Source organism: Herbaspirillum sp. WGmk3, from assembly GCF_023952535.1.
Classification (GTDB): Bacteria; Pseudomonadota; Gammaproteobacteria; order Burkholderiales; family Burkholderiaceae_D; genus Herbaspirillum; species Herbaspirillum huttiense.
This window is the reverse complement of sequence record NZ_JAKYWT010000005.1, coordinates 285,867-343,537: the sequence shown is the minus strand read 5'-3', so window position 1 is coordinate 343,537 and position 57,671 is coordinate 285,867. Positions and strand designations below refer to the sequence as shown.

Genomic DNA, 57,671 nt, shown 5'->3' with positions numbered 1-57,671 from the left:
GCGCCAGGCTGCCACGGGTATCCATGACCGGTAGGGCAAACAGGGAATCCAGACGGGACAGACCGAGCCGATTGCTGCGCTCAGCGCCCAGCAGTCGCACGGCCAATCGGACCAGTGCGGTCGGCACTGGCACGAAAAATCGTGTCTTGCGCACATGGCTGGCGGCAATCGCGCGCAGGAAAGTTGTGAAACTCAGCGCTTGCGACTGCGCGATCAGATGCACTTCGGGTGTCGCATCCGGCAGCTGCGCGATGCGCAACAGCGCCAACGCGAGATCATCGACATGGACCGGTTGTATCAATGGCGCAGGCAGAAATGCGGGCAACATCGGGAGCCGGTCCACCAGATTGACCAGCAACCCGAACAGTCCCATCGCGGCGCCGCCGTACACCTGGCCGGGACGCACCACGCTGCCGCCACGCTGCAGCACGAGCTGCTCGATACGCCACTTGGTGCGTCCATAGGCGGTAGGCGCATCCTCGCGCGCCGTCTGGCTGGAAACGAACACGAAGCGCGCACCCACGGCGGCAGCGGCGTCGAGCAGGCGCAGGGCGGCCACCATCTCGGCGTCGCCATCGGCTTCGGTCGCCACGCGCGGATTGAAGGCGAGATGCACCACGGCCTGCACATCGCCCGGCAGGGTCAGGGCGTCCGTATCAAAAAGATCGTAACGAAGCCATGCGCCGGCATCGGCCGCCGGTGCGGTCCGTGTCAGCAGCAGCGGATGATGCCCTTGATGCAAGGCCAGAGCCGCCAGCTGCCGACCGATGTAGCCTGTGGCTCCGGTGATGGCGATCTTCATGGCCGCAGCTCCTTCACATGGCCAATGCTGGACGCGATGAAAGGGCGGGCCGCACGGAAAAATTCTTCCTGACTGCAGAATCCGCGACGCTCATACAGGGGGGGGCCGTCATGTGCTGCCTCGTGGATGCGCGCGAGCGAACAGGGCTGCAGCAGCTGCGTACCACGGACCACATAATGAAGGAACAAAAATGGAAAAAGTCCCACCCAGGTCTTCGCCTGCGAGGGATACAGGAAACAGTAGCGCATGAAGCGCAGGCGCTCGGTCCACGACATGCGCCGCGCCATGACCTCGCCGTTGGCGGCCAAGGGCGCAAACAGCTTGAACCAGGGTCCGCTCAGACCGGCCCCGGTGTAGAGCGTGAACTGGCGGGTCTGCGGCAGGCAATGCGAGGACTTTGCGAGCGCCAGGCCAATCAGATGGGCGGCGTCATGATCCTGATGACCGCCTTCCCAGGCCAGCAGGTAAAGCAGCTCCGGCTGGCCAATGCGATGGCACAGCGCAGCCAGCTCGGCCAGTACGGCCGGCATGTGCTCGACCAGTTTGCTGTCCGGCACGCCCAGCTTCTCTCCGATGAAATGCACGCTGCTGGCCGCTACGCCCAAGCGTCCGAGCACATCGAGGCTTTCGGCATTGCGATCGGGACGCGGCCCACCGTCGAGCGCACCTGAGGTCAGATAGACGACCGAGACGCGATCGCCGGCCGCCAGCAGTCTCGCGATTTCGGCGAAGACACCGAACTCGTCGTCCTGATGCGCGAACAGGAAAAGGGCGTGCTTAGAAGGCATCGAAGTCCAGGAACGTGATGTAACACTTGTCCAGGGACAGCTTGTCGGTATTGTCCACCAGATTCTTGTAGATCAGATTCAGCGGTGACGGCTTGAGACGCTCGGGGATAGGCTGGAAATTGACACCGAAGCGGTACCCCGGAATGTTGCCCACGAACACCTTGGCCGAGAGCAGCCCGGCAGCCAGTCCATTGGGCTGGACCTTCTCGTGGGCCGCCGGCGGCAGCACCGCCAGCGCCGTCATGCCTGGCTTTCCTGCCGAGGCAAACACGCGCAGCTGGCCATCGGCACCGCGCTGGAGCGCGACCGGATTGACCGGGCTCTTGCTGCGCCATTGCAGGGCGGCTTCGCCCCACTCCTGAAACAGGTCCGCCTGGGCCAGCCCTTCTTCGCAGGCTCGCGCGTTGAGCGCACCTAGTCCCACCCGGGCCTGCAGCGGGCCCACCAACTGGAAGCCCATCTGCCGCACCCAGCCTGGCGTCGCCGCCGCATTGGCCACACCGATGACAAACTCGAATCCGCGCAAGGCGCCGAATTCGCACATCTTCAGTCCCAATCGCTTGAACAGGTGCTTGCCCTGGAAATCCGGATGGACCGCAACGTTGACCGCCACCAGCCCGCGCACCTGCCTGCCACGTAGACGATAGCGGCCCGGCAGCGCAATCACCTGTCCGATCACCTTGCCATCGCAGACGGCATCGGCACCCAGTGCCCGGCCTTCCGGGTTATCGATGTAGAGCCAGTTCAGATACTGGCGGCGCAGCTTGTCTGCTTGCGGAAAACAGGCCTGGTACAGCGCGATGTAATCATCCATGCGCGCGGTATCGGATTCGATCAGTTCAATTTCCATGGTGTCTCGGGTTCAGTTCTTCTCGTTGGCATCGACACTGCCAACGGCGGCCGCAGCGCCGGATTTCTTGCGGGTAAAGGTAAAACTTGACGTCACCCAGAAGGTCACGATGAACAGCAGCACGTCAGCAATTGCTTTGGCATAGACCGGATGCGGAATGACCAGCATCAGAAGGTACAACACCACCGACGAGATCGGGGTATAGAGCAGCGCCAGCCCGAAATACTTGGTCGCATGGGCCATCTGTCCGTCGGCTTCCTTGATCTGGTAGGTAAAGCGGCGATGCATGAAGAAACCGCAGATGGCCGCCAGGATCTTGACTGCCACGTTGGCCCAGATCGGATCGACGCCCATCTTCAGCAGCACATAGTAGCCGCCCATGTCGATCACATAGGCCAGCACTGCCACGATCAGGTATCGCACCAGGGTGCTCATGCTGCATCCCTCTTGCGCAGCATGCGTGCGGGCGCGCCGACCATGACTGCATATTCTTCCGTATCCTTGGTTACTACGGCATTGGCACCGATCACGGTGCCCCTGGCAATGGTGACTCCGGGCATGATGACGGCACCGGCACCGATCCAGACATCGTCACCGATGACGATCTTCTTCGGAATGCTCTGGCGGGCAAACACCGGCGGCAGTGCACCTTCAATCGGATGCTGTCCCGAGGAGATGGTCACGTTGCTGCCGATCAGTACATAGGAACCGAATTCGATACCACCCACCCCGTTGATGTAACTACCCGAATTGACGCCGAAGTTGCTGCCCATGGTGATGCGGTCGGCATGCACGATGGTCACGCGCGGCTGAATCCAGGCAAAGCCGGCGCAGCGCTTGAAGAAGACCTTGCTCACCAGGGCGCGCAGGATCACGCCACCGGTGGTGGGTACCAGCGAAAAGATGCCGAAGAAGAGCGACTCGAACTCCAGCCTGAGCATGGTGCCGAGTGAATATCCCTTGGCTTTTTCTTTCAGGAATCGCAGGTATTTCATGAGATCACTGCTCCGTCGCCGGGAGCTTGTCCTTGGCCGGCTTGCGCAGTCGTTTCAGACGCCCAAGGTGGCGCGCACGCTTGGGCACCGTCGAGATGTCGTGGCCAAGGAATGCCAGCAGCAACTGCAAGCCGGTCAGGATGGGCAGCGCGGCCATCATCACCACGCCGGCCGGCGTGGCGGTTCCGGAACCGGCCGCAACCAGCCAGTGATAACCGCCATAGATCACGCCGAAGCCGAGCAGCAGCAGGCCGATGGGCAATTCCAGCGAGGCCAGCGTCAGGTCGCGCAGGTAATAGTTGTAGAAGATGCGTTTGCCGAAGTTGCGTGCATGCTTGACGAGGAATTCGCCGACGATCTTTGAAATCTTGAGGCCACTGACCTCATCCCCATACTTGGCCGCCATGGGAATATCGATGACGGCCGCGCGCAGCGTATTGAGGCGGAACAGAATGTCGGTCTCAAAGAAGTAGCGCCGGCTGATCTTGTCATAAGGCAGATGGCGCGCCACATCCGCATGGATGGCAGTGAATCCGTTGGTGGGATCGAACAAGTCCCAGTAGCCGGTGGAGAATTTGGCCATGAGCGACAGCACCGTATTGCCAAACAGGCGCATCGGCGGCATCGCGCCGATCTCTTCGAGATCGTAGAAACGATTGCCCTTGGTGTAGTCGGCAATGCCATCGACGATGGGCTGGACGAAGTAGGGAATCAGCTCCGGATCCATCTGGCCATCACCATCAACCTTGACGATGACATCGGCCCCGCCCTCGACCGCAGCCTGGTAGCCGGTCATCACCGCACCGCCCACGCCCTGGTTCACTTCATGCCGCAGGATCCGCACGCGCGGGTCAGTGCAGTGCTGGGCGACGAAGTCACCTGAGCCGTCGGGGCACTTGTCGTCCACCACGTAGATCTGGGCGACATCCGGACCCATCGCCTCGATCACGCCCAGGATGTGGCGCGTCACACGGTAACTGGGAATGACGACGGCAACGACGGCATCGAAGCGGGCACCGTCACCGGCTTCGGTCACGGGTGTCACATCGCGCACGGTGGCTTGAACTTCGGTCATGCTTGTTTCATCCTTTCAATACGTTTCTTCTTCAAGCCCGCCAGGGGCCGATCGACCAGGCGGATCACCAGCCAAGACACCAGCAGGGTGATCACGAAGGCTACGCAGAAGAAGGGGAACGAACGCATCTGCATGCCTGCGGCCACCAGCCAGATGGCGGCGGTGGTATGAAACAGGTAGACCGGATAGGAGAGGTCACCGAGGAACTGATCCAGCCATCCCGGCTTGCTGGGTGCCAGCGACAGGACCACCCACGCCGACAGCAGCAGGGATACATACAGGCCATAAGTCCACGGCCAATAAGGGAAACGCAGCCAGACCAGGCAATGCAGCCCCCAGGCCAGCAGGCTCAGCCAGGGCGCACGCAGGCGCGACAAGGGTTCACGATACTGCGACAACAAGGTGCCTGCGGCAAAGGCCATGAAACAGGTCAGGAAGCCCGAGTAGCGATCCCCGAAGGTCTCCAGGCCAAATCCGTATTTCACGTTCAGCGCAGCACTCAGAATGAATGCCAGCCAGGCTGCGGAACGGTTCATGGCCATCAGGGGCATCAAGACATAGGCCCCGATCTCCACCGCCAGCGCGCCAGCCACCGGCACGAACAGGCCCGGCGTCGGAATGGGCAGCAGGAAGGCGTTGGACAGCCACTCCAGCGCGCCATGCGGGCGTACGAACTGCGGGTTCAGCGCCGAGGGCAGCACGCCGATGCGCGGCAGAATGTAGAGCGTGGCCGCACCGGCCACCACCGCAACCGCATAGGCCGGATAGATGCGCAGGAAGCGGTTGAACGCATAGTCGCGCAGGCCGCCTTCTTCGTGGCCGTACTTGAAGCACAGCACATGCGTCATCAGATAGCCGCTCAGGATGAAGAAACCCCATACCGCATAGGCGGCAGGACCGTGAATCATCCCTTCCCACAAGTGGGAGATGGCCACCAGCACGGCCAGCAAAAACCTCCAGGTACCCAGTCCGACTTTCACGTATTCCCCCTATCCGCTTTTTATCAGTTTGATGTCGGACGCCACAGCGACAGCGGCCGCTTGCTCTGGCGGACCGGCAGATCGACGCTGTCGAGGATCTTCTCGAAGGCCTTCCATGCCGCGCGCGCTCCCCATGCCTGATCAGCGAAACTGATACCGGCTGCGCTCATGGCGGTCCACAGGGCCTCATCGGTGTAAAGCTGGCAGACCTGATCCGCCAGCGCCTGTGCATCATCAGCGACCAGGACGTCGCGGCCGGCCACCAGCCCCATGCCTTCGGTGGCGATGGTGGTGGCCACGCTGGGCAGGCCGACGGCCATGGCACTGCCGATCTTGCCCTTGATGCCGGCACCGTAGCGCAAAGGCGCAACGTTGACACGCATGCGGTCCTGCAGGGGCTGCAGATCGTCAACAAATCCCGTGATGATCACGCGCTCGCTGGCCAGTGCCTCAATGCTGGCAGGCACGTTGCTGCCGACCACATGCAGGCGCACGTCGGGCAACTTCTGGTGAATCAGCGGCAGCACCTCGGCCACGAAGTACTCGACGGCGTCCACGTTGGGCGTGTGCTGGTAGCCGCCCACGAAGATGATGTCCTGGCGCTCGGCAAAGCCGACGCGGGTACCCGGCACATCCATGATCAGGGGCAGCACGTGCACCGGTGCTTGCGGCAACTCCTGCTTGAGCAGCGCCTGCTCGGCCGTACTCACGACGATGCTGGCGTCGGCGCGGCGAATGGCATCATGCTCGATGAGCTTCATCTGCTCGACGTCGCGCTTGTTGTCGATGCCGGCAACGGCGGCCTCGCGCTGCATGCGCAGGTAATGCAGATCCACGGTGTGATAGATCAGCTTGGCATGCGGGCAATGGCGACGCACGGTTTCCAGATGCTTCTCGATGACGCCCGGGCGAATCAGCAGCGCCAGGTCATAGCGGTAACCGCACTGCTTGACGTGCGCCTCCACCGACGGGCAGTAAGGTTCATAAAGCACCTCGACACCATAGGCCTGCAGCTCATCGGTGTATCCGGGCAGATACAGATGATTGTCCTCGGCCACGAAGGTGACCTGGAAGCCCATCTCGCGCATCAGCAGCATGAGATTGAAGATGATCACCGATCCCGCATCGCGGTCGGGCGTCGGCGTGCAATGATCCACCACCAGTACGCGGCGCGTGGCCGTGCGGTCCTTGGCACGGTCGACGTCCACGCCGTTGTCCTGGTAGGTCGCCAGCAAGTCCTTCCAGCGCTCGTATTGCTTGCGCATGTTCTCGACCTGATAGGCCTTGACGCCAGAGTTGAGGTCGGTGCCGTTGCTTACGCCTTCATAGTGGACGATCACGGACTGCGGCTGGTAGATCACCCGATAGCCGCGGCTGCGGATGCGCAATGCCAGATCGGAATCCTCGCAGTAGGCCGGCAAGTACAACTCGTCAAAACCGCCCAGCTCGGCATACAGCGCGGCCGGCACCACGATCGAAGCGCCCGAGCAGTAGTCGGTTTCGCGGGCGTAGCAATAGACGGGGTCGAGCTGGTCCTTGTAGCGGCCGAAATTCCAGGCGCTGCCATCCTTCCAGATGATGCCCCCGGCCTCTTGCAGCACGCCGTCAGGGTAGACCAGCTTGGAACCGACCAGGCCGGTCCCCGGGAACTGGTCGAAGGTGGCGATCAGGGTATCGAGCCAGCCTGGCGTGACTTCGGTATCGTTGTTGAGGAAATACAGGTACTGCCCGCGGGCCTGCTTGGCACCGAGGTTGCAGGAGCGCAGGAATCCCTGGTTGGTCTCGTTGAGGACCAGGCGAATGCCCTTGACCTTCGCCAGGATGTCACGCGATTCGTCAGGCGAGCAGTCGTCCACCACGATCACCTCGAACGGCAGGGCCGGCAGATGGCGCTGGATCGACGCCAGGCAGCGCAGGGTGTAGTTGTGCTTGCCGTAGATGGGCACGATGACCGATACCACCGGCTGCGCGTGCTGCGGCAACTCGATGGTGGTGGTCTGCCACGGGAACTCGGTATAGGGCGTTCCCTTGATGGCGCGTGCCTGGTTGCCGACACGGCCGCGATCGACACGGGTCAGCAGACGCCAAAGCGCCGGCAGATACTTTTGCACGAAGCGGCGATGTCCCACGCGCGCTTGCGCCGAGAACGGAATGCTGCGATAGATCCAGCGCGCCCCGCCAAAACCATACCCGCTGTAACGGCGAATCTGGGCGCCGGGTGTCATCACCCATCGGCGAGCTTCGCGCAAGGGCAAGGAGGCCTTCCAGGAAATACTGGTGGTCACCGTAGTGAAGGCTTCCTGCGCGGCCTCCAGCTCGGCATTGAGGCGCTTGATGTGTTCGGCGCGTTCCTCCAGCTGATGGGCACGCTCATTGAGGATGCGATCCCGGTCCTTGACGGCGGCTTTCCACTGGCGCAGCAGTTCGGATCTGAGTGGATCCTGCTCGAACAAGCCGGTCGACAGCGCCGGCAGCTCCACATCCGAAGCCAGCGCAACCCAGTAGAGCGGACGCGGCAGTCCAGTACTGGGACGGATCTCGCGATCCTGCATTTCGTAGTGGATCGACTCCGACGCCCCGGCCTCCGGGAAGATCGCCGAACCGTACACCAGCCGTTGTCCAAAGTAGCGGGTGTTCTTGTACCAGCCCGAGAGCAGCTGCTTGAACTCCTGTTCGTAGAGCTCCTTGACGTGGTACGGGTTGCTGTAGTTCGGCACTTCCGAATAGAAATGCTTGTCGGGATTGGAAATCAGCAACAGGCCATCGGGACGCAGCACGCGCTTGAACTCGCGCATCATTTCTTCGTGCTGCTCGTGATGTTCGATGGTCTCGAAGCTGACGATCAGGTCGACGCTGTGATCGGGCAGCGGAATGGCCGCACAATTGCCCTCCAGATAGCGCAGGTTGGGACGCTGGTAGCGTGCGCTGGCATGGGCCACGGCTTCGGGGGCGATATCGACGCCCGTCACCTGGCGCGCCACTTCCGAGATCAGGGCGGAACCATAGCCTTCGCCGCTGGCGATATCCAGCACATCCTTGCCGACGGCCAGTTCGCGCGCCTGCAGATAGCGGTGCCAATGTTCGAGCTCGATATTGCCATGCTCTTCCGGGACAAAGCGTTCGCCCGTGAATTCCAGGCCCGATTGCTGCGGCGTGCCGGACTGGCTGTCATTTCTGGATTGCACGTTCATTATTGATCATTTCGGCTACGGCCAATTGCAACGGGATGGCCATGGTTTGAAGAAAGGGATGCGGTATTGCGCAGGAGGGCTGCGGCGCGCATGGTCAGGCCGGCTCCAGCACGATGGCCTGCATGGGTATGCCCACCAGTCCGCTGGAAACACTGCTGGACTCGGACTTGAAGATCAGGGCGTCATGAATCCAGTGCAATTGTACATGCTCGTCCTGCGTGCCCTCGGCCACGGCGACGTTGATCGAATACTGGCCATTGGGCAAGATCGGCATGCGAAACTCGAAGCGCGCCTGCAGCTGCTCACCCGCCGCGCACGGTACCGGGTCGGACTCATAGCTGAGATAGGTGTTTTCCCCAAACAGCGTCTGTCCCAGCTTGTCCTTGACGAAGAAACCGACGATCGGCGAGCGCAAGGAATCGACAGCCGTGATGCTGATGGCGAGCGTCACCGCCTCGCCGCCCACCACCCAGTTCAGACGCTCGCCATCCTCACCGACGAAACTCACATCGGTAATGGCGGCACCGCCGCTGCCCAGCGCTGCGGCCTCCGGATCGAAGGTGAAGACCTGCAGGTCATTGCGCAGGTTGCTGGCATTGATCTTGTCACGCCGCACATCCACGCTCGGACCTTCAGCGCGAATGCTGGACCGCGCCACCTTGGCGACGGCGCTCTTGCCCTGCTGAGCCTCATAGAATTCCTGCAGGTACAGATCGCAGACATGGCGTGGCTCGCCTGCCGAGCGCATGTGACCGCGGTCGATCCAGACGGCATGCGTGCACAGGTTCTTGATCGAGGCGGTGTCATGGCTGACGAACAGCACCGTACCGGTCTTCATGAACCCGCGCAGGAAGCGCATGCATTTCTGGGTGAAGAAGGCATCGCCTACAGCCAGCGCTTCATCGATCACGAGGATGTCGGCATCGACGTGGGCGATCACGGCAAAGGCCAGGCGCACATACATGCCGCTGGAATAGGCCTTGACCGGCTGGTCCATGAAATCGCCGATATCGGCAAACGCCTCGATGTCCTTGAAGCGGGCTTCGATCTGCTGGCGCGTGAGTCCCAGCAGCTGTCCGTTCATGAAGACATTTTCGCGTCCGCTGTATTCCGGATTGAAACCGGACCCCAGCTCCAGCAAGGCTGCCACGCGCCCCGTGACCTCGACCGATCCGGCGCTCGGATTGAGCGTGCCGCAGATGATCTGCAGCAGAGTGCTCTTGCCCGAGCCGTTGCGGCCGATGATGCCTACCGTTTCGCCCTTGCGAATTTCCAGCGAGATATCGGACAGCGCATGGTGCTTGCGCGCCAGCTGATGCGCGCGCTGGCCCAGGCGTTGCCGCAAACCCGGAACCGGCATGATTCTGGCCAGACCCGCCAGTACCGCCTGGGTGAGCCGATCGGCAGGTCGCTCGTAGGTGTTGAAGCTCTTGCTGACACCGGAGACGCGGATCGCAATATCAGAGGACATCCGCGAAACCCTTTCTGGCCTTTTGAAAACAGAAATAACCGAACCAGGCCGTCACTGCGGCGACGGCCGCATACACCAGCCATTCGCGCCAGTCGGGCGCATGGCCGTAGATCAACACCTGGCGCGATTGCTCGATGGGAATCGCCAGCGGATTCAGCCGCGCCAGCGAACGCCACTGCTCCGGCAATGCAGAGGTCGGAAAGAAGATCGGCGACAGGAACATGAGGCCGGTGAGGAAGATGCCGATGGTCTGGCCAATGTCACGCAGATAGACGCCGGTGGCCGCCAGCAGCCAGCTTGCCCCGGCAATCAGCATGGCCAGGGGCAGCAGCACCAGCGGTATGTACAGCGCCGTCACCGGCACATGGCCCGCCACAGTCCATTCGAAACCAACCAGGACCAGCAGGCTGACTGCTGCATGAAACAGCGCCGACAGGAGATTGACGCAAGGCAGGATCTCCAGCGGGAACACCACTTTCTTGACGAAGTTGACGTTGTTGAGCACCAGGCTGGGCGCCTTGCCGATGCATTCCGAAAAGAAATTGAAGACGATCAGCCCGGCAAACAGCACGATGGCGAATTGCGATTGCGACTCGTCGCCGGTCCCGCCCCACTTCGCTTTGAAGACATGGCTGAACACCAGCGTGTAGATGGTCAACATGAACAAGGGCGTCACGAGACTCCAGAAGACGCCCAGCAAGGAACCCTTGTAGCGGCCGATGGCCTCGCGACGCGCCAGTTCCAGCATCAGGACGCGATGGTTCCACAGTCCGGACAACATCGAGAGGGGCGTGCTCTTATGCTTGATCATGGTGCGCAAACAATTCTGCCAGGCAGCGATCGACGTCATCCTGCCAGGCAGCGATGGGCAGGCCGAAGGTCTGCGTGAATTTTTCCAGCGACAGGCAGGAATTGGACGGGCGCGGTGCCGGTACCGGATAAGCCGATGCAGGGATGGCCTCGATGTCGGCTGCCTTGATGTTCAAGGGCTGCCCGGCTTCGGCTGCACGCTCGATGACGTATTGAGCGTAGCCATGCCAGTTGGTCCGGCCTCCGCCGGTGAAATGGTAAATGCCCGCCGTATCGGCCACGCGCGCGGGCGTGCCGGCGTTGTCGCCTGCCATCAAGGCATCGCGGGTAGCTTCAGCAATTGCGCGGGCGAAGGTCGGCGCACCGAACTGGTCCGCCACGACACGCAGGCTGGTGCGCTCGCTGGCAAGACGCAGCATGGTCTTGAGGAAGTTGCCGCCGTGCACGCCATAGACCCAGCTGGTCCGCCAGATCCAGAACTTGTCGCTAGCCGCCGCGATGGCCTGCTCGCCCGCCAGCTTGGTCTTGCCGTAGACGCTCTGCGGATCGGTCGGATCGGTTTCGAGGTATGGCCCGGCCTTGCGTCCATCGAAGACGTAGTCGGTGGAATAATGAATCAGTGCCGCCCCCAGAGCGCTGGCCTCTTCGGCCATGACGGCAGGAGCCTGCGCATTGATCGCGTGCGCTGCCGCCTGCTCGGTCTCGGCGCGATCCACTGCGGTGTAGGCCGCGGCATTGATGATCACATCGGGGGCTTGCGCGCGAATCAGACTGCGCAACTGCCCGATATCGGCCAGGTCCAGCGTCTGACGATCAAACGCCGCGACCTCGGCCACGCCACGAAACGCACGGACCAGTTCACTGCCAAGCTGACCGTTCTTGCCGGTCACCAGAATCTTCATTCAAATACCTCCGCATCGGCCAGCAATGCGCCGACCGCGTCCTTCGCCGACAACACGGGCTCGCCATCCAGCGGCCAGTCGATCCCCAGCGCCGGATCATCCCAGCGAATGCAGCGCTCATGCTGGGGCGCCCAGTAATCGGTGGTCTTGTAGAGGAATTCAGCGTAGTCGGTGGTGACCACGAAACCATGGGCAAAGCCCGGCGGAATCCACAGCTGGCGGCGGTTTTCGGCAGACAGCCGCACGGCGGTCCAGCGTCCGAAATGCGGCGAACTCTTGCGGATGTCCACGGCGACGTCATACACCTCGCCCATGATCACGCGCACCAGCTTGCCCTGCGCCTGCTGGATCTGATAGTGCAGCCCGCGCAGGACATTGCGTGCCGAGCGCGAATGATTGTCTTGCACGAAGTTGACGCGCTGACCAGTCGCTTCTGCGAAGCGCTGCTCATTGAAGCTTTCATAGAAAAACCCGCGGTCATCGCCAAACACCTTGGGTTCGATGATCACTACTCCGGGCAGGTCTGTCGTCTGGATTTGCATGCTGCGTCAATGGGCTAGGGAAAAATCAAAACGGACCCCATCGGGATCCGCATGGCTGATGTCCGATGGGCGTGGACTAGACGATATCTCCGCGCAACAGTCTGAACAGATACTGTCCGTAGGCGTTCTTCTTGAGAACCTCGGCCTGGCGCTCAAGCATTTCGGCGTCGATGTAGCCCTTGCGGAAAGCGATTTCCTCCGGGCAGGCCACCTTCAGTCCCTGGCGGTGTTCGAGGGTGGCGATGAATTGCCCGGCCTCAAGCAAGGAATCCTGCGTACCGGTATCGAGCCATGCCATGCCGCGCCCCATCAGTTCCACATTCAGGGTACCTGCTTCAAGGTAGGCACGGTTGACGTCGGTAATTTCCAGCTCGCCGCGGGCGGAGGGCTTGATCGATGCCGCGATGTCACACACCTGCTTGTCGTAGAAATACAGCCCGGTCACGGCGTAGTTGGAACGCGGTGCGGCCGGCTTTTCTTCGATGCTGACCGCGCGCCGCTGAGCGTCGAACTCGACCACGCCATAACGCTCGGGATCATTGACATGATAGGCGAAGACGGTCGCACCACTCTCGCGCGCCGCAGCGTGCTTGAGGTTGCGCTCGAAATCCTCGCCGTGATAGATGTTGTCACCCAGAATCAGTGCCGAGTTCTCGCCGTTGATGAAGTCACGGCCGATGATGAAGGCTTGTGCCAGGCCATCCGGTGTAGGCTGCACCGCGTAGTTCAGCGACAGGCCCCACTTGCTGCCGTCACCGAGCAGGTCGCGGAAACGCGGCAGGTCCTGCGGTGTCGAGATGATGAGGATGTCGCGAATCCCCGCCAGCATCAGCGTGCTCAGCGGGTAATAGATCATGGGCTTGTCATAGACCGGCAGCAGCTGCTTGGACACCACCGTGGTGACGGGGTACAGGCGCGTGCCCGAGCCTCCCGCGAGAATGATGCCCTTCTTGGTGCTTGCCGATTGGGTAGCTGTGCTCATTATTGTGCTCCGGCGATTTGCTCACGGCCATGGTAATTGCCTTCGATCCACTTGCGGTATTCGCCCGAACGCACGTTGGCTACCCAGTCCTGATTGGCCAGATACCACTCGACCGTCTTGCGCATGCCGGTCTCGAAGGTCTCGGCCGGGGTCCAGCCCAGTTCGCCGGCGATCTTGGCGGCGTTGATGGCGTAGCGACGGTCATGGCCGGGACGATCTGCCACGAACACGGCCTGATCAAAATACTTGCCGCTGGCCTTGGGCGAAAGCTCATCCAGCAGGCCGCACAAGACCTTGACCACGTCCAGGTTGGCCTTTTCATTGTTGCCGCCGACGTTGTATTCCTGCCCGGGACGACCGGCCTCCAGCACGCGGCGGATGGCCGCGCAGTGATCAGTCACGTACAGCCAGTCCCGCACTTGCATGCCGTCACCGTAGATGGGCAGCGACTGCCCCGCCAGGGCATTGGAAATGACCAGGGGAATCAGCTTCTCGGGGAAGTGATAAGGACCGTAATTGTTGGAGCAATTGGTCACCAGGGTCGGCAAACCGTAGGTGTGATGATACGAGCGCACCAGGTGGTCGGAAGCCGCCTTCGAGGCCGAATAAGGGCTGTTGGGCGCGTACGGCGTGGTCTCGGTGAAGGCCGGATCCTCAGGGCTGAGCGAGCCGTAGACTTCATCGGTGGACACGTGCAGGAAACGGAAATCGGATTTTTCCTGTCCGTCCAGCCCGTTCCAGTAGGCACGAGCTGCCTCCAGCAGGGAGAAGGTACCGTTGATGTTGGTGCGAATGAACTCGCCCGGACCATGGATGGAACGATCCACATGGCTTTCGGCGGCGAAGTGCAGGATGGCGCGCGGACGGTACTGCAGGAACAACGCCTGCACCTGATCCTGATCGCAGATGTCACCTTGGACGAAAATATGGCGGGGATCATCCCCCAGGCTCTTGAGATTTTCAAGATTGCCTGCATATGTCAGCTTGTCGAAATTGACGACAGACTCGTCATTGGACTTCAGCCATTCCAACACGAAATTGGAACCGATAAAGCCCGCCCCCCCGGTGACAAAAATCATTTCACGACCCTGATAAATTTACGGCAAATAGCAATGGACTCGTTAAGTTGCCTTTAAGACAACCCCAAAAGCCAACGACCGAGAATTATCTCAGAACTGGTGACCAATTGCGAGATTGGCCGCTTGACAGGCGTTCCCGAAAGCAACAACTCCTTGCGCCTCGTAAAGTTACGAGTTCTGAAACTGACTTCACGCGCTCATCTTGCCAACAGGGGTGCCAGCAGTTCTGTTGTTTTATGCGAGGCGCCCTGATGCGCGCCGGCGAAGCCATGCGCCGCATGCGTCATGGCAGCGATCCGATCCGGATCGGCAAACAGCGCGCTCGCCATGTCCCACAATTGTTCAGCTGAAGAGATGCGACAAGCCGCACCGGCCTCGATGGCCTGGTCCGTGATACTGAGGAAATTGAAGGTGTGCTCGCCGACCAGCACCGGCTTGCCCAGCGCCAGCGCCTCAATCAGGTTCTGCCCCCCCAGCGGCAACAGACTGCCGCCAATGAAGGCCACATCACACAAGGCGTAATAGGCGAACATTTCTCCCATGGAATCGCCCAACACGACATCCACCTGATCCCAGTCAACGTCCTGCCCCAGGGCGGCACGCCGGCGCAAGCGCAAACCCTGTGCCTGTACCATTCCGGCCACCTCATCGAAACGCTGCGGGTGGCGCGGCACGATCACCGTCAGCCAGCCGGTCCTCCCCAGCTTGGCCAGCGCATCCAGAATCAAGGCTTCCTCGCCCTCGCGCGTGCTGGCACAGAGCAGGATCTTGCGCTCCCCGATGGCGCGCTTCCATGCAAGACCGCGTTCGACCATCTCGGCCGGCGGCTGCACGTCGAACTTGAGGCTGCCGGTCACTTCGACGTGCCGCGCCCCGAAGGCACGCAGGCGCTCAGCGTCGGCCGGCGACTGGGCCGCGACCACATCGATCGCCTCGGCCGCCGGACGCAGCAGCGCGGCAAAACGCTGGCCGCGCCGCAGTGAACGCTCCGACAGGCGGGCATTGGCCAGCATCACCGGCACCTGGTGCCGGCGGCATTGCCTGATCAGGTTGGGCCAGACTTCAGTCTCCATCAGCACGCACACCACAGGCCGGAAGTGGCGCAGGAAACGCGCGCACATCCATCCCGTGTCGTACGGCAGGAAGCTCTGCACCACGCGCGCACCGTGCTTGCCATAGACCTGAGTCCCCGTCTCGCGGCCGGTGGCGGTCATGCAGGTGAGCAGAATGGAATGCTGCGGATATTGCTGCAACAAGGCGTCGATGAGCGGCTCGGCGGCACGTGTCTCGCCAACCGAGACGGCATGCACCCAGATGAAACGCGCCTGTGGGCCAGACAGGCGCGCCTCTTGCGAATAGAAGCCCAGGCGTTCGCCCACATGCGCCCGGTAGCCCGGTTCCTTGCGGCCGCGCCGCCACAGGCGCAGCAGTACCAACGGCAGCACCAGCCACCAGACGAGTGAATACAGCAGCCGCATCTCAGACCAGGGGATGGCCGACCAGGCGCGTCAGAATGGCCAGCGGACTGGATTGCGGATCATATTGCTGGTCCGGTGCCAGGTGCAGGGTCTGTTCCATCATGTACTGGCCCGACATGACCGCGTGCGAGGCCTGGTCCGAGAAGCAGATCCAGACGGAGCCGGCGGCAAACGGCATGGTGACCTGCTGGGCATCCTGCTGGTACTGCATGTCGCCCTTCATGCCGTCATGCAATTGCAGCATGAGGTGATCGTATTCGCTGCGGAAGGACTTGGTCACATGCAGCGCCTTGAGCACGCTGGCCTGCCAGCGCACATAAGGTTTGGCACGCGGCAAAAAGCGCTGCGCCACGGTCTCGAAAGGCTCGCCCACGCGCCAGACGCGCGGCACGCCATCGGGATTCACATTGGTAAAGACGCGCAGGATGCGTTCGCCGTAATTGGGCCGCGAAGGAAAGGCGTCCACGTGCATGCGGCGGTCATCGGCACGCCACGACTGGGCCCGCGTCTCCACCTGCATCGGGCGGTAGCTGGTCGGAGCAATGCGCAAGGCATCGCGGTATTTGGGCAACAAGGTATGCACCAGCGACAACGCCTGCTCGCGGAAGCGGCCAATCATCGCGGCCAGCGCCAGCTGCTGCTCGGTGCCGCCGGCGGCACCCTTGATGTGTCCGCGGGCGTCCAGGCTGATGTTGCGCGACTTGGGCGCGCGCACGGCCGGATCCAGCAGCTTGCGCTCGGAGTCCATCAACTGGAAAGCCAGCTGCGGGAAGTAAAGCACCTTGCCGGCTTCCAGCGCAGTGATCCAGTCCTGATTGGGATACTCGACCTGCCATTCGGTCAGGCCAATCTCGATAATTTGCGATTCCATGGCGCGTATTATGCCCGCAAGCGCTCTGCCCGTGTGGCCAACCCGGTGGCCCTGGCACGCCTGCAAGGCAGGCCGGATGCGGCTTGTCACGCAAAGTTGATGCTTTGAACAGGGCGTTTGATCTGCTTCAACGCATACCCAAGTCCGCCCCAAGGGACAATCAAACTCAGGCCAGCAGGCGCAGCGCGGCCGTCAACACATCCTCTTCGGACGGCGGCGCGCCCAGATCGCCCAGGTTGATGATCGCCGGCGACCAGTTGCCCTCGGTCTTCCAGCGCGGCGAGTCACAGTAGAGTTCGATCGTCGGCTTGCCATAGGCGGCGGCGATGTGGGTCAGGCCGGTATCGAGTCCGACCACCAGCCGCGCCTGCTGCACCAGGGCCACGGCCTGCATCATCGGCAGCGCCGGCAGCACGGTGGCACCGGGAATGCCGGCCGCCAACTGGCGTGCCGCCTCCTGCTCGCGGGCACTGCCCCAGGGCAGCAGGATTTGCAATCCGCGCGCGGCCAGGGCCTGGCCCAGCTTGATCCACTGCGCCTGCGGCCACTGCTTGGCAGCACGGGCGGTACCATGGAAGAAAACGACATACGGCTGCTCCGGCATCCAGGCCCAGCGCGCAGGCTCCGGCGGCTGCAGGGCAAAGTCGGGCTGCCCGTCCAACTGATAGCCCAGCGCAGCCGCCGCGACCAGCCTGGCGCGCGTGACGGCGTGCGTGCGCAGGCCGACCGGGATGCTCTGGTCATGGAAAATGCGGGAGATTGGTTCATATCCCGAGCCTTCGGTCGCATTGGCCAGGCCGATGCGGCGGCCCTGCGGTGCCAGGCGCGCCATGCGCATCACGACGCTGGTCTTGAGCAGGCCCTGGGTATCGAACACGAGGTCATAGCGCTCGGCCTGCAGCTCCCGCCGGAATGCCCCGATCTCGGCGCGCGTGGCCGCCGAGAACAGGGTCTTGCGCCAGCGCCGCAGGGCGATCGGGATGATCTTGCGGACGTGGGGATTGAGGCCGACCAGGCTGGTGTAGCCCTCTTCGACCGCCCAGTCGATCTGAGCCGCGGGGAAATGACGATGGATGTCCGCCACCATCGGCATGTTGTGGACGACGTCTCCCAGCGAGGAGACACGGACGATAAGAATGTTCAAGGCTGACCCACGTTGGCGTGACTTTATTGGTGGGCCAGCATCTTACCTCATCGGCCCATCAGAACGGCAGTGTCACATCAGGACGCGCGGCCAGGATGACCTTGCGGAATTCGCCCTGGATGCGCTCCAGTGCCTCGGGCGTCTCGGCCTCGAAACGCAGCACCACCACCGGCGTGGTGTTGGAGGAACGGGCCAGACCGAAGCCGTCGGCGTACTCCACGCGCAGGCCGTCGATGGTGATGATGTCCTGAGCACCCTCGAACCTGGCATCGCTTTGCAGCTTGCCGATGAGCGCGAAGTTCTCACCTTCCTGCAGCTTCAGCTGCAGTTCCGGGGTGCTGACCGATTGCGGCAGGGCATTGAGCACGGCCGACGGATCGCTCTGGCGGGCCATCAGTTCCAGCATGCGCACGCCGGCGTAGAGGCCGTCGTCGAAGCCGAACCAGCGGTCCTTGAAGAAGATGTGGCCGCTCATCTCGCCGCCCAGCGGCGCACCGGTTTCGCGCAGCTTGGCCTTGACCAGCGAGTGGCCGGTCTTCCACATCAGCGGCTGGCCGCCGCGTGCGGTGATCCAGGGCGCCAGGTGGCGGGTGCACTTGACGTCGTACAGGATTTCCTTGCCCGGGTTGCGGGTCAGCACGTCTTCGGCGAAGAGCATCAGCTGGCGGTCCGGGTAGATGATCTGGCCATCCTTGGTCACCAGGCCGAGGCGGTCACCGTCGCCATCGAAGGCCAGGCCGAGTTCGTTGTCGGTTTCCTGCAGGCAGCGGATCAAGTCCTGCAGGTTTTCCGGATGAGCCGGGTCGGGGTGGTGGTTGGGGAAATTGCCATCCACTTCGCAGAACAGCTCGGTGACTTCACAGCCCAGCGCGCGATAGATTTCACCGGCAAAGGCACCGGCCACGCCGTTGCCGCAGTCCACGGCGATCTTCAGGGGACGGGCCAGCTTGACGTCCGAAATCATGCGGGCGATGTAGGCGGCCTTGATGTCATGCGTGCTGTAGTTGCCGGCACCCTGCGGGAATTCGCCCTTGACGATGGCCTGGTACAGGCCCTGGATGGTCTCGCCGTGGATGGCTTCACCGGCCAGCACCATCTTGAAACCGTTGTAGTCCGGCGGATTGTGGCTGCCGGTGACCATGATGCCGGACTGCGTGTCCAGCACGTGGGTGCCGAAATAGACCATCGGCGTGGCGACCATGCCGAGATCGATCACATCCACCCCGACCGCCTGCAAACCCTTGGCCAGCGCGGCCGACAGCGAGGGGCCCGAGAGCCGGCCATCGCGCCCGATCACGACCTTCTTCTGGCCCTTGGCCAGGGCGGCGGCACCGAAGGCCTGACCGATCTGGAAGGCGACCTGGTCGTCCAGGGTTTTGTCGATGATGCCGCGGATGTCGTAGGCTTTGAAAATGGAATTGGAGATCATGGAAAACAGGTCCTCAAGTACGGATACGGGTTGGAGGGAATACGGATTCAGAGCGGAGCCATCATGATTTGCTGACCACCTCAAGACGCGGGCTCTCCAGTCGCTGCGCGGCCTGGCGGCGCTTCTCGACAAAGGCCCAGTCAACGATCTCGGCTGCCGGCTGGTAGCCGCTGACCAGCTTGTGCAGCAGCGCGCGGATGGCCCCGATGTCATTGGCCTGCAGCGCGTCATGGAGATGGCGCAGTTCCTCGGCCAGACGGTCCCACGGGATGAAATCTTCATGCGCGGTCATGATGCGCGGATGCGCGGTCGGCGCCGGCTGTTCGCCGATGAGCAATTCTTCATACAGCTTCTCACCCGGGCGCAGTCCGACCGTCTGGATTTCGATGTCGCCGTCCGGATTGTGCTCATCGCGTACCGACAAGCCGGACAACTCCACCATGCGTCGCGCCAGATCAAGGATGCGGACCGGCTCGCCCATGTCGAGCACGAACACGTCACCGCCTTCGGTCATCGCACCGGCCTGGAGGACCAGTTGCACGGCCTCCGGAATGAGCATGAAGTAGCGCGTCACCTCGGGATCGGTGAGCGTGATCGGACCGCCGGCCTTGATCTGCTCGCGGAACAGCGGCACCACCGAGCCGGAAGAGCCCAGCACATTGCCGAAACGCACCATCGAAAAACGCGTCAGGTTGCGCGTCCCGGTGCCATTGGCTTCCTGCCCGAGGAAACGCGGCACCACCTCGACATCGGAGAGCGACTGCAAGACCATTTCCGCCATGCGCTTGCTGGCCCCCATGATGTTGGTCGGGCGCACCGCCTTGTCGGTGCTGATGAGCACATAGTCGCTGACCTGGTTTTCAATCGCTGCCCGCGCCACGCAATAGGTCCCGAAGACGTTGTTGGTCACGCCCTCGACCGGGTTGTGCTCAACCAGCGGCACGTGCTTGTAGGCCGCGGCGTGGTAGATCGTGCGCGGTTGCCAGGTACGGCAGACCTGGCTGATGCGATCGAAGTGGCAGACGTCGCCCAGCAGCGGGATCAGTTCAGTGCCGGGCGAGACGCTGGCCTGCCGCTGCTGCAGATCGCGGTGAATCGTGTAGAGGTTGTATTCATTCTGCTCGAACAGCAGCAGCTTGGAGGGCCGCGAGCTGAGGATCTGGCGGCACAGCTCACTGCCGATGCTGCCGCCGGCCCCGGTGACCAGCACCACCTTGTTGGTGACGTTGCGGCCTACCAGCGCGGGATTGGGCAGCACCGGCTCGCGTCCCAGCAAATCGAGGATATCCAGTTCATGGGCATCGGTGATGGCCACTTTTCCTTGCGCCAGGTCTGCCAGATCGGGGACCGAGCGGATATGCACATGGAACGGCCGCAACTTCTCGATGATTTCCTTGCGCCGGGCCCGGCTGATGGAGGGCAGCGCGAGCAGGATATCGGTGATCGCAAAGGTCTCGATCAGACGCTCCGCCTCGCTGGCGGGATAGACGCGGCGGCCGTTGATGGTCTTGCCATAGAGTTCGCGGTTGTCTTCCAGGAAACCGAACAGCACCAGCTGGTGCTGCCGCTCCATGGCTTCGGCAATCTGCGCGCCCACCTGGCCGGCACCGTAGACCAGCAGACGCGACTGGCGCAGATGCTTGCGCTTGGAATCGACCTGGCTCAGCCACAGCCGGGCAAAGGCGCGGCTTCCGCCCACCATCACCAGCAGCAGCAGCGGCTGCAGGACGCCGAGCGAACGCGGAACGCCCGGCAAGGCCAGCCACACCAGCAAGGTGAACAGCAACAGTCCATAGAGAGCGACGGCCTTGGCGATGGTCACGATCGCGGCAATCCCGGTGTAGCGGAACACCGAGCGGTACAGGCCCATGCGCACGAAGATGGGCAACATCAGTACCGGAGCAATCTGGTAGACATGCCACTGGTAACCCTGCGGCCAGTGCAAGCTGTCCAGGCGCAGGGAAAAGGCGATCCAGGTCGCCAGCAAGGAGATCAGGACATCGATGGTGGCAACGATGGCTTGCTTGTTCAACCGCGGCAAATCCAGCACATGGCGTCTCATGACTGCCAATCCTTCATTTTTATTGGTTCCTTGCAAGATGTTCAGTGAGAAATACCATCCCGTCCGAGCACTTTGGCCACCGTCATCCAGAGGATGCGCAGGTCGAAGAAGAAGGACTGCTGTCTCAGGTATTGCTCGTCGAACTGGACCTTGACGGGAATCGGCAGTTCATCGCGCCCATTCACCTGTGCCCAGCCCGTCAGGCCCGGCTTGAGCCTGTGTACCCCGCGTTCACTGCGCAACGCGATGAGATCATGCTGATTGTAAAGCGCCGGCCGGGGACCGACCAGCGACATGTCGCCTCGCACGATGCTCCACAGTTGCGGCAGCTCATCCAGGCTGGTCTTGCGCAGCAGTCCGCCGATGGGCGTCAGGTGTGAACCGGAATCGGTCAACAGATGCGTCGCCACCGCCGGGGTTCCCGTTTTCATCGACCGGAATTTGGGCATGCTGAAGATCCGGTTATCCTGCCCTACCCGATCCGACCAGTACAGGACCGGTCCGCGCGAGGTCAGCTTGACCAGGATGGCCACCAGCAACATCGGTAGTGCCAGCACCAGGCAGGCCGCCACAGCAACAAAAATGTCAAAGAAACGTTTCATGATCAAAATAGGCACAACCGTGCAAATGCCGTCGTATGATAACTTTTATGTATGACAGCCGCTAACATTTCCTTGCCCATTCTTGCAGGCACAGCAAGCTTTTTACTTCATATGCATTCTTCTTCCCCTATCTATGCGATCGGCGACCTGCAGGGTTGTGCCGGTTCCCTGGAACAGTTGCTGGCCAGCCTCCCGGACACCACCCCTTCACTGATCTTCGCCGGCGACCTCATCAACCGCGGCCCCCAATCCCTTCACACCCTGCGCACCGTGATGCAGATGGGCGAGCGCGCCCAATCGGTGCTGGGCAACCATGACCTGCACCTGCTGGCCGTGGCCTGCGGCATCCGCCCGGCGCACCGCGACGACACCCTCGACGATATCCTCAACGCCCCCGACCGCGACGAGCTCATCGACTGGCTGCGCCACCGCCCCCTGGCCATCCACGAACAAGGCCACCTGATCGTGCATGCCGGCGTGCTGCCCCAATGGGACCGGCAGCAAGCCCTGGCGCTGGCCAACGAGGTGGAAACCATGCTGCGCAGCAACCAGTGGATGGACTTCCTGCGCCACATGTACGGCAACCAGCCCGATCGCTGGAGCGATGACCTGACCGGCCACGAGCGCCTGCGCTGCATCATCAATGCCTTCACCCGCCTGCGCTTCTGCCAGGCGGACGGGACGATGGACTTTGCGGTGAAGGAAGGCGCGGCAGCGGCGCCGGAGGGACTGATGCCCTGGTTCGAGGTGCCAGGGCGGAAGACCGAGGACGTGACCGTGGTCTTCGGTCACTGGTCCACACTGGGACTGGTGATGCGCCCCAACCTGATCGCTCTCGACACCGGATGTGTCTGGGGCGGCAAGCTCAGTGCGGTGCGACTTGAGGATCGGGCGCTGTTCCAGGTGCAGTGTCCGCAGGCGCGGCGGCCGGGCTGAGCGATTCCGGCGAGTATCCCAGTCCGGTGGCAATGACTTCACGCGCGGTGCGCGCGAGGTCGCGGCGATGCGCGCCTTCCGTGCTGATCAGGGGCAATTGTTTCAGTTCGGCCGTCATCCCCTTGGACTTGAGGATGCTCATGATGCTCTCGGCGATGGACATATCCCCGATGAAGTCAGCCGCCGCATGCAGCCGGCCCTCGCCATCCACATAACGCAGCGCATACGGCTGCACCGGTGCCTTGGCATCGATGGCGGCCTCGAACAGGTTGGCGTGGAAAGGCAGCAGCGTGCCCTGCGCGGCCGTCGTGCCTTCAGGGAAGAAGGCCACGTGCTCGTCCTTCTCGATGCTTTCCACCAGACCTTTGAAAATGCGCCGCACGTCGCTGGCCTTGCCGCGCGAAATGAAGATGGTGCCGGTCTTGGCGCACAGCCAGCCGATCAGCGGCCAGCTGCGGATTTCCGACTTGGCCACGAAACGGCAGGGCTGCAGCGAGTTGACCACGAAGATGTCCAGCCAGCTCACGTGATTGGACACCAGCAACGAACGCGGAATCGGCAGCGGGCTGTCGATCTTGATGGCGATGCCGCAGATGCGCAGCAGCTTGCGCGACCAGCGCCGGATGTGCGCCTCCCGCCCCTTCTCGGAGGTGAACGGGAACAGGAAGGCACAGACCGCCATGCCCTTGAAGAGATGCGCGATCAGGCGCAGCAAACGGAAAACGAACATGGCGTATTCGGGTCTTGATGAGGTCGTGATCGAATCGTCGTGACGAAAAACGGCTTGATCGAAATTCAAGATCGAAGTTGCCCGCAGCCAACCATCGATCAAGAAAAAATCAAACTGAAAATCAAGCGACAGGTTTTCAGCGCTCGAAGGCAATATGCCCCGAGACGATGGTCGCCTTGACCACGCCCGGCAGCTCATAGCCCAGGAACGGGGTGTGCTTGCCCTGGCTGGCCAGTGCCGAGCCCTGCACCTTCCACAAGGTGTTGGGATCGAACAGGCACAGGTCGGCCACGCTGCCCACAGCCAGGTTGCCCGCCTTCAGGCCCGCCACCTTGGCGGCGCGGTGCGTTACTTTCGAGATCGCCTTGGAGAGCACTTCCTTGCCCTCGCCTTCGGTCTCCAGCGCCCACTTCAGCGACAGCGACAGCAGCAGTTCCAGGCCGGTTGCGCCCGGCGAAGCTTCGCCGAAGGGCAGCAGCTTCTCATCGTCATCGACCGGGGTGTGATCCGAGCAGACGGCATCGATGGTGCCATCCAGCAAGGCCGTGCGGATCGCTTCACGGTCGCGCTGCGAGCGCAGCGGCGGCGTCATGCGGGCATTGGAATCGAAGAAGCCGATGTCCAGGTCGCACAGATGGATGTGGTGTACACCCACATCGCAGGTCACCGGCAGGCCTTCGCTCTTGGCCTGGCGCACCAGCTCCAGACCGGCGGCCGAGGACATGCGGCACAGGTGGACGCGGGCACCGGTGGCGCGCATCAGTTCGAACAGGGTATAGAGCGCAATGGTCTCCGACATCACCGGCACGCCCGACAAACCCAGGCGCGAAGCGGCCGGGCCGCTGTGGGCGATGCCGGTGCGGCCCAGGTGCGGGTCCTGGGGGCGCAGCCAGACGGTGTAGTTGAAGGTCTTGGCGTATTGCAGGGCCGACAGCAGCACGGTGGTATCGGTGATCGGCTCTTCGGCTTGCGAAAAGCCGATGCAACCGGCTTCGGTCAGCTCGGCCATTTCGGTGAGCGCCTTTCCCTTCAGGCCGGCGGTGAGCGCGCCCAGCGGATAGACGTGGGCCTGGTTCAGCGAACGGGCGCGGTGCTTGAGCATTTCCACCAGGCCGGGTTCGTCCAGCACCGGGTCGGTATCGGGCGGGCAGACCAGGCTGGTCACGCCGCCCTGGATGGCGGCCTGCATTTCGGATTCCAGCGTGGCCTTGTATTCGTAGCCGGGCTCGCGCAAGCGGGCCGACAGGTCCACCAGGCCGGGAGCCACGATCAGGCCGGTAGCGTCGATGGTCTTGTTGGCCACGAAGTCAGCCGGGGCCTGGCCGACGCCGACGATCTTGCCGGCGGCCACATACACATCCTGCTGGGCATCGATGCCGTTGGCCGGGTCGATCAGGCGGCCGTTCTTGATATGCAGTTTCATCAGTTCTTGTCTTCTTAACGGATCGTTCAAAACGTCGCGGTGACGGTCGTCGTCACCCGGGTTCAATTGCCAGCCACGATGCTCATGACCGCCATGCGCACCGCGATGCCGAAGGTCACCTGCGGCAGGATCACGGCCTGTGCGCCATCGGCCACGGCCGAATCGATTTCCACACCGCGGTTCATCGGGCCGGGGTGCATGACGATGGCGTCCGGCTTGGCCAGCGCCAGGCGTTCCGGGGTCAGGCCGTAGCTCTTGAAGAACTCCTGCGCCGACGGCAGCAAGGCGCCGCTCATGCGCTCGTTCTGCAATCGCAGCATGATGATGACGTCCACATCCTTCAAGCCCTCTTCCATGTTGTGGAAGACGCGCACGCCCATCTGCTCCAGGCCGCTGGGCAGCAAGGTACGCGGACCGATGGCGCGCACTTCCGGCACGCCCAGGGTGGTCAGCGCGTGAATGTCCGAGCGCGCCACGCGGCTGTGCAGGATGTCGCCGACGATGGCCACACGCAGGTTGGTGAAGTCTTTCTTGTAGTGACGGATGGTGTACATGTCCAAGAGACCCTGGGTCGGGTGCGCGTGGCGGCCGTCACCGGCGTTGACCACGTGGACGTGCGACTGCTTCGTATCGATCAGGTGCTTGGCGATCAGGAAGGGCGCGCCCGATTGCGCATGGCGCACCACGAACATGTCGGCGTGCATGGCCGCCAGGTTGTCGATGGTGTCCAGCAGCGACTCGCCCTTGCTGGTACTGGAGGCCTGGATATTGAGGTTGATCACGTCCGCCGAGAGGCGCTTGGAGGCAATCTCGAAGGTGGTGCGGGTGCGCGTGGAGTTCTCGAAGAACAGGTTGAAGACGCTCTTGCCGCGCATCAGCGGCACCTTCTTGACTTCGCGGTCGCCGATGCTGACAAAGGACGAGGCAGTATCGAGGATGTGCGTCAGGATCGAGCGCGGCAGGCCCTCGATGGTCAGCAGGTGTTGCAGTTCGCCGTTTTTGTTGAGTTGGGGATTAAGCATGGACCACCGTAAGGGAGAAGCGGCCGTCGTCGGCGCGTTGCAGTTGCAGGTTTTCTTGTTTGCTGAGTTCGACCGAGGCCGCGACGAAATCGGCGGCAATGGGCAGCTCGCGGCCACCGCGGTCCACCAGCGCCGCCAGCAGCACGCGCGCCGGACGGCCATAGTCGAACAGTTCGTTGATGGCGGCCCGTGTAGTGCGGCCGGTGTAGAGCACGTCGTCGACCAGCAGGATGGTGGCGCCCTCGACATCGAAGGGAATTTGGCTGGGCTTCACGTCAGCGCGCAGGCCCTTCTCGGAAAAATCGTCACGGTAAAAGGACACGTCGACGAAGCCCAGGCGCTCGGCCAGGCCCAGTTCGGTAGCCAGGCGTTCAGCCAGCCAGGCACCGCCGGAGTGGATGCCCACCAGCGCAACCTCGGTTGCGCCCTGCAGGCCGGCTTGGATCTGCTGTACCAAGGTTTGGTACAGCGCTTCTGCATCAAGCTGGGAAGGTGTTGTGCTCATGAATGTGCGTCGTCAAAGTATTGCTGCAAAATGATGGCGGCCGCCTGGTCGTCGATCTGTTCGCCGCGCTGGTGCTGGATGACCGCCGAACTGTAGCGTTCATCCACCAGCGTGACCTCGAGCCCGTAGCGGCCGTGCAACTGGTTGGCAAAGCGGCGGCAGCGCACGCTCATCTCGTGCTCGGCACCGTCCGGATGCAGGGGCAGGCCGACCACGCAGCGAGCCGGTTGCCACTCCGCAATCAGGCGCGCAATCGCCGCGAACTTGCCGTCGTTGGTCGCTTCGCTGATCACCGCAAGCGGCTGCGCCTGCTTCAGGCCGGTATTGCCCACGGCCACGCCGATGCGCTTCAAGCCGAAGTCGAAGGCCAGGATGGTATCCAAACGTCCCCGCTCCCTCAGGCCCGGCCGGCGTCGCCGGACAGCATCACCGGATCGATGCCCAAGAGGGCCAGCGCCGCCGTGAAGCGTTGCTCCACCGGCAACTCAAAAATGATGGCAGGGTCAGCCTTGACCGTCAGCCAGCCATTGCGGCCGATCTCGCCTTCGAGTTGGCCCGGGCTCCAGCCCGAGCAACCCAGGGTGACCAGCACGCGCTCGGGGCCATCACCGTGGGCCACCGCTTCGAGCACGTCCTTGGAGGTGGTCAGCGCGACCTCATCGGTAACCTGCAGGGTCGAGGAATATTTTTCCGAGGTCGAATGCAGCACGAAGCCGCGCTCCACCTGCACCGGGCCGCCGAACATGACCGGGCGGCGATACAGCTCGGGCATGGCATCGGGGGTGTCGGGCCGGATCTCCAGCTTGAGATTGATGCGGTCGAACAGCACATCCATGGTCATGTCGGTGGGCTTGTTGATGACCACGCCCAGCGCGCCGTTGTGGTTGTGCTCGCAGAGATAGACCACGGTGCCGCCGAAGATCGGGTCCAGCATGGACGGCATGGCGATGAGGAAATGATTGGTCAGGTCCAGTTCCAGCGGGGGACGGACCTCGTCAGCGGCATCGTCGCCCTCGGCCTGGCCGCTGGCATCGGAGCCGGCAGCGTGGCGGGAAGGGGCGTCGGAATGGAATGGGTCGAAAGCGCCAAAGGAATCCACGGATTCGTCGAAATCCTCGGCTGAGAAACTGAAGGGAGAATTGCGTCTCTTGATCATCCCGGCATTTTAGCAGTTTTGGCCGGGATCCCATGTGGCTCGTGGGGCAGCGCGAGCAAAGCCGGCCGCATGCAGCCGGCTTTACTGACCTCAATTGCCCTCGAGCATCTTTTTGACAGCCTGCCTCGCCTGCGCACCGAGTTCGGCCAGATCCACGCCGGGGATGGCGTCATCGCGGACCACGGCGCGGCCACCGACCCACATTGCCTTCAGGAAAGGCCGACCACCCGAGGCGACGGGGCCGATGGCTGGATCATGCAAGCCGAAGTAGCGCGGATCATCCAGCCGGTACAAGGCGATGTCAGCTTGCTGACCCACCTGCAGGCCCTGCAGCCCGTCCAGGCCGAGCACGCGGGCCCCGCCGGTCGTGCCCCAGCGCACCACATCCTCCACCGTCGCTTCATCGGCACCGCCTTCGAAGGCCCCGCCCCGGAACGCCGGAGTGGCTTCCTGGCCGCGCCGGGCGCGCTGCATCAGCCAGGCGGCATGCGTTTCCGAGATCATGTCGGCCGCCTCGTTGGAGGCCGCACCATCCACGCCGATGGACACCGGCACGCCCGCCGCCTCCAGCGCCCGGATCGGGGCGATACCGCTGCCCAGGCGACCGTTGCTTTGCGGGCAATGGGCGATGCCCGTTCCGGTACTTCCCAGCAAGGCAATTTCCTCGGCATCGAGCTTGACCAGATGCGCAAACCACACGTCCGGCCCCAGCCAGCCGATGCGCTCGCAGAATTCCACCGGGCGGCAGCCATGCATGGCGTGTGCGCTGTCCTGGTAGCCGACGGTCTCCGAGAGATGGCTGTGCAGCCGCACCCCCGACTCCCGCGCGGCATCGGCGATGGTACGCATTTCCTCCGGGGCCGCCGAATACAGCGGCGTGGTCGGTGCCATCACCACGCGCCGCATCGAAGCGGGCGCGGGATCATGAAAGCGCCTGGCCAGGCGCTGCATGTCGGTCAGGAAAGCATCGAGCGTCTCCGGACGCAGTGCACTGGGCAACTCCGCCTCCAGCTGCCGCGTGCGGGTGGCGGTGCCCCGGCACAGGACGAAACGCAGGCCCAGCTTCTCCGCTTCCTCGAACAGGATCTCCGAGGTATCGAACGGCATGCCGGGGTAATACAGGTAGTTGTGATCGGCAATCGTGCCGCAGCCCGAGCGCATCAGTTCGACCATGCCGATGCGCGCTGCCAGGCGGAACAGCTCGGCATCGAATTTGGCGCGATAGCGATAGGGCGTGGCCGCCAGCCAGGGGGTGAGCGTGGCATTGATGCCCAGCGGATCACCCTTCAACAACGACTGGAACAGGTGATGATGGGTATTGACCCAGGCCGGATAGGCCACGCAATCGCCGGCATCGATCACGTTCTCACCGGGCAGTGCGTCGAGTTTTCCGATGGCGGCAATCACCCCATCGGCCACGCGGATGTCGGGACCGGCGTGGCGCGCGGCCTCACCGGGCAGGCCGGTCAGGATGGCCTGCAGGTTGCGGATCAAGAAAGAGTTCATGACAGGTCGGCTCCTTGGACAGTCGTCATCATGCCATCTCGCTCTCATGCCAGCCGGCCAGCATGGCGCGCGACAGCGCACTCATCAGCCAGAACAGCAGGATGCCGGTCAGCGTGATGAGCAGCAGGGCCGCAAACAGACGCGGAATGTTGAGCTGAAAACCCGCCTGCAGGATCTGGTAGGCCAGTCCCGATCCGGTGCCACCGGTGCCTGCCACGAACTCGGCCACCACCGCCCCGATCAGCGCCAGCCCGCTTGAAATACGCAGGCCGCCAAAGAAATACGGCAAGGCACTGGGAATGCGCAGGCGGCGCAAGGTCTGCCAGCGCGTGGCCTTGTTGAGCCGGAACAGGTTGAGCAGGCCCGGATTGACGCTGCGCAGTCCCAGCGTGGTGTTGGAGATGATGGGGAATAGCGCCATGATGGTGGCGCATACCGTCAACGCGGCCGTGGTGTCCTTGACCCAGATGATGATGAGCGGGGCGATGGCGACGATGGGCGTGACCTGCAGGATGATCGCGTAAGGGAAGAGACTGACCTCGATGAAGCGGCTCTGCACGAACACGAAAGCGATGGACACCCCAAGGATCACCGCCAGCACGAAGGCCAGGAAGGTGATCTTCAGCGTCACCAGCAGCGACTCCATCAGCATGCCCCAATCGGCCACCAGGGTCTTGGCAATCAGCGCGGGCGTGGGCACCAGGTAAGGCGGCACCTCCAGCAGCGTGCAGACGATCTGCCACATCAGCAGCAGGGCGACGCCAATGGACAGCGGCGCGACCACGCGCCAGAACCCGGGTCGATTGACCAGCGGATCAGTGTTGGGCTTCATGGCCGTCTCCTTGCTGGTTGGCCAGCGTGAGGTAATCGGAAAGCGTCTTGCAGTACTGCATGAAGGGCGCCGAAATACGGAAAGCTTCATCACGCGGCCCGTCCACCTCGATGGCCACATCCGCAATCACCCGCCCGGGGCGGGCTGCCATCACGATCACGCGCGAGGACAGGAACACCGCTTCATAGATGCTGTGGGTGACGAAGACCACGGTCAGGTCCTGCTTGCTCCAGATGTCGCGCAGGTCGGCGTCGAGCTTGTTGCGGGTGAATTCATCAAGAGCCCCGAAGGGTTCATCCATCAGCAGCAGGTTGGGCGAGGTCGCCAGCGCACGGGCAATGGACGCCCGCATCTGCATGCCGCCCGACAGTTCGCGCGGCAGCACCTTGTGGAATTTTTCCAGGCCCACCAGTTTCAAGGCCTCGGCCACCCGCGCATCGGCCTGCGCACGCGGCACGTGGCGCAGATCCAGCGGCAGCCTTGCGTTCTGCTCCACCGTGGCCCAGGGCATCAGGGTGGCTTCCTGGAACACCATGGCCAGCGTGCGTTCAGGCGTGCCCACCGTGGCCAGGTTGCCGCCCCACCAGCGGATGTGGCCGTGGGACGGTTCTTCGAGTCCAGCAAACATCTTCAGCAAGGTGCTCTTGCCGCAGCCGGAGGGGCCCAGCAGCGAGACGAACTCGCCGCGCCCGATATCGAGCTTCACCTCGTCCAGCGCACGCGTGCCGTTGCGATAGGTCTTCTCCACCCGCTGTGCCGACAGCACCGGCGGCGCATCAGGCACAGCGGCCACCGCGGCCGCCCTCTCCTGCTCCCATGCCGCGGCCTGCGACATGGCGAATTCATCTCTGTCCATGGGATCTCCTGGCGGGTTCATGCAGCGGGGTGGATGCGGAACACTTCGGATTCGCCGTGCTCTTCCAGCAATTGCAGCAGCATGCGGCGCATGATGAGACCGGGCCGATCCGAGGCCATGTGAAATTCCTGGCGGCGGCGCACGTCGATGCAGGCATCGGGGTCAGTGGCTTCCAGGATCTCGCGGTCTTCCACCAGGATAGGGGCATCCCACGCGATCAGCTCGGCTTCGGAACAGTCTTCCTCGGTATCGTTGCGATAGAGCCATTGCGACAGCATGATGGCACCATCATCGATGGGCGTGGCGCAGTTGTAGATGATGTGATGGCGACCGCTCTCCGGATAGGTGCAGCCGAAGCGGCGCACGAAGGGCAGGTACCAGCGGTTGAACATGTGGCGCACCGTGGTGTCGGCGGTGCTGCCGGTGACGCGATGGCTGGCCGGGACGTTCTTGATGGGCACGCGGGTTTCGGCTTCGAAGCCGTAGTCGGTTTCCTCGATCTCGTATTTCTCCGGCTTGGGCTGGTCATACAGGCCGAAGGTGGCGCGATGCACGTAGCTGAAGTGCGAATTGTCGAAGGAGTTTTCCATCATGCGCAAGGCACTGGTTTCCCAGCGCTCGTAGAACTGGAAGATGCGCCGATAGCCGGGCGCGCCATCCTCGGGAAACTCCGGGATATCGCGCAGCGGTTCTTCCAGCGCCACCCACACATAGCCGTAGCGCTCCTTGCAGAAATACGACTTCACGCAGGCACCGGACGGCACGCTGCCATCCACGCTCTGCGGCACGCGCACGCAGGCGCCCTCGCCGTTGAAGGTCCAGCCGTGATAGCCGCAGACGATGTTGCCGTTTTCCACGAAGCCCTTGGACAACCGGGCCGTGCGATGGCAGCAGCGGTCCTGCAACGCGGCGGGTGAGCCGTCCTCCTTGAGCCACACCACCAGCTTCTCTCCCAACAGCGTGAAGGGCTGCGGACCATCCTTCAATTGCGTGACGGGCATGAGCGCGTACCAGAACTTGCGCAAGACTTTTTGTTGAGTTACCAGCATGAGGCTGCTCCTTCTGCTTGGACTGCGAACGCCATGGTTCGCAGTGGTCCGGCCGGCGTGCCAACACGGTCGCCTTCGCCGAAATACATTGGCTTCGAGGTGTCATGCGGCAGCTCAGGCCGCCGCCACCGCCCCGAAGGTCTGCTTTACTTTCATTTCCAGGTAGTCACCGATGGTGCAGGGTGCGTAGCGCGCCGGGCGTTCATCGCTGCAGCAACTGGGCAGGCAGGCCACCACGGCCGCCTGGTCGCCATCCTGGAAGAACGGCAGCGAATAGCGCGGTGCACTGCCCGCATTGAGCGCGCGGTGCGAATTGCTGTGATACAGGTCATTGCTCCAGCGCTGCAGCAAGTCGCCGATGTTGACTACGAAACTTTCCGCGATGGGCGGCGCGCTCACCCATTGGCCATCGGCATTGCAAATTTCCAGACCGCCGATGTCGTCCTGCGCGAGGATGGTGACCAGGCCCCAATCGGTATGGGCACCGGCACCGATCTGGTTGTGGCGGGCACCGTCAGGCTGCGGCGGATAGTGCAGCATGCGCTGGGTGGCGATGGGTGCCTGCAGCACCGGCTCGAAGAAATCCTCGGGCATCTCCAGCGACAGTGCGATCACGCCCAGCAGGCGATGCGACAGGGCGCGCACGGCGTCGTAATACAGCCGTGAGTGCTCTTCGAAACCCGGCAGATCCTGCGGCCACAGGTGGTGGCCATAGCGCAGCAGGCCGCGTTGTACATACGGATGATCGGGCGCGATGTCAAAGCCGAACTGGAAGCCTTCCTTCAGGTCAGCGGGCGATCCTTCATCGAGGGCCTGCGCGCCCATACGCTCGTATCCGTAGCCGGACGGAGAATGCCGCATGTCGATGGCCGATTTGCTGGCCTGGGGCAAGGCAAAGAAACGCCGCGCCCAGTCGAACTGCTGCTCGACCAGCGAGGGCGCGACACCGTGATTGACGAGGTAGAAGAAACCCACGTCGCGCGAGATCTTGTGGATCTCCCAGGCCAGCGCCTCGCGGCGGGCCAGTTCGGACGAGAACGCATCGGCGAAATCGATCACCGGAATGCGGCGCGCGGTCATGGGTACTGTGTAGGGAATCATGGCGTCCTCACGCTAACGGGGTCGCTGCTGCGGACAGCATATGGCAGCAGCGACCAGCGGGTCACAACATCAGGGCATGACCTTCATGTCCTTGACGAACTGGGTGGTGTAGGCCTTGTGATAATCGGTGCCCGCCTTGAGCAGGCCGGTGGCGACCATGACGTCATAGGTCTGTTTCCAGCGCTCATCGGTCATCACGCCGATGCCCAGCTTGGCCGCATCCCCCCCGGTGACGACCTTGAGTTCCTTGAGCTTGCCCAGGGCATAGGCCAGTTGCTCATCCCCCATGTTCTTGTTGTCGGCCTTGATGAGGGCATTGGCCGGTGTCGGGTCTTCCAGGTAGCTCTTCCAGCCTTCGGCGGTGGCCTTGACGAAGCGCTGCACCAGGTCAGGCTTGGTAGCCACTGTCTTCTGGAGCGTAACGATGGTGGTGCCATAGGGCGGATAGCCTTCGCTGGCGAAGAGGAAGAACTTGCTCTTCACGCCGGCCTTGTCGGCCTGGAACAGTTCGGACGAGGGATAGGCCTGCTGCGCGATGTTGGGGTCGGCAAAGAAGGGCTGCAGGTTGAAGGTGTAGGCCTTGGACTGCGCATCGGTGTAGCCGTACTTGGACTTGAGCCACGGCCACCAGCTCGACTGGCCCGAGCCAGCGACCAGGATGGTCTTGCTCTTGAGACCACCCAGGCTGCTGACATCATCATGCGTCATCATGCCCTGCAGGTCGGACTGGAAGGACGTACCGACAGTCACCAGCGGCAGTCCCTGCTCGATCCCCTTCATCACCGTGAAGTCATAGCCCATGCTGAAGTCGGCCTGCCCGGCCACCAGGATCTGCATGTTGTTGACCTGCGGACCACCCATCTTGATGGTCACATCCATCCCATATTTTTTATAGATACCTTTGGCCACCGCCTGGTAGAAGCCGCCGTGCTCGGCCTGCGCATACCAGTTCGACAGCAGCGTGACCTTGTCCTCGGCATGGGCCAGGCCCATCACCGACAGGGCAGCCGCGCCCAGCCACAGCGCGGCCAGGTGCCGCAGGAATGTCCGCTTTTGCATCGATTGCTTCTTCATAGCCTTCCTCTCCAGGTGGGTTGAACTTGCTTTGCGTGCTAACCAATTACAGATCCAGAACCAATCGCGTGCCGGCACAGCGCGATACGCAGGGCAGGATGCGGCGGCCACTGGCGCGTTCGGCGTCAGAGAGCACGCTGTCGCGATGCAGGGGCTGGCCGTCCAGCACGGTGCTCTCGCAACTGCCGCAGAAACCTTCGCCGCAGGAGGTGCCGATGACCACGCCCACTTGCGCGGCGGCAGCGACGATGCTCTGGCCGGGCTGCACCTCGCAGCGCAGGCCGGAACGGTGCAGGACCAGTTCGAACACGTGCTCTTCGGCCTGAGCCTGCGCAGCGGATGGAGGCTCGGCATTCGCCATCAGAGGCGCAGCGAACAATTCAAAATGAACATCCTGCTCGTGCCAGCCCGCCAGTTGCGCATGACGGCGCGCGGCTTCAATGAAAGGTGCAGGTCCGCACACATAGAGCGGCGACGAAGACGGCACGGCGGCAAGGGCCGCTGCAATGGCGCGCCCGGTCTCACTACCGTCCAGCCCCAGGTGCAGCGACATGCCTTGCGAACAGGCGGCCAGTTCATGGAAAAACGCGGCGTGTGCCAGGCTGCGCGCGAAGTAATGCAGGCGATGACGCCGGCCCTGCGCGGCCATCTCGGCGGCCATCGCATGCAGCGGCGTGATACCGATGCCGGCGGCCAGCAGCAACGGCGCACGCGGGTCGGCGATGAGGGGGAAGGCATTGACGGGAGACGATGCGCTAATCGCCATACCCTCCTGCACCTGTTCATGCAGGAAGGCGGAACCACCGCGCGAATCGCTCTCGCGCTTGACGGCAATCACGTAGCAGTCGCGCTGTTGCGGCGTATTGCAGAGGGAATAGGCACGTACCAGACCCTCCTGCAGATGCAGGCGCAGGTGCGCGCCCGGCGTCCAGGGCGGCAACGCGGCGTTGTCTTGCGCCACCAGTTCAAAGAGACGAATCCCTTCGGCCGCGTGACGCACTGCCCTCACCCGCAAACGCAGTGTGGTGGCGGCATTGCCGTTGAAGCGATCGGTGACGGCGTTCATCGCCCACCTCGGATGGCATTGCCGGAAAGGGAATCGATCAGGGGGAGTTTTGCGAAAAACGGCAACGCAGAATAAGAGGGCGCTCGGGCAATGTGCATGGTCTCGTGTCCTGTCAAAAGAGAGGGGCCATCGGAAGGCTCCGATGGCGTCACGAGCAATGCCCCGCGAGAAGGTAAGTGTCTTCGTTACCGACTGCTAGCCGCTTCTACTCAATCGCTTCTTTAGCAAACGGCGTGCCAAGGCCGGCGGCGCCGTAAACCCATGTGTTCTTCCTGAGATTCAATGAAAAAGGGACGGAAAATTCCGTCCCTTTGCCTGCGCGCTGCACATCTTGGTGCGCCCTGCCTTGATCTGCATCAGAAGCGCACCAACAAGAAGCTCGCCAATTTATTGCATCAGCATCAGGCCACGCCATGCTGCTTGAAGAAGGCCACGACCTTGCCCCATGCATCCTTGGCATCCGCCTCCACATAGCTGGGACGGTAGTCGGCGTTGAAGGCGTGGCCCGAATTGGCGTACACATGGAATTCGGATTTGTTGCCTGCCTTCTGCAGGGCTTCCTTCATCTGCTCCACAGTGGAAACCGGAATGCCCTGGTCCTTGCCGCCGTACAGACCAATGACCGGCGTCTTCAGCGTCGGCGCGATATCGATGGGCTGCTGCGGGAACAGCGCGGTCTTGTCGCCCACCAGGCGGCCATACCAGGCGGCTCCGGCCTTGACCTGCGGGTTGTGGGCGCTGTAGAGCCACACGATGCGGCCGCCCCAGCAGAAGCCGTTGATGCCCAGGCGCTTGATGTCGCCGCCGTTCTCGCCGGCCCATTTCACGTAGGCATCAATGTCGCCCATGACCTGCGCATCGGGCACCTTGGAAATGATTTCCTTCTGCAGCTCGGCAATGGAGGTATAGGCCATGGGATTGCCCTGGCGCACGAAGAAGTCCGGTGCGATGGCCAGGTAGCCCAGCTTGGCGAAACGGCGCGCGATGTCGGCGATGTGCTCATGTACGCCGAAGATCTCGGAGACCACGATGATGACCGGCAGTCCGGTCTTGCCCTCGGGCTGGGCGCGATAGGCCGGCACGCGCTGGCCGTTGACCTTGATGGATACCTCGCCTGCGGTCAGGCCCTGGGTATCGGTCTTGATCATGGTCTGCGCGCACACCGGCAGCACGGCGGCGGCAAAGCCGGTGCCCAGGGCGGTCTTGAGGAAGGTGCGGCGATCAGCGTTGCCGGACAGGTTGCTCTGGCCCAGCAGGCTGTTGAAATCATTGCGAAGGTCGTTCATCGGGTTCTCCATCTTGGTGGCACTTGGCCTCGTTGTGGTGGAAGTGATGGTGATGCGGGGGAGCGCCAACATGAAAAAGCGGTCCTTGCAGACCGCTTTCATGGCACCGGACAAGCTGGCATTTTTCGCACTCAGGCTTCATCCCCTGCCGGAGTCTAACCGCAATCGGCAGAACGTGTTGAGCGCGGCTTGACCAGGTTTTGACCCTGCTTCATCCCTGCACCGCCAATGCCGCTTTGCCGCCCGGCAGCTCCGGCGCACCGGGCGTGACGTCGATGACGCGCTCAGCCGAAGCCGGTTGTGCATAAGTTGCAGAAGTGGACGAAGTCACGCGCGCCTGTGCCGCATCGATGCGGAACACGCTCACCAGTTGCTGCAAACCGGCCGCCTGTTCCTGCAGCTGGCGCGCTGCGGCCGCTGCCTGTTCGACCAGGGCGGCGTTCTGCTGGGTCATGTCGTCGATCTGGATGATGGCCTCGTTGACCTGTTCGATGCCGCTGCTCTGCTCGCGGTTGGCGTGGGTGATCTCGGTCATCACGTCGGTGACGCGGCGGATGCTGGTGACGATCTCGGTCATGGTGCTGCCGGCCTGCTCGACCAGCTTGCTGCCGTTTTCCACCTTGCCCACCGAGTCGCCGATGAGCACCTTGATTTCCTTGGCGGCCGAGGCCGAGCGCTGCGCCAGCGAACGCACTTCGGACGCCACCACCGCAAAGCCGCGCCCCTGCTCGCCGGCACGCGCCGCTTCCACCGCCGCATTGAGCGCGAGGATATTGGTCTGGAAGGCGATGCCATCGATCACGCTGACGATATCGGCCACCTTCTGCGAGGAGGCATTGATGGACTGCATGGTCTCCACCACCTGCGAGACGATGCTGCCACCCTGCACCGCCACGTCGGAGGCGGCCAGCGCCAGGTCGTTGGCCTGGTGGGCGTTCTCGGCATTCTGCTTGACGGTGGAATTGAGCTGCTCCATGGAGGAGGCGGTCTCTTCCAGCGCGCCAGCCTGCTGCTCGGTGCGGGCGGAGAGGTCCAGGTTGCCGCGTGCGATTTCGGTCGAGGCGGTAGTGATGGTTTCAGAACCGCGTCGCACTTCCGAGACGATCGCCGCGAGCTTGTCGCGCATCACGCGCATGGCCGCCAGCAGGCTGTCGTTGTCACCGGCGCGGGTATCAATCACGACGGCTAGGTCGCCTTCGGCAATCTGGCCGGCGATCTGCACGGCGTAGTCCGGTTCGCCACCCAGCTTGCGCAGGATCTGGCGCGTGATCCAGATGGCCGCGAGGATCGCGGTGACCACGCCGATGGCGCTGATGAGCAGCATCAGCAGGCGCGCACGGGCATAGGCGGCGGCGCTGCTGTCGGCGGCTTCGCGGTTGAGTTTGTCTTCCAGTGCGGCCAATGCCTTCAGTTCGACCTGCCAGGATTTCTGCACCGGAAGGTATTGCTCCTTCAGGAATTGCGCCAGTTCATAGGCTTCGCGGCGCTTGCCGAATTCGACGGCTTCGTTGATGAGCTTCTCGGCGGTAGCGGCCTGTGCCTGGATCTTGGGCAGGGCCGCCTTCTCTTCCTCGGAAGTGTCCGAAGAATCGGCAAAGAGCTGTTGCAGCTTCTGCGCGGCGACCTTGTATTTCTGGGTCTGGCCTTCGATGTATTGCGCCTCGATGTCGACGTCGTCGGGCGCAGCCGGCAGCATGAGATTGCGCAGCGAGATGGAGCGCTCGCCCACCGTTTCCAGCATCTCCTTGACCAGTGCGCTCTCGGGATTCTTGACCTCCACCACGTGGGTGAAGCGTCCCTGCACCTGGTGCATGTTGTAGATGCCGAAGCCGGTCACCAGCACCAGCAGCAAGACCACCCACGCAAACCCCAACCCCAGGCGCGTACCTACCTTCATTCCTGACTTCATGACGTCTCCTCCCATGTGTTCATCGGAGGCCGGACGGAAAGACGGAGATGATGACGGCCACGGACCGCATGCGGTCATGGCCGGTGATGAATGTGCTTGTCCCCTGCTTCCCTGCCTCAGCCTCGGTTGCCCGGACCCCGTCCGGTACCACCCAGGGCGTCATCCCGTCTTTGTTCGTCTGCGGTTGCGACGCCGGTCTGCTTGTCTTGTCATTCAGGTGCTGGCTTGGGCGGCGGTGCTGACGCCAGCTGACCACGCGGGTCGCGTCACGGCATCAGCTTGCCTTCCTGCCAATCTTGCTTTTTTGCCTAATCGTTCACGCCCCTGCACTATCGCATAGCGGAAAGCCGCGTTTTCCTGTCAGGGGGTGAAGATTAATGCGCTTCGTCCCAATTCTTACCGATTCCGACCTCGGCAAGCAAGGGAACTTTCAGCTCCGCAACATTTTTCATCAATTCAGGCAGCTTTTCACGCACCACCGCCAGCTCATCCTGGGGCACTTCCAGCACCAGTTCATCGTGGACCTGCATGATCATGCGGCTCTTGATGCCAGTCGATTCCAGCCAGTCCTGCACGGCAATCATGGCCAGCTTGATGAGGTCGGCCGCGGTGCCCTGCATGGGCGCATTGATCGCCGCACGCTCGGCGCCTTGTCGGCGCGGACCGTTGGGCGAGTTGATCTCGGGCAGCCACAGGCGGCGGCCGAAGACCGTTTCCACGTAGCCGCGCGCCTTGGCCTGCAGGCGCGTTTCATCCATGTAGCGCTTCACGCCCGAGAAGCGCATGAAGTACTTGTCGATGTACATCTGCGCGGCAGAGCGTTCGATGCCCAGGTTGCCGGCCAGGCCAAAGGCGCTCATGCCATAGATCAGGCCGAAGTTGATGACTTTGGCATAGCGGCGCTGCTCGGACTCAACCTGCTCGGGCGCGATGCCGAAGATTTCGGCGGCGGTGGCCTTGTGGATGTCTTCGTTGTTGGCGAAGGCCTTCAACATGTTCTCGTCTTCGGAGATGTGCGCCATGATGCGCAGCTCGATCTGCGAATAGTCGGCCGAGACGATCACGCAGCCTTCGGGTGCGACGAAGGCTTCGCGGATGCGGCGTCCTTCGGGCGTGCGGATCGGGATGTTCTGCAGGTTCGGTTCGTTGGAAGACAGGCGACCAGTGACTGCCACCGCCTGTGCATAGTTGGTATGCACGCGGCCGGTGGCCGGGTTGATCATCTTGGGCAGCTTGTCGGTATAGGTGGACTTGAGCTTGGCCAGGCCGCGATAGTCCAGCAGGACCTTGGGCAGCGGATAATCCTCGGCCAGTTTCTGCAGCACTTCCTCATCGGTGGACGGTGCGCCCGAGGCGGTCTTCTTGACCACCGGCAGCTCCAGCTTGCCGAACAGGATCTCGCCCAGCTGCTTGGGCGAATTCAGATTGAAGGGCTGGCCGGCCAGGTCGTAAGCCTGCTGTTCGATTTCCAGCATGCGTTTGCCGAGATCGTGCGATTGCTGGCCCAGGCGGTCGCTATCGATCAGCACGCCATTGCGTTCGATCTTCTGCAGCACCACCGAGGTCGGGACTTCGATCTTCTCGTAGATGAAGCGCAGCTTGTCATCATGCTCGATCTGCGGCCACATGGCGTGATGCAGGGCCAGTGTGACTTCTGCATCTTCAGCCGCATATTCGGTGGCGCGTTCAATGGCCACTTCATTGAAGCCGATCTGCGACGCACCCTTGCCGCACACCTCGGCATAGGTGATGGTCTTGCGCTCCAGGTGACGTGCAGCCAGGCTGTCCATGTCATGCGGACGATGTGATTCGAAGACGTAGGATTCCAGCAGCGTGTCGTGCTTCACGCCAGCGAGACGAACGCCGTAGTTGGCGAAGATGTGGCTGTCGTATTTCAGGTGCTGGCCGAGCTTGGCCTTGCTGGCGTCTTCCAGCCACGGCTTCAGTTTGGCGAGCACGTGCTCGCGCGACAATTGTTCGGGTGCATCCTGGTAGTTGTGCGCCACCGGAATGTAAGCAGCACGGCCCGGCTCGCAGCACAGCGAGATGCCGACCAGCTCGGCCTGCATCGCATCCAGCGAGGTGGTCTCGGTATCGACGGCCGTCAGTTCGGCGGCGTTGATGGTGGCGATCCACTGATCCAGTTGCGCATCGGTGAGCACGGTCTCGTACTCGACCTTGGGCGCAGGAGCAAAGAGGCCACCCTGGGCCGGCGCTTCCAGTGCTGCAGCGGCGCTGGCACCGACCAGCGGGGCCTTGGCACCCGCCGGCTCGCTGCCCTCGCCCAGTTCGCGCAGCCAGGTGCGGAAGTTGTAGCGGGTGAAGAGATCCTTGAGCACTTCCTTGTCGACCGGCTGCATGGTCAGCGATTCAAGGATGGACTTCATGTGCTCCGACAGATCGCAATCGGTCTTGACCGTGACCAGCACGCGGCCTTGCGGCAGCCAGTCCAGGGCCTTGCGCAGATTCTCGCCGACCACGCCGCTGATCTTGTCGGCATTGGCCATGACGCCATCCAGCGAGCCATAGGCGGAGAGCCACTTCACGGCGGTCTTGGGGCCGCACTTTTCGACGCCGGGTACGTTGTCGACGGTGTCGCCGATGAGGCTCAGGTAATCGACGATACGCTCGGGGGGCACGCCGAATTTTGCGGTCACGCCGGCAATGTCGAGAACTTCATTGCTCATCGTGTTGACCAAGGTAACGTGTTCGTTGACCAGTTGGGCCATGTCCTTGTCGCCGGTGGAAACGATGGTGTCCAGTCCGGCAGCGGTGGCTTGTACCGAGAGCGTGCCGATGACGTCATCGGCCTCGATGCCCTCGACCATCAGGATCGGCCAGCCCAGGGCGCGCACGGCGGCGTGGATCGGTTCAATCTGCAATGCCAGGTCTTCCGGCATGGATTTGCGGGTGGCCTTGTAGTCGGGATAGAGATCATCACGGAAAGTCTTGCCCTTGGCGTCGAACACACAGGCAACATAACTTGCGGGATAATCGTTGCGCAGTCGGCGCAGCATATTGATGATGCCGTACAGCGCACCGGTGGGCGCGCCTTCCGCGTTACGCATATCGGGCAGTGCATGGAAGGCCCGATAGAGGTAACTGGAACCATCAACTAACAACAAGGTTTTTTGCATATGGAACAGAGAGGAAAAAATGTCCCGCGTCTGCGGGAGGTGGGGGACATCGAACGCGCGACGGCCAAGAAGGCGCGCGAGTCGTGGCATGTACTCACGATTATGGCAGAATTCATCGAATCGACCGAACGTCTCTCCGAGCTGCGTCCTGCCGTTTCCATCTTCGGTTCTGCCCGGATCAAGCCCGACAATCCCCATTATCGACTGTGTGTGGAGATCGCCCGCCTGATCTCCGACGCCGGCTATGCCGTCATCTCCGGCGGCGGCCCCGGCATCATGGAGGCTGCCAACAAGGGCGCCTACGAAGGTGCTTCGCCCTCGGTGGGCCTGAACATCGAACTGCCGCACGAACAGCACGGCAATGCCTGGCAGGACATCTCGCTGTCCTTCCGCCACTTCTTTGCGCGCAAGGTGGCCTTCGTGAAATATGCGGATGCCTACGTGGTGCTGCCGGGCGGCTTCGGGACGCTCGATGAGCTGACCGAAGCACTGACCCTCATGCAGACCGGCAAGTCGCGCATGATGCCGGTGATCCTGGTGGGCAGCGAGTTCTGGGCCGGCCTGGTGGACTGGATCAAGACCCGCCTGGTGGACGACGGCATGATCTCGCCCAAGGACGTGAACCTGCTGCAGGTGATCGATGAACCTGCCGACGTGCTGGCAGCCATCCAGAAATTCCACGCCGAGAAGTCCAAACCGGCGGAAACCCAGCAGGAGGCGGAACGGCAGAGCGGGATGTATCTGTAACGCCGCACTTCATGAGCACGACGAGGCCGGACCGCAGCGATGCCGTCCGGCCTTCTCTTTTTACCGGACCAGAACCGGCCTGGCATCAGCGATAGATGCAAGAAAGTTCACTTCCCCTCACCAACGTACGATTTGAAACAACAACGCAAGAATTCATGATGCAGGGCAACTTCATGAAGATTCATCCCACTTTCTTGCACCTTCTCTCTCATGCCGGTCGCCCGCGCCTATTTCACGCAACTCTTCCTGGGCACGCTGTACGCGGCGCTGTTCCTGTGCCTGATACCGATGGCGACCGGTGCGGCCATGCTGTTTCTTCCCGCCCCACAGTGGCAGCCATGGCACCCCGACCGGTGGCAAGACAGCCTGCACGCGCACCGTGAAACCCTGTACTGGCTGGCGGCCCTGCTCATGGCCGCCACCCTGGCCTGGTTCTGCTGGGGCATGGGCCGCGTGATCGGTCAGGCCCAGCCGCGCTGGCAGCCAGCCTACTGGACCACCACCCTGCTCTACATGCTGGTGATGAGCTATGGCGTGGCCATTGCCGTGGTCACCAGCACCCGGCCCCACTACCAGCAATGCCAGATGTACACCGAAAAGCTCAACGGCGGCCTGCGCCACTATCGGGGCGAAGACTTCCTGGTCGAACTGTGCGGCACCGGCAGCGGCGACAACCGGCACGACCAGATCCGCCTGCGCATCTTCGATGAGCAGGGCCAGTGGCGCGCGGTACGTTACTTCACCGTGCAATGGGGCGGGCACTATCCCCTGCTGATCGACTATGCCCGCGACCACCTCGCCTACTTCGATGCCAGCAAAGGCGAAGATGAAGAATTCGTCAAAGTGGTGGCCATGCCCCCTACCCTGGCTGACTGGCTGAGCACCCGCATCCCGCTGCTGGACTAGCCCCGGCGATGGATCCGGCTCAACACGGCCACGCGCGCTCGCATTTGCCTGTTGTCTTATTGATCATTCCCATGAAGAAACGCGACGGCCAGACCTTGATGGTTTGCTACAATGAAGAAAACAACACCCCTTTTTCTTCATAAGATCATGAAACCATCCCAACTCCGGTTCAAAGAGTCCCTGGCAGCGCTGCTGCTGTGCGCATCGGCTGGCCTGGCCGCGCCGCTGGCGCTGGCACAAACTCCGCCCGCAGGCCTGGCCGCCCAGCCCGCTCCGCCGCCGCCCGAACTGGAGAAGCTGGAAGAAGGCGAACCACCGGCCGTGACCATCCGCAAGCCGGGCGAAGACAGCCGCACGCAGGGCAACAGCATCAAGGAACGCCGCGACCACGGCCAGACCAAGGAAATCGAAGTCAAGTCCGGTCCCAGCACCTACTACGTGCGTCCCAATCCGCAACTGGGCGGTTCCACCCCCGGCGATGCACAAAGCCCGCCGCCTAGCTCGGCCCAGTGGAAGGTCGGCGAGTTCGACTGGGGTGTCAAGAAGCCTCAGGAAGGCGACACCGACGGCACCACCAAGAAGTGATTCCGCTGATCGCGCGCGTCGCCAGACGGTGATGGCGCGCGATCGACAGCGATCAACCGCATCACCCGGCCGCATTGCGCAGCCGGTTCAGGAACGGGAAGGACGGCGCATCTGCCCTCCCCCTCGCGCAGCCGCCGGATTTGGCGGCAGCGCGCCCCAGCCAGCATCCTCTTTTCATTTTCGTCATGGCAGTCTTTACACCGGTCAGTCTGGAACAACTCTCGGACTGGATTGAACAATTCCCGCTCGGCCGCGCCACCTCGATCAAAGGCATCTCCTCGGGCATCGAAAACAGCAACTTCTTCATCGGCACGGAGCAAGGCGAATACGTGCTGACGCTGTTCGAGAAGCTGCACATCGAACAGCTGCCCTTCTATCTCGAACTGATGCGCCACCTGGCGCAGCGCGGCATCCCGGTGCCGGCGCCGGTACCCAATGACAAGGGCGCCATCGTCAACCTGCTCAACGACAAGCCGGCAGCCATCGTCAGCAAGCTCGAAGGCCAGTCGCAGCTGGATCCACAGCCGGTGCACTGCGCCGCGCTGGGCGACATGCTGGCGCGCATGCACCTGGCGGCCAAGGATTTCAAGATCCTGCAGCCCAACCTGCGCGGCCTGGCCTGGTGGCTGGAAACCACTCCGGCGGTGCTGCCCTTCCTGCCGGCCGAACTGGGCCAGCTGCTCGCCAGCGAAGTGCAGTACCAGAAGGACTTTGCCGCCACCGCCGACTACCGCGCCCTGCCGCGCGGACCGGTGCATGCCGACCTGTTCCGCAACAATGCGATGTTCGTGGGCGAGCAGCTGTCGGGCATCTTCGATTTCTATTTCGCCGGTTGCGACACCTGGTTGTTCGACCTGGCCGTGACCGTCAACGACTGGTGCGTGGACCTGGACACGGGGGTGCTCGACACTGCCCGCAGCGAAGCCATGCTGGCCGCCTATCGTGCCGTGCGTCCGTTCTCGGACGCCGAACGCGTGGCGTGGCAGCCGATGCTGCGCGCTGCCGCGCTGCGCTTCTGGCTGTCGCGCCTGTACGATTTCTATCTGCCGCGCGAAGCCGAAATGCTCACGCCGCATGATCCCACGCACTTCGAACGCATCCTGCGCCTGCGCATCCAGGATGCGCCACCGACGCTGTAAGCACTGGAGCCATGGAAAAGATCCCCGCACACACCGGCTGGTCCTGGGTCAAACAGGGCTTCGCCCTGTTCAGAAAGCAACCGGCCGAAATCTCGACGCTGTTCTTCGCCTACATGTTCCTGATGCTGGCGCTGGGCATCATCCCGGTGCTCGGCCAGATGCTGCCGCTGATCCTGATCCCGCTGTTCTCGATGTCGTTCATGCAGGCCTGCGCGCAAATCGAGCGCGGTGAACGGGTGTTCCCCAATCTGCTGTTGATCGGCTTCCGCAGCCCGGCGCGCAATACGCTGTTGAAGCTCGGCCTGCTCTATCTGCTGGTGGCCACGCTGGTGGTGGCGGCTTCGGCGCTGGCCGACGGCGGCACCTTCTGGAAAGCCATGATGGGTGGCGGCCTGTCGACCGAGGAACTGCAAAGCGCCGCTGGCAGCATGCGCATTGCCATGCTGGTGGCGGCCGCCCTCTACGTGCCGGCGGCCATGGCGTTCTGGTATGCCGCCCCCCTGATCATGTGGCAGCAGATGCCGCTGGGGAAGGCACTGTTCTACAGCTTCTTCGCGGTGCGCCGCGCCGGGCGTGCATTCCTGGTCTTCGGCCTGGCCTGGATCGTGATCGCCATCGTGGTGCCCACGGTCATCAGCATGGCCATCACGCTGCTGACCGGCAGCATTACGGCGGTGTTCTTCATCCTGCTGCCCATCTCGATAATATTGACGGTCATCATGTACTGTTCGTTCTATCCGACCTACACTAGCGTCTTCGGAAAGCCCCGCAGAGGGTCCGACAGCCCGCACAACGGAGACAATCCCATCGTCTGACGCGTCATTCCCGTCAGACAGGACCTTGCGCCAGGCTGTCGCTGCCTGGCGCGCCCGGTCCGATGTGTTCGCAAGGGAGAGGCGAACAGCATCCGCTCCACCGCCCGCCCCCGCCAGCTGGACTTTCCATCACCACAGCTTCTTACACGGGGGTATCAGATGCGCATGAACATGCCGGTCACGGGGCAGGAACGCCTGCTCATCGATGGCAAGGCCATCGTTTCCAAGACCGATCTCCAGGGCAATATCACCTACGTCAATCCTTACTTCATCGAGATCAGCGGTTTCGAGGAAGAGGAATTGCTGGGCGCGCCGCAGAACCTGATCCGCCATCCCGACATGCCGCCCGAGGCCTTCGCCGACATGTGGGCCACCATCAAGGGCGGCACACCCTGGACCGGACTGGTCAAGAACCGCAGCAAGAGCGGCGACCATTACTGGGTGCGTGCCAACGTGACGCCCATCCGCGAAAGCGGCCAGGTGGTCGGCTACATGTCGGTCCGTACCAAGCCCGAACGCGCGGCGGTGGAAGGCGCCGAGAAGCTCTACGCAAGCATGCGCCGTGGCCAGGCCAAGGGCATTGCCCTGCATCGTGGTGAAGTGGTGCGGACCGGGCTGGCCGGATGGCTGGGCAAGCTCGGGCGCATGCAGTTGAATACGCGCCTGAACTGGTCGATGGGCGTGATGCTGGCGATCCAGATCGCCGTCGTACTGGCCGGCATGATGACGCTGCACCAGTGGTGGATCAGCGCACTGGCGGCCGCGTCAGCGCTGCTGTCCATCGTGCAGTGGATCGCCCTGCGCGCCGCGCTCATCAAGCCGCTGCAGCAGGCCCTCGATATCACCCACGCCATCACCGGAGGCGATCTCTCGGTACGCATCGAGACCGGCCGCCATGATGAACTGGGCCGCCTGCTGGCCTCGCTGCGCCAGATGAACGTGAACCTGACCGCCATCATCGGCGACGTGCGATCCAACGTCGAGACCATCAATATGGCGACCCGCGAAATCGCCACCGGCAACATGGATCTCTCACGCCGCACTGAACAGCAAGCCGCGAATCTGGAAGAAACGGCATCGAGCATGCACCAGCTCGCCGGCACCGTGCGCCAGAATGCGGATCACGCGAGCCAGGCCAACGAGCTGGCCGGGACCGCATCATCCATTGCCATGCGCGGCGGCGATGCCGTGGCCAGCACCGGCACGACGATGAACGAGATCAGCGAATCCTCCAACAAGATCGTGGACATCATCAGCCTGATCGACAGCATCGCCTTCCAGACCAATATCCTGGCACTCAATGCTGCCGTGGAAGCGGCGCGCGCCGGCGAGCAGGGACGCGGCTTTGCGGTGGTGGCCTCGGAAGTGCGCATGCTCGCGCAGCGTTCGGCAGCGGCGGCCAAGGAGATCAAGCAATTGATCGACGACTCGGTGGCCAAGGTGGAAGTGGGCAATCGCCAGGTGGAGCAGGCCAGCAGCACCATGCGCGACATCGTGGCTTCGGTGCAGCGGGTCTCGGGCATCATGAGCGAGATCAACGAGGCGACCCAGCAGCAGAGTGCGGGCATCAACCAGGTGCATGAAGCCATCACGCAGATGGATGCCAGCACCCAGCAGAATGCCTCGCTGGTCGAAGAAGCGGCCGCAGCGGCCACCAGTCTGGAAGAGCAGACCATGCGCTTGCTGCAGGCCATTTCGGTGTTCAAGTTCCAGCGCAAGTAAGCGCTGCGCTCAGGCACTCTCTCCCTGCAAGGGCGCAAACGGCGCATAGATCGCCCGATAGCGTTGCAGCCGCACCTGCAGGGCCGCATGCCGTGCCGCATCGGGCTGGTACAGCGCCTGCTGTTCCGGTTTGCGGCACACCTCGGCTTCATCGCCGCCGTCGGCCAGCCAGGCCAGGCGCGCCGCACCCAGCGCACCGCCGGCCTCGCTGCCCACGTGGGTGACGATGCGCACCTGCAGCGCATCGGCCAGCAACTGTGCCCAATAAGCACTGCGCGCGCCACCTCCTACCAGCGACAGTTCGGCCACATCGGTGCCCGCCGCACGCAGCGCATCGAGTCCATCCACCATGCCGAAGGCCACGCCTTCAAGTACCGCATACCCGAGTGCGGCGCGCTGGTGTTCCGGTGTCAGCCCGTGGAAGACGCCGGTGGCGTAAGGATCGTTGTGCGGTGTGCGCTCACCTGACAGGTAAGGCAGGAACAGCGGCGCATTGTTGCGCGCTTCTTCGTCGAGTTGTTCGATCTCGGCCAGGAGGCTCTTCTCATCCACGGAACACAAGCGGCAGAACCAGCGCAGGCAACTGGCCGCCGAGAGCATCACGCTCATCTGGTGCCAGCGCTGCGGCAGGGTGTGGCAGAAGGCGTGAATGGCGCGCCCAGGATTCGGACGGAAGCGATCATTGACCACGAACAGTACACCGGACGTGCCCAGCGAAAGGAAACCATCACCCGGCTTGACCGCACCGATGCCCACTGCACTGGCCGCGCCATCACCGGCACCACCGGCCACGATCACGTCCGCACGCAAGCCCCAGGCCTGTGCCAATTCCGGCAGCAGCGTGCCGGAGACCGCGCTGCCATCGACCAGCGCCGGCATCTGATCGCGCCGCATGCCGGAGGCGGCCAGCAGTTCGTCGGACCAGTTGCGGCCTTCCACATCCAGCCACAGCGTGCCGGCGGCGTCCGAGGGATCGCACACCTTGCGCCCGGTCATCATGAAACGCAGCCAATCCTTGGGCAGCAGCACGGTCGCGATGCGCGCAAACAGTTGCGGTTCATGGCGCGCCACCCACAGCAGCTTGGGCGCAGTGAAACCCGGCATGGCCAGGTTGCCGGCGATACCGTGCAGGCGCGGTGCGCGGCGTTCCAGCTCGGCACATTCGGGGGCACTGCGCGAATCGCTCCAGAGGATGGCCGGACGCAGCACCGCATCTTGCGCATCCATCAGCACCGCACCATGCATCTGGCCGGACAGGCCGATGGCGCGGATGCGGCCGAAGCGCTCACTGCCGAGCTGCTCGCGCAGCTTGTCCACGGTGGCACAGGTGGCCTGCCACCAGTCGGCCGGGCTCTGCTCGGACCAGCGCGGATGCGGACGCGAGACCGTCAGCGTACTGCCGGCCAGTGCCAGCAGCGCGCCCGTCTCGTCGATCACCACCGCCTTGACCTCGGACGTACCCAGGTCGATCCCAAGATACATGGTGCTCCTCGTTATTCGTTATTGAACGGCAATTCTATGACGCCTTGGGCACAAAAGGCAGCGTCAGTGCGCCTGCCCCAGCCACTGCTGCACACGCCCATAAGCCGAGCGCACCAGCGCCACCAGGCGCGCATCACCGGCCAGTTCGCCCCACAGCACGGCATCCGCGCAGAAGGCCTGCACCACATCCTCTGCCGCCAGCATGCTGCGCGCGGCAGCGGCGTCGAAGATGCCGTCCTGGTATTCGTAAGGCAGCGCACCGGCGGCCCAGCGCTGCAGGAATACCAGGAACAGCGCAGGCAGCATGGCTGTAGCCTGCGGATCGCGGCCGGCCGCCAGGCTCTCCTGCAAGGTCGGGCGGATGAAGCCGGGGATCTTGGAATAGCCATCGGCAGCCACGCGCTGGTTGGTGTCCTGGATGGCCGGATTGGAGAAGCGCGCCAGCGTCGTATCGCGGTATGCCGCCAGGTCGATGGGGCTGGGCGTGAGGCAGGGAATCACATCCTGCGTCACGTAGTCATGCGCCATCTGGCGGATGTCCTCGCGCAACGTACCTTCGTGGATGTATTGCAGCCCGGCCAGCGTGCCGGCCCAGGCGATGCAGCTGTGGCTGGCGTTGAGGATGCGGATCTTGGCTTCCTCGTAGGGCAGCACCGATTGCACCATCTCCACGCCGGCCGCTTCCAGGCGCGGGCGACCGGCCTTGAAGTCGTCTTCGATCACCCATTGGATGAAGGACTCGCCCATGAGGGCGCAGTGATCGTCGACACCTGTATTTTCTTTCACACGGGCCGCAACCGCCGGTGTGGGGCGAGGGGTGATGCGGTCCACCATGGCATTGGGGCAGGTGGCATGGGCATCCATCCAGGCCACCAGTGCGCTCTCGCCGCGCAGGGTCAGGAACTGGCGCAAGCCGTCGCGGAAACGTTCGCCGTTGTGGCGCAGGTTGTCGCAGTTCAGCAGGGTCAGCGCCGCCTGCGGATGGGCCTGGCTGCGTGCGCGCAGGATGGCTGCAATCGCGCCGTAGATGGTGCGCGGTGCACCGCTGCCATCGAGGGCGCAGCGCAGGTCATCGGCCAGATCGGCGTTGCCGGTGTCGAGCTGGTAGTGATGGTCGAGGTAGTAGCCGCCCTCGGTCACGGTGAAGGAGATGATGCGGGTGCGCTCTTCCGCACCGGCGGCGATCAGTTGCGTGAGCCGCTCATCCCACGGCAGGATGCGGCCGATGGAGGCGATGCGCTGGTAGCTGCGCTCACCCTCGGGTGTGACGGTCTCCAGCGTGTACTGGCCCTGCTGGCGGGCCAGCGCTTCCAGCAGCGGGCTCATGTCGGCGCGGATGTTGGCCAGCGCCAGTTGCCAGCGACGGTCGGCACCGCTCTCGCGCAGCGCATTCAGGTAGACCGCCTGGTGGGCGCGATGGAAGGAACCGGCGCCGATGTGCAGCCAGGTCAGGCTGTCGGCGGCGTCCTGGTCGAGGGAAGTGGCGGTACGGGTCATGCCTGGTCCTTGTCGAGGAAGTGAATGGGCGAAGGGATCAATGCGGGCGCGGCGCGGCCACGCCCGATGCCAGGCGCGGCAAGGCCTGGCCGTCGGCACCGAACAGATGGCAGCGGGCCGGATCGGCAGCCAAGTGCAAGACGCTGCCGTGCGGCGGATCGAGGCTGTCGGGCACGCGCAGGATCAGCGCATCATCGCTGCCTTCCTGGGCCGCATAGAGGTAAGAAAAATCACCCAGCAGTTCCAGCGCTGTGCAGCGTGCCTGCAGCGCGGCCTGGCCCTGGGCGATGTTGAGATGCTCGGGACGTACGCCCAGCGTGACCTTCTGCCCCGCTTGCAGCGTGCTGCCGTCAACCGCAGCCCACTGCAGTCCGCCCCCGGGCAATTGCACCTGCACGCCATCGGCCTGCACGGCGGCCACGGTGCCATCGATGAAGTTCATCTTGGGCGAACCGATGAAGCCGGCCACGAAACGATTGGCCGGATGGTGATACAGCTGCTGCGGCGAACCGACCTGTTCGATGCGTCCCTCGGAGAGCACCACGATCTTGTCGGCCAGAGTCATGGCTTCGATCTGGTCGTGGGTCACGTAGATCATGGTGGTCTTGAGGTCGTCATGCAGCTTGGCGAATTCCAGGCGCATCTTCACGCGCAGCGCGGCATCGAGGTTCGACAGCGGCTCATCGAAGAGGAACACGCTGGGCTGGCGCGTGATGGCGCGGCCAATGGCCACGCGCTGGCGCTGCCCCCCGGAGAGCGCACGCGGCTTGCGGTCCAGCAGGTGATCGATGTGCAGGATCTTGGCGGCATGCTGGACGGCGGCATCGATCTCGGCCTTGGACTTGCCCGCGATCTTCAACCCGAAGGCCATGTTGTCGTACAGGCTCATGTGCGGATACAGCGCATAGGACTGGAACACCATGGCCACCCCGCGCTTGGACGCGGGCACGTCGTTCATGCGGCGCGTACCGATGTCGAGGTCGCCATCGCTGATCTCTTCGAGCCCGGCGATCATGCGCAGCAAGGTCGATTTGCCGCAGCCCGAGGGGCCGACGAAGACGACGAATTCGCCATCCTCGATTTCCAGATTGATGTCGCGCATGACTTCGTTGTCGTCGTAGCGCTTGGCCAGGTTCCTGATGCTCACGGCTGCCATGGGATTCTCCTCGTTCTCTTGTAGGGGGACTGCGCGCTCTTTGCTCAGCGCAGCCAGATCAATTCACTCACCAGTTGCGGAAACTGTTTCATGTCCTCGAATACCTGATGCGCACCGGCATCCTTCAACTTGCGCGCCATCGTCTTGCGGTCGTGCGCCACGCCGGTAAAGCCCAGCACGTGCATGCCGGCGGCTACCGCTGCACGCACGCCGGTGACACTGTCATCGACTGCCACGCAGCGCGCCGGATCAACATTGAAGCCCGCCGCTGCCGCCAGATACACATCCGGTGCCGGCTTGGGATGGGCCACGTCATGACCGCTGTAGATGCGGCCGGCGAATTGCGGATACAGGCCGCAACGGCGCAAGCCGGCTTCGATGCGCGGCGCATCGCTGTTGCTGGCCACCGCACGCGGCAAGCGGATCGCCTGCAAGGCCTCGACCACGCCCGGCACCGGCTGCGCTTCTTCGCCGCAGGCCACGGCCACCGCCTGGTGGATACGCTCGGCGGCGGATGCATCCAGGCCCAGTTCGAATTCCAGATCAACTTCGCCCAGCAGGATGTCGGTGTACATGCCCAGGCGATGCGCGATGGCGGTGTGCAGGGCCTGGCTGCGCTGATCTTCCTGCTCGTCATCGTCGGCACCGCTCCAGGCGGGCAGCAGCGGCAACAGTTCACGATGCAGCACGCGCAGGGCGATGCTCTCGCTATCGAGCAGCACGCCGTCGCAATCGCAGATCAGGTGGGTGATCGCCTGGCGCGCCATCATCACTTCACCGCCCCGAAGGTGAGGCCGCGCACCAGCTGCTTCTGCGCCAACCAGCCCAGCGCCATGATCGGGGCAATCGCCAGCAGCGAGGCGGCCGACAGCTTGGCCCAGAACAGCCCTTCCGGATTGGAATAGGAGGCGATGAACACCGTCAGCGGTGCCGCATTGACGCTGGTGAGGTTCAGACTCCAGAAGGCTTCATTCCACGACAGGATGATCAGCAGCAAGGCCGTGGAAGCCAGGCCCGGCATGGCCGTGGGCAGCAACAGGTAAATCATTTCCTGCCAGGCGTTGGCCCCATCGATACGGGCCGCTTCGAGGATTTCCTTGGGTACGTCATTGAAGTAGGTGAACGCCATCCACACTGCGATGGGCAGGTTGATGAGCGTATAGATGATGGTCAACCCCGTTACCGTATCAAGCAGGCCGGTGTTTTTTGCCAGCAGATAGATGGGGATCAGTACGCCCACAGCCGGCATCATCTTGGTCGACAGCATCCACAGCAGCAGCTTCTGGGTGCGGCCGGTCGGGAAGAAGGCCATCGAATACGCCGCCGGCACCGCCAGCAGCAGCGACAACAGCGTCGACCCCAGCGACACGATCAACGAATTCTGCACATAGCCCAGGTAGTGGCTGCGGCTGAAGACTTCGCGGAAGGTGTCCAGCGTGGGCAAGAAAATCAGCGAGGGGGTATAGGCCTGGGACTCGGTCTTGAAGGCCGTGACCGCCACCCAGAAGATGGGGAAGAACAGCACGATGGCGCAGGCCCAGCCCAGCACCGCCACCCACAGGGGGCTTTTCTTTGGATCGCTCATTTTTCGTTGACTCCCTTGAGGTTCCTGGCCAGCATGCGCACCAGGAAGAACGAGACGATGTTGGCCAGCACGACCGCGAAGATGCCGCCCGCCGAAGCGATGCCGATGTCGAACTGCTGCAGGCCGATCGAATAGACCAGGAAGGTCAGGTTGGTGGTGGCCGTACCGGGGCCGCCTGCGGTGGTGGTGAAGATTTCAGCAAAGACCGAGAGCAGGAAGATGGTCTCGATCATGATGACCACCGTAATGGCGCGCTTCAGGTGCGGCAGAACGATGTAGAAGAAGATGCGCACCGGCCCTGCGCCATCAAGCTGTGCAGCTTCCTTCTGGTCGGTATCGAGCGACTGCAGCGCGGTCAAGAGGATCAGGAAGGCAAACGGAATCCACTGCCAGGCCACGATGATGATGACCGACAGCATGGGGTACTCGGCCAGCCAGTCAATGGGCTCCAGCCCCAGGTGGCGCATCACGTAGGCCAGGATGCCGTAGACCGGATGCATGATCATGTTCTTCCAGATCAGCGCGGCCACGGTGGGCATGACGAAGAAGGGACCGATGACCAGCAGGCGCGCAATGCCGCGCCCGCGGAACGGCTGGTCGAACAGCACCGCCAGCAGGGTGCCGCCGATGACGCTGATGGCCAGTACCGAACCGATCAGCAGTGCGGTGTTGCCGATGGAGGGCCAGAAGGCCGGGTCCTGCAACAGGAAAATATAATTTTCCAGACCCACGAAACCGGTCTGGTCAGGGGCCATCAGGTTGTAGCGATTGACCGAAAAATAGATGGTCATCACCAGCGGAACGATCATCCACGCCAGCAGGATCAGCACCGACGGCGTCTGCATCAGGCGGATGGGATTGAAGCGCTCCTTGCGCGGCGGACTGGTCTGCTGCTTGCGTGCAGCAGGCTGGGAAGAACTCTGCATCATCGGTGAGGTGGACGACACCTGGGTAGAGTGGATCGTGGACATGACGGCCTCGGCATTTCAATCCGGGCGGCGCACGCAAGGTGCAGACAGCCGGGGAGAACGGCGCGATGTGCAAGGCATGCAGACATGCCGCTCACATCGCGCGCGGGGCATGCAGCACGGGCTGCATGCCGGCGGAACCACAAGCGGAAGGACTTACTTGATGTAACGGCCCTGGCGCATCATCCGCACTGCCTGTGCCTGGGCGGCATCCAGGGCGGCATCCGCGCTGGTCTTGCCGGCCAGTGCACCGGCAATGGCCTGGCCGGTCACGGTGCCGATCGACTGGAACTCGGGGATGGTGGCGAACTGCACGCCGGTGTAGGGCACCGGTTTCAGGGTCGGCTTGTTGGCGTCCGCAGTCTGGATCGCATCGAGCACGAAGTCGGAGAACGGCGAGACCTTCTTGTACTCGGCCGACGCGTAGGTCGAGTTGCGCGTACCCGGCGGCACCAGGGCCCAGCCGGAATCCTTGGCGACCAGGTTGATGTATTCCTTGGAAGTGGCCCAGGCCGCAAACTTCTTGGCGGCTTCCTGCGACTTGGAGGACTTGGGCACGGCCAGCGACCAGATCCACAACCAGTGCGAACCCTTGTCAGTCACCTGCTGCGGCGAGGGAGCGAAAGCGGTCTTGTCGGCCACCTTGGAATCCTTGCCGTGATAGAGCATCCCAGCTGCCACCGTGGCATCGACCCACATGCCGCACTTGCCGCTGGAGAACAGCACCAGGTTTTCATTGAAGCCGTTGGAGCTGGCACCCGGTGGACCGTACTTGCGCATCAGGTCGACATAGAAGTTGACCGATTTCTTCCATTCCGGCGAGGACAGCTGCGGCTGCCATTGCTCGTCGAACCAGCGGCCACCCCAGGCATTGGCCATGGTGGTGATGATGGCCATGTTCTCGCCCCAGCCGGCACGGCCGCGCAGGCAGATGCCGTAGACGCCCTTGGCCGGGTCATGCAGTTGCGCGGCCAGCTTGGCGACCTCATCCCAGGTCGGGTGCTGCGGCATGGTCAGTTTCTTCTGCTCGAACAGATCCTTGCGGTAGTAGGTCATCGAGCTTTCGGCGTAGAAGGGCAGCGCATAGAGCTTGCCATCCACGGTCAGGCCCTCGCGCACCGGCTTGATGAGATCGGCCTCATCGTAGTCCGCCGGCAGGCCGCTCATCGGTGCCAGCCAGCCCTTCTTGGCCCAGATCGGCGCTTCATACGCACCGATGGTCATCAGGTCGAACTGGCCGCTGTTGGTGGCGATGTCGGTGGTCAGGCGCTGGCGCAGCACGCTTTCTTCCATGGTGACCCAGCGCAGCTTGATGTCGGGATTGGCCTTCTCGAACGCCGGTGCCAGCTTCTGCAGTTCGATCATGTCGGGGTTGTTGATGGACGCGATGTTCAGCGTCACCGGCTCGGCTTGTGCATGGCCGGCAGCAAACAGGGTCGAGATGGCCGCAGCGGCCAGGGTGAAGCGAACGCGGGTAAAGCCGGACGCACGGGTGCGCACGAGTTTGGACATGCTGGTCTCCGAATGTTATGGGCCCTCCTGCACGTTCTTCCTGGGTGGCAGCGGCAGACGATGCCGGTGTACGCATGCAGGGAAAGGCGGTTTTCGCTAACGGTTTTCGCTCACTACGTTTTGAGCAAATATTATTTTTATGGGCAAATATTCATCCATTCTCGAATTTGTGTCAAGCATTTGCTTTTTTATTGAGCATTTGCCCAAGCTTCGCAATAATGGAACGGTCAACTCGCCGTAAAATGGCGACCCGAGAGGGAATTCACCGCATCAACATCACAGAGACAGCCCGCGCCCGCCTGCATTGGCAGCCACGGGACGGCTGGCGAGGAGAACATGTCTAGCAGCGCATCCAAACTCGACCTGGCGGCGCGCGCCGCGTGGATGTACTACGTGGCCGGCAACACCCAGAACGAAATCGCCGAACGGCTCGGCATCTCGCGCCAGATGGCGCAGCGCATGGTGGCCTATGCGGCCGATGCCAACCTGGTGAAAGTGCAGATCACGCATCCGGTCTCTTCCTGCCTGGAACTGGCGCAGGGCCTGCAGGAGCGCTACGGGCTGGAGGTGTGCCGCGTGGTGCCCGGCGCAGGCGGCGCGGGCAATCCCAACGAATCGCAAGAAGTGCAGCAGATGCTGGCGGTAGCCGGGGCCGAGGTGATGGAGCAATACCTCAGTTCGGAAGCACCGCTGGTGGTCAACGTCGGCTCGGGACGCACGCTCAAGGCGGCCATCGAGCGCCTGTCGGAACTGGAGCGTCCGCAGCACCAGATCGTCTCGATGATTGGTGCCTTTGCTTCCGACGGTTCGGCCAATCGCTACGACGTGGCTCTGCAAGCCGCAGAAAAACTGGGCGCACGCTTCTACCTGCTGCCCGCCCCGCGCGTGGCCGAAAGTGAACGCGACCGCCAGCAATGGTGCAACCACCGCGCCTACAAGATCGTGACCGGCCTGGCCGAGCGCGCCGATGTGACGTTCCTGGGCATCGGCACCATCGCACTGCAGGGCGCGATGCACGAGGACGGTTTCATCGACGATGAGGAAGTGGCCGACCTGCAGCGCCAGGGGGCGATCGGCGAGATGATCTGCCACGCCTTCGACATCGACGGCGTCATGCTGCCCTCGTCGCTGGCGGCGCGCGTGACCACGCCGCCGCTGGCGCAGAGGCCGCAGCGGCCGGTGATCGCGCTCTCCGGCGGCAGCAAGAAAGCCGACGCCGTGCGCGCCGCCTTGCGCGGCGGCTGGCTCACCGGCCTCGTGACCGACGAGACCTGCGCGCGCCACGCCTTGCAGGATTGAACCGCCTACGCATTTACTGACCACTACAACGACACGCACACGGAGACCAGCATGACCCAGAGCGCCGCATTCGTCGTCTTCGGCGAAGCCCTGACCGATTTCATCCGCCAGCCTGACGGCCAGTGGCGCGCCATTCCCGGCGGTGCCTGCTGGAACGTGGCACGTGCCGCTGCCCGCCTGGGCGTGGCCACCGGTTACGCCGGCAGCGTCAGCACTGACGTCTTCGGCGCCGAGCTGTATGCGCTCACAGAAGCGGCCGGACTGGACATGCGCTTCACCCAGCAGCACGCCAAGGCGCCGCTGCTGGCCATGGTGACCTCGACCACGCCGCCCGATTACTTCTTCATCGGCGACGACAGCGCCGACCTGCATTTCGATCCGCAGCGCCTGCCCGCCGGCTGGATGGACGAAGCGCGCGTGCTGCACTTCGGCTGCATCAGCCTGACCCGCGAACCGCTGGCCTCGCGACTGCTGCAGATCGCCCAGGAAGCGGCACTGCGCAACAAGAAGATCGCCTTCGATCCCAACTGGCGCAAGTTGATGGACAGCCCCTCCTATCGCATCCTGTTCCAGCAATTGCTGTCCCTGTCGCATTACGTGAAGGTGTCCGACGAAGA

At 63.0% G+C, this 57,671-nt stretch carries 50 protein-coding genes and 2 pseudogenes (2 of these 52 cut by a window edge); 9 read left to right on the top strand and 43 right to left on the bottom strand.

Annotated elements, in window-relative coordinates:
* The 20 genes and pseudogenes from MKD49_RS20110 to MKD49_RS20015 form a co-directional block, all read right to left on the bottom strand.
* On the bottom strand, nt 1–802 hold the 5' portion of the coding sequence (locus tag MKD49_RS20110; protein WP_121042763.1) for an NAD-dependent epimerase/dehydratase family protein. Its footprint begins 473 nt before the window's first position; 802 of the gene's 1,275 nt are visible here — the first part of the coding sequence; the start codon lies at nt 800–802; its stop codon lies off the left edge, out of view.
* Nucleotides 799–1,590, bottom strand: a complete 792-nt coding sequence (locus MKD49_RS20105) for a PIG-L deacetylase family protein (protein ID WP_252697182.1) — start codon at nt 1,588–1,590, stop codon at nt 799–801. The genes MKD49_RS20110 and MKD49_RS20105 overlap by 4 nt, the downstream gene beginning before the upstream one ends.
* Nucleotides 1,580–2,440, bottom strand: a complete 861-nt coding sequence (locus MKD49_RS20100; RefSeq protein WP_252697181.1) for a GNAT family N-acetyltransferase — start codon at nt 2,438–2,440, stop codon at nt 1,580–1,582. The genes MKD49_RS20105 and MKD49_RS20100 overlap by 11 nt, the downstream gene beginning before the upstream one ends.
* 12 nt (nt 2,441–2,452) lie before the next feature.
* Nucleotides 2,453–2,875 (bottom strand): GtrA family protein, encoded by a 423-nt coding sequence (locus MKD49_RS20095; RefSeq protein ID WP_134135605.1) that lies wholly within the window; start codon nt 2,873–2,875, stop codon nt 2,453–2,455.
* A gap of 8 nt (nt 2,876–2,883) precedes the next feature.
* Nucleotides 2,884–3,042, bottom strand: a pseudogene (locus tag MKD49_RS26600) (DapH/DapD/GlmU-related protein); the annotation flags it as partial.
* A gap of 397 nt (nt 3,043–3,439) precedes the next feature.
* Nucleotides 3,440–4,510, bottom strand: coding sequence for a glycosyltransferase family 2 protein (locus tag MKD49_RS20085; RefSeq protein WP_121042753.1), 1,071 nt, complete (start codon nt 4,508–4,510; stop codon nt 3,440–3,442).
* Complete coding sequence (locus tag MKD49_RS20080; RefSeq protein ID WP_039789341.1) at nt 4,507–5,490, bottom strand: acyltransferase; 984 nt, start codon at nt 5,488–5,490, stop codon at nt 4,507–4,509. The genes MKD49_RS20085 and MKD49_RS20080 overlap by 4 nt, the downstream gene beginning before the upstream one ends.
* A gap of 23 nt (nt 5,491–5,513) precedes the next feature.
* Nucleotides 5,514–8,681 carry a glycosyltransferase gene (locus tag MKD49_RS20075; protein ID WP_209580068.1) on the bottom strand — a complete coding sequence of 1,056 codons (3,168 nt, stop codon included), beginning with the start codon at nt 8,679–8,681 and terminating at the stop codon, nt 5,514–5,516.
* A gap of 94 nt (nt 8,682–8,775) precedes the next feature.
* Nucleotides 8,776–10,152 (bottom strand): ABC transporter ATP-binding protein, encoded by a 1,377-nt coding sequence (locus MKD49_RS20070; RefSeq protein WP_252697180.1) that lies wholly within the window; start codon nt 10,150–10,152, stop codon nt 8,776–8,778.
* Nucleotides 10,142–10,963, bottom strand: coding sequence for an ABC transporter permease (locus MKD49_RS20065; protein WP_252697179.1), 822 nt, complete (start codon nt 10,961–10,963; stop codon nt 10,142–10,144). The genes MKD49_RS20070 and MKD49_RS20065 overlap by 11 nt, the downstream gene beginning before the upstream one ends.
* Complete coding sequence (gene rfbD, locus MKD49_RS20060) at nt 10,950–11,864, bottom strand: dTDP-4-dehydrorhamnose reductase (protein ID WP_252697178.1); 915 nt, start codon at nt 11,862–11,864, stop codon at nt 10,950–10,952. The genes MKD49_RS20065 and rfbD overlap by 14 nt, the downstream gene beginning before the upstream one ends.
* A complete protein-coding gene (rfbC, locus tag MKD49_RS20055) occupies nt 11,861–12,406 on the bottom strand; it encodes a dTDP-4-dehydrorhamnose 3,5-epimerase (RefSeq protein WP_034337978.1) in 546 nt (181 codons plus the stop codon). The genes rfbD and rfbC overlap by 4 nt, the downstream gene beginning before the upstream one ends.
* Nucleotides 12,407–12,482: 76 nt before the next feature.
* A complete protein-coding gene (gene rfbA / locus MKD49_RS20050; RefSeq protein WP_039789334.1) occupies nt 12,483–13,388 on the bottom strand; it encodes a glucose-1-phosphate thymidylyltransferase RfbA in 906 nt (301 codons plus the stop codon).
* Nucleotides 13,388–14,467 carry a dTDP-glucose 4,6-dehydratase gene (rfbB, locus tag MKD49_RS20045; protein WP_034337994.1) on the bottom strand — a complete coding sequence of 360 codons (1,080 nt, stop codon included), beginning with the start codon at nt 14,465–14,467 and terminating at the stop codon, nt 13,388–13,390. Before rfbB ends, rfbA begins: the two co-directional genes overlap by 1 nt.
* Before the next feature lie 197 nt (nt 14,468–14,664).
* Nucleotides 14,665–15,945, bottom strand: a complete 1,281-nt coding sequence (gene waaA, locus MKD49_RS20040) for a lipid IV(A) 3-deoxy-D-manno-octulosonic acid transferase (RefSeq protein ID WP_252697177.1) — start codon at nt 15,943–15,945, stop codon at nt 14,665–14,667.
* 1 nt (nt 15,946) lies between these two features.
* Nucleotides 15,947–16,816, bottom strand: coding sequence for a Kdo hydroxylase family protein (locus MKD49_RS20035; RefSeq protein WP_034338000.1), 870 nt, complete (start codon nt 16,814–16,816; stop codon nt 15,947–15,949).
* 166 nt (nt 16,817–16,982) lie between these two features.
* Nucleotides 16,983–17,960: a lipopolysaccharide heptosyltransferase I gene (gene waaC / locus MKD49_RS20030; protein ID WP_121042739.1), complete on the bottom strand. Its 978-nt coding sequence runs from the start codon at nt 17,958–17,960 to the stop codon at nt 16,983–16,985.
* Between the two features lie 58 nt (nt 17,961–18,018).
* A complete protein-coding gene (locus MKD49_RS20025; protein WP_199725088.1) occupies nt 18,019–19,389 on the bottom strand; it encodes a phosphomannomutase/phosphoglucomutase in 1,371 nt (456 codons plus the stop codon).
* Nucleotides 19,390–19,450: 61 nt separating this feature from the next.
* The gene (locus tag MKD49_RS20020) at nt 19,451–21,451 is read right to left on the bottom strand and encodes a nucleoside-diphosphate sugar epimerase/dehydratase (protein WP_121042735.1); all 2,001 of its coding nucleotides are present in this window, start codon (nt 21,449–21,451) and stop codon (nt 19,451–19,453) included.
* 41 nt (nt 21,452–21,492) lie between these two features.
* Entirely contained in the window at nt 21,493–22,053 is a 561-nt protein-coding gene (locus MKD49_RS20015) for a sugar transferase (RefSeq protein ID WP_039789887.1), read from the bottom strand.
* Nucleotides 22,054–22,164: 111 nt separating this feature from the next.
* Here MKD49_RS20015 and MKD49_RS20010 point away from each other — a divergent pair, with 111 nt between their 5' ends.
* Nucleotides 22,165–22,989 (top strand): symmetrical bis(5'-nucleosyl)-tetraphosphatase, encoded by an 825-nt coding sequence (locus MKD49_RS20010; protein WP_252697176.1) that lies wholly within the window; start codon nt 22,165–22,167, stop codon nt 22,987–22,989.
* On the opposite strand, the gene MKD49_RS20005 is transcribed toward MKD49_RS20010, so the two are convergent.
* From MKD49_RS20005 to polA, 16 genes are all read right to left on the bottom strand, one after another.
* Nucleotides 22,919–23,719, bottom strand: coding sequence for a 1-acyl-sn-glycerol-3-phosphate acyltransferase (locus MKD49_RS20005; RefSeq protein WP_209580082.1), 801 nt, complete (start codon nt 23,717–23,719; stop codon nt 22,919–22,921). The genes MKD49_RS20010 and MKD49_RS20005 overlap by 71 nt on opposite strands.
* 136 nt (nt 23,720–23,855) lie before the next feature.
* Complete coding sequence (locus MKD49_RS20000; RefSeq protein WP_039789323.1) at nt 23,856–25,142, bottom strand: dihydroorotase; 1,287 nt, start codon at nt 25,140–25,142, stop codon at nt 23,856–23,858.
* A 62-nt stretch (nt 25,143–25,204) separates the two neighbouring features.
* On the bottom strand, nt 25,205–26,164 hold the full coding sequence (locus MKD49_RS19995; RefSeq protein WP_008334861.1) for an aspartate carbamoyltransferase catalytic subunit: 960 nt from the start codon (nt 26,162–26,164) through the stop codon (nt 25,205–25,207).
* The gene (gene pyrR / locus MKD49_RS19990; protein ID WP_121042729.1) at nt 26,157–26,669 is read right to left on the bottom strand and encodes a bifunctional pyr operon transcriptional regulator/uracil phosphoribosyltransferase PyrR; all 513 of its coding nucleotides are present in this window, start codon (nt 26,667–26,669) and stop codon (nt 26,157–26,159) included. Before pyrR ends, MKD49_RS19995 begins: the two co-directional genes overlap by 8 nt.
* Nucleotides 26,666–27,052 (bottom strand): Holliday junction resolvase RuvX, encoded by a 387-nt coding sequence (ruvX, locus tag MKD49_RS19985; RefSeq protein WP_008334858.1) that lies wholly within the window; start codon nt 27,050–27,052, stop codon nt 26,666–26,668. The genes pyrR and ruvX overlap by 4 nt, the downstream gene beginning before the upstream one ends.
* 14 nt (nt 27,053–27,066) lie before the next feature.
* On the bottom strand, nt 27,067–27,825 hold the full coding sequence (locus tag MKD49_RS19980) for a YqgE/AlgH family protein (protein ID WP_198516533.1): 759 nt from the start codon (nt 27,823–27,825) through the stop codon (nt 27,067–27,069).
* A 90-nt stretch (nt 27,826–27,915) separates the two neighbouring features.
* Nucleotides 27,916–29,331 carry an amidohydrolase family protein gene (locus tag MKD49_RS19975; protein WP_252697175.1) on the bottom strand — a complete coding sequence of 472 codons (1,416 nt, stop codon included), beginning with the start codon at nt 29,329–29,331 and terminating at the stop codon, nt 27,916–27,918.
* Nucleotides 29,332–29,359: 28 nt separating this feature from the next.
* Nucleotides 29,360–30,163 (bottom strand): ABC transporter permease, encoded by an 804-nt coding sequence (locus tag MKD49_RS19970; protein WP_061790467.1) that lies wholly within the window; start codon nt 30,161–30,163, stop codon nt 29,360–29,362.
* Complete coding sequence (locus MKD49_RS19965) at nt 30,147–31,019, bottom strand: ABC transporter ATP-binding protein (protein WP_252697174.1); 873 nt, start codon at nt 31,017–31,019, stop codon at nt 30,147–30,149. Before MKD49_RS19965 ends, MKD49_RS19970 begins: the two co-directional genes overlap by 17 nt.
* Before the next feature lie 17 nt (nt 31,020–31,036).
* Nucleotides 31,037–32,068: an aromatic ring-hydroxylating dioxygenase subunit alpha gene (locus MKD49_RS19960; RefSeq protein WP_252697173.1), complete on the bottom strand. Its 1,032-nt coding sequence runs from the start codon at nt 32,066–32,068 to the stop codon at nt 31,037–31,039.
* A 114-nt stretch (nt 32,069–32,182) separates the two neighbouring features.
* Nucleotides 32,183–33,169, bottom strand: coding sequence for an isopenicillin N synthase family oxygenase (locus MKD49_RS19955; RefSeq protein ID WP_252697172.1), 987 nt, complete (start codon nt 33,167–33,169; stop codon nt 32,183–32,185).
* A 69-nt stretch (nt 33,170–33,238) separates the two neighbouring features.
* On the bottom strand, nt 33,239–34,228 hold the full coding sequence (locus MKD49_RS19950; protein WP_252697171.1) for an ABC transporter substrate-binding protein: 990 nt from the start codon (nt 34,226–34,228) through the stop codon (nt 33,239–33,241).
* 61 nt (nt 34,229–34,289) lie between these two features.
* On the bottom strand, nt 34,290–35,309 hold the full coding sequence (locus tag MKD49_RS19945; RefSeq protein WP_252697170.1) for a PDR/VanB family oxidoreductase: 1,020 nt from the start codon (nt 35,307–35,309) through the stop codon (nt 34,290–34,292).
* A gap of 401 nt (nt 35,310–35,710) precedes the next feature.
* On the bottom strand, nt 35,711–36,595 hold the full coding sequence (locus MKD49_RS19940; RefSeq protein ID WP_252697169.1) for a dienelactone hydrolase family protein: 885 nt from the start codon (nt 36,593–36,595) through the stop codon (nt 35,711–35,713).
* A gap of 211 nt (nt 36,596–36,806) precedes the next feature.
* Entirely contained in the window at nt 36,807–38,504 is a 1,698-nt protein-coding gene (locus MKD49_RS19935; RefSeq protein WP_252697168.1) for a methyl-accepting chemotaxis protein, read from the bottom strand.
* Nucleotides 38,505–38,878: 374 nt separating this feature from the next.
* Entirely contained in the window at nt 38,879–41,641 is a 2,763-nt protein-coding gene (gene polA / locus MKD49_RS19930) for a DNA polymerase I (protein ID WP_252697167.1), read from the bottom strand.
* Between polA and MKD49_RS19925 the strand changes: the two genes are divergently transcribed.
* From MKD49_RS19925 to MKD49_RS19900, 6 genes are all read left to right on the top strand, one after another.
* Nucleotides 41,642–42,388 (top strand): TIGR00730 family Rossman fold protein, encoded by a 747-nt coding sequence (locus tag MKD49_RS19925; protein ID WP_252697166.1) that lies wholly within the window; start codon nt 41,642–41,644, stop codon nt 42,386–42,388.
* Between the two features lie 210 nt (nt 42,389–42,598).
* Nucleotides 42,599–43,294 (top strand): hypothetical protein, encoded by a 696-nt coding sequence (locus MKD49_RS19920; RefSeq protein WP_121042705.1) that lies wholly within the window; start codon nt 42,599–42,601, stop codon nt 43,292–43,294.
* Nucleotides 43,295–43,441: 147 nt separating this feature from the next.
* Nucleotides 43,442–43,879 carry a hypothetical protein gene (locus MKD49_RS19915; RefSeq protein WP_039789298.1) on the top strand — a complete coding sequence of 146 codons (438 nt, stop codon included), beginning with the start codon at nt 43,442–43,444 and terminating at the stop codon, nt 43,877–43,879.
* A 185-nt stretch (nt 43,880–44,064) separates the two neighbouring features.
* Nucleotides 44,065–45,018 (top strand): homoserine kinase, encoded by a 954-nt coding sequence (locus MKD49_RS19910; RefSeq protein WP_034330901.1) that lies wholly within the window; start codon nt 44,065–44,067, stop codon nt 45,016–45,018.
* An 11-nt stretch (nt 45,019–45,029) separates the two neighbouring features.
* Nucleotides 45,030–45,833 carry a BPSS1780 family membrane protein gene (locus MKD49_RS19905; protein WP_121042703.1) on the top strand — a complete coding sequence of 268 codons (804 nt, stop codon included), beginning with the start codon at nt 45,030–45,032 and terminating at the stop codon, nt 45,831–45,833.
* A 159-nt stretch (nt 45,834–45,992) separates the two neighbouring features.
* The gene (locus MKD49_RS19900; RefSeq protein WP_121042701.1) at nt 45,993–47,555 is read left to right on the top strand and encodes a PAS domain-containing methyl-accepting chemotaxis protein; all 1,563 of its coding nucleotides are present in this window, start codon (nt 45,993–45,995) and stop codon (nt 47,553–47,555) included.
* Nucleotides 47,556–47,564: 9 nt separating this feature from the next.
* On the opposite strand, the gene xylB is transcribed toward MKD49_RS19900, so the two are convergent.
* The 7 genes and pseudogenes from xylB to MKD49_RS19865 form a co-directional block, all read right to left on the bottom strand.
* Nucleotides 47,565–49,037 (bottom strand): xylulokinase, encoded by a 1,473-nt coding sequence (xylB, locus tag MKD49_RS19895; protein ID WP_252697165.1) that lies wholly within the window; start codon nt 49,035–49,037, stop codon nt 47,565–47,567.
* 63 nt (nt 49,038–49,100) lie between these two features.
* Nucleotides 49,101–50,534 (bottom strand): D-arabinitol 4-dehydrogenase, encoded by a 1,434-nt coding sequence (dalD, locus tag MKD49_RS19890; protein WP_252697164.1) that lies wholly within the window; start codon nt 50,532–50,534, stop codon nt 49,101–49,103.
* 37 nt (nt 50,535–50,571) lie between these two features.
* Complete coding sequence (locus MKD49_RS19885; protein ID WP_134135638.1) at nt 50,572–51,690, bottom strand: ABC transporter ATP-binding protein; 1,119 nt, start codon at nt 51,688–51,690, stop codon at nt 50,572–50,574.
* 44 nt (nt 51,691–51,734) lie between these two features.
* A complete protein-coding gene (locus MKD49_RS19880) occupies nt 51,735–52,460 on the bottom strand; it encodes an HAD family phosphatase (protein ID WP_252697163.1) in 726 nt (241 codons plus the stop codon).
* Nucleotides 52,460–53,221: pseudogene (locus MKD49_RS19875) on the bottom strand (carbohydrate ABC transporter permease); the annotation flags it as partial. The pseudogene MKD49_RS19875 and the gene MKD49_RS19880, both read right to left, overlap by 1 nt.
* Nucleotides 53,222–53,271: 50 nt before the next feature.
* Nucleotides 53,272–54,246: a carbohydrate ABC transporter permease gene (locus tag MKD49_RS19870; RefSeq protein ID WP_034330884.1), complete on the bottom strand. Its 975-nt coding sequence runs from the start codon at nt 54,244–54,246 to the stop codon at nt 53,272–53,274.
* Between the two features lie 153 nt (nt 54,247–54,399).
* Nucleotides 54,400–55,755, bottom strand: coding sequence for a sugar ABC transporter substrate-binding protein (locus MKD49_RS19865; protein ID WP_252697162.1), 1,356 nt, complete (start codon nt 55,753–55,755; stop codon nt 54,400–54,402).
* 336 nt (nt 55,756–56,091) lie between these two features.
* On the opposite strand from MKD49_RS19865, the gene MKD49_RS19860 reads away from it, so the two are divergent.
* Nucleotides 56,092–57,054 carry a sugar-binding transcriptional regulator gene (locus MKD49_RS19860; RefSeq protein ID WP_252697161.1) on the top strand — a complete coding sequence of 321 codons (963 nt, stop codon included), beginning with the start codon at nt 56,092–56,094 and terminating at the stop codon, nt 57,052–57,054.
* Between the two features lie 51 nt (nt 57,055–57,105).
* Nucleotides 57,106–57,671, top strand: the 5' portion of a protein-coding gene (locus MKD49_RS19855; RefSeq protein ID WP_252697160.1) for a carbohydrate kinase. It continues 340 nt past the right edge of the window; only the first 566 of its 906 coding nucleotides appear in the window; its start codon is at nt 57,106–57,108; the stop codon falls past the right edge of the window.

Coding starts and splice junctions, on each gene's coding strand:
- MKD49_RS20105 (WP_252697182.1), bottom strand. CDS start 1,590: ATGCCTTCTAAGCACGCCCTTTTCCTGTTCGCGCATCAGGACGACGAG.
- MKD49_RS20100 (WP_252697181.1), bottom strand. CDS start 2,440: ATGGAAATTGAACTGATCGAATCCGATACCGCGCGCATGGATGATTAC.
- MKD49_RS20095 (WP_134135605.1), bottom strand. CDS start 2,875: ATGAGCACCCTGGTGCGATACCTGATCGTGGCAGTGCTGGCCTATGTG.
- MKD49_RS20085 (WP_121042753.1), bottom strand. CDS start 4,510: ATGACCGAAGTTCAAGCCACCGTGCGCGATGTGACACCCGTGACCGAA.
- MKD49_RS20075 (WP_209580068.1), bottom strand. CDS start 8,681: ATGAACGTGCAATCCAGAAATGACAGCCAGTCCGGCACGCCGCAGCAA.
- MKD49_RS20070 (WP_252697180.1), bottom strand. CDS start 10,152: ATGTCCTCTGATATTGCGATCCGCGTCTCCGGTGTCAGCAAGAGCTTC.
- MKD49_RS20065 (WP_252697179.1), bottom strand. CDS start 10,963: ATGATCAAGCATAAGAGCACGCCCCTCTCGATGTTGTCCGGACTGTGG.
- rfbD (WP_252697178.1), bottom strand. CDS start 11,864: ATGAAGATTCTGGTGACCGGCAAGAACGGTCAGCTTGGCAGTGAACTG.
- rfbC (WP_034337978.1), bottom strand. CDS start 12,406: ATGCAAATCCAGACGACAGACCTGCCCGGAGTAGTGATCATCGAACCC.
- rfbA (WP_039789334.1), bottom strand. CDS start 13,388: ATGAGCACAGCTACCCAATCGGCAAGCACCAAGAAGGGCATCATTCTC.
- rfbB (WP_034337994.1), bottom strand. CDS start 14,467: ATGATTTTTGTCACCGGGGGGGCGGGCTTTATCGGTTCCAATTTCGTG.
- waaA (WP_252697177.1), bottom strand. CDS start 15,945: ATGCGGCTGCTGTATTCACTCGTCTGGTGGCTGGTGCTGCCGTTGGTA.
- MKD49_RS20035 (WP_034338000.1), bottom strand. CDS start 16,816: ATGGAATCGCAAATTATCGAGATTGGCCTGACCGAATGGCAGGTCGAG.
- MKD49_RS20025 (WP_199725088.1), bottom strand. CDS start 19,389: ATGATCTCCAATTCCATTTTCAAAGCCTACGACATCCGCGGCATCATC.
- MKD49_RS20020 (WP_121042735.1), bottom strand. CDS start 21,451: ATGAGACGCCATGTGCTGGATTTGCCGCGGTTGAACAAGCAAGCCATC.
- MKD49_RS20015 (WP_039789887.1), bottom strand. CDS start 22,053: ATGAAACGTTTCTTTGACATTTTTGTTGCTGTGGCGGCCTGCCTGGTG.
- MKD49_RS20010 (WP_252697176.1), top strand. CDS start 22,165: ATGCATTCTTCTTCCCCTATCTATGCGATCGGCGACCTGCAGGGTTGT.
- MKD49_RS20005 (WP_209580082.1), bottom strand. CDS start 23,719: ATGTTCGTTTTCCGTTTGCTGCGCCTGATCGCGCATCTCTTCAAGGGC.
- MKD49_RS20000 (WP_039789323.1), bottom strand. CDS start 25,142: ATGAAACTGCATATCAAGAACGGCCGCCTGATCGACCCGGCCAACGGC.
- MKD49_RS19995 (WP_008334861.1), bottom strand. CDS start 26,164: ATGCTTAATCCCCAACTCAACAAAAACGGCGAACTGCAACACCTGCTG.
- pyrR (WP_121042729.1), bottom strand. CDS start 26,669: ATGAGCACAACACCTTCCCAGCTTGATGCAGAAGCGCTGTACCAAACC.
- MKD49_RS19980 (WP_198516533.1), bottom strand. CDS start 27,825: ATGATCAAGAGACGCAATTCTCCCTTCAGTTTCTCAGCCGAGGATTTC.
- MKD49_RS19975 (WP_252697175.1), bottom strand. CDS start 29,331: ATGAACTCTTTCTTGATCCGCAACCTGCAGGCCATCCTGACCGGCCTG.
- MKD49_RS19970 (WP_061790467.1), bottom strand. CDS start 30,163: ATGAAGCCCAACACTGATCCGCTGGTCAATCGACCCGGGTTCTGGCGC.
- MKD49_RS19965 (WP_252697174.1), bottom strand. CDS start 31,019: ATGGACAGAGATGAATTCGCCATGTCGCAGGCCGCGGCATGGGAGCAG.
- MKD49_RS19960 (WP_252697173.1), bottom strand. CDS start 32,068: ATGCTGGTAACTCAACAAAAAGTCTTGCGCAAGTTCTGGTACGCGCTC.
- MKD49_RS19955 (WP_252697172.1), bottom strand. CDS start 33,169: ATGATTCCCTACACAGTACCCATGACCGCGCGCCGCATTCCGGTGATC.
- MKD49_RS19950 (WP_252697171.1), bottom strand. CDS start 34,228: ATGCAAAAGCGGACATTCCTGCGGCACCTGGCCGCGCTGTGGCTGGGC.
- MKD49_RS19945 (WP_252697170.1), bottom strand. CDS start 35,309: ATGAACGCCGTCACCGATCGCTTCAACGGCAATGCCGCCACCACACTG.
- MKD49_RS19940 (WP_252697169.1), bottom strand. CDS start 36,595: ATGAACGACCTTCGCAATGATTTCAACAGCCTGCTGGGCCAGAGCAAC.
- MKD49_RS19935 (WP_252697168.1), bottom strand. CDS start 38,504: ATGAAGTCAGGAATGAAGGTAGGTACGCGCCTGGGGTTGGGGTTTGCG.
- polA (WP_252697167.1), bottom strand. CDS start 41,641: ATGCAAAAAACCTTGTTGTTAGTTGATGGTTCCAGTTACCTCTATCGG.
- MKD49_RS19925 (WP_252697166.1), top strand. CDS start 41,642: ATGGAACAGAGAGGAAAAAATGTCCCGCGTCTGCGGGAGGTGGGGGAC.
- MKD49_RS19920 (WP_121042705.1), top strand. CDS start 42,599: ATGCCGGTCGCCCGCGCCTATTTCACGCAACTCTTCCTGGGCACGCTG.
- MKD49_RS19915 (WP_039789298.1), top strand. CDS start 43,442: ATGAAACCATCCCAACTCCGGTTCAAAGAGTCCCTGGCAGCGCTGCTG.
- MKD49_RS19910 (WP_034330901.1), top strand. CDS start 44,065: ATGGCAGTCTTTACACCGGTCAGTCTGGAACAACTCTCGGACTGGATT.
- MKD49_RS19905 (WP_121042703.1), top strand. CDS start 45,030: ATGGAAAAGATCCCCGCACACACCGGCTGGTCCTGGGTCAAACAGGGC.
- MKD49_RS19900 (WP_121042701.1), top strand. CDS start 45,993: ATGCGCATGAACATGCCGGTCACGGGGCAGGAACGCCTGCTCATCGAT.
- xylB (WP_252697165.1), bottom strand. CDS start 49,037: ATGTATCTTGGGATCGACCTGGGTACGTCCGAGGTCAAGGCGGTGGTG.
- dalD (WP_252697164.1), bottom strand. CDS start 50,534: ATGACCCGTACCGCCACTTCCCTCGACCAGGACGCCGCCGACAGCCTG.
- MKD49_RS19885 (WP_134135638.1), bottom strand. CDS start 51,690: ATGGCAGCCGTGAGCATCAGGAACCTGGCCAAGCGCTACGACGACAAC.
- MKD49_RS19880 (WP_252697163.1), bottom strand. CDS start 52,460: ATGATGGCGCGCCAGGCGATCACCCACCTGATCTGCGATTGCGACGGC.
- MKD49_RS19870 (WP_034330884.1), bottom strand. CDS start 54,246: ATGTCCACGATCCACTCTACCCAGGTGTCGTCCACCTCACCGATGATG.
- MKD49_RS19865 (WP_252697162.1), bottom strand. CDS start 55,755: ATGTCCAAACTCGTGCGCACCCGTGCGTCCGGCTTTACCCGCGTTCGC.
- MKD49_RS19860 (WP_252697161.1), top strand. CDS start 56,092: ATGTCTAGCAGCGCATCCAAACTCGACCTGGCGGCGCGCGCCGCGTGG.